Raw genomic sequence first — 57,671 nt, forward strand, 5'->3', positions numbered from 1 at the left:
ACTCCCATCTTAAACCCTTGATTCAAAAAAGGAATAATTATAACTCCACCTCCTAAGCCTGTTAAAGACGCAGCCAAACCTGCAGAAAGTCCTGTTAAGGATAGCAATGAATAATTGCTGGAATTTCTTTCCTTAAATTGATTTTGCTTTTTCGCATTGAATAAGGTTGAGAAAAGCATACCCCCTAAAAGAAATATTACCACAACATTGAATACTTCCCTTGAATAGAAAGGAGTATTTACAATAAAAAACAAGGACAGCAAGCCCGCAATTATTGAAAATATACTAATGGGTAAAATCTGTTTTGGATAAAATTCACCGTGTTTTATATGATTGGAAGTAGAAAACAAGGCCGCAAAGAATGTCCCGAAAAGAGAATTAGCAATTGTAAACTGAGCGATTTCCTGATCAGGAATACCTATATAATTAAAAGCAATTGGTAGAATTAGTATGTATACAATTCCTCCACCTACACCGAGTAAACCTGAAATTAAACCTCCAATTAAACCAGCTAAAAATAATAGGAAATAAAAGTCCATTAATTTTCAACCTCTAGAAGACCCTGATATTTATTTGAATTATTAAGCAATTGAATGGCTGCTTCTACCTCTTCATCATTCTCAAAGGATGATTCAATCATTCCTTGTCGTTTATGATAACGTGAAATAATTTCTTCTTTCAATGCCTTTTTAATTTCAGAACTAAAAACTTTTAAATCCTCCTTTTTATGTTCTTGTATATCCGTTTCTAAAGCCCTGATTTCCTTTTCAAGAAATTCTAAATATTTATCAGAGTCAGCAGTTTCTTTTAACTTATTAATGGCTCTTTCAGTAGCCGTAATATAACTGTAATCTTTAGTTGATACCCAATCTATAAATTGAGTATACAAATTATCTGTAATAGCGAAGGATTTAGGATCTGGAACACTTTCTTCATTATTATAGAAGTATTCAGTGGCGAAATCAAAGATAAAACCCTTTTTGATTAATTGAATGGTTATAGGCGCTAAGCCTTTATTCTCAACTTTAAACTCTGGAGATACTCCTCCTCCATCATAAACAACTCTACCAGCTCTTGTTTTAAATTCCGTTTTTAATGAATCTGGAATTTTTTCAATGCTTCCATCTTCATTTCTGTGGCTATAATCTATGGCTTGTATACATCTTCCGCTTGGAATATAATATTTTGCGGTTGTTATTTTCAATTGGCTATTATAACTCAATGGCCTGGTTGCTTGCACTAAACCTTTCCCGAAACTTCTTTGTCCCACCAATACTCCTCTGTCATAATCTTGAATAGTTCCAGCTACAATTTCTGAAGCGGAAGCACTATTATTGCTTATTAGGACTGCAAGCGGAATATTAATATCAACTGGATTTTTATTGGCAGTATAGGTTTTATTCCATTCTTCAATTTTACCTTTAGTGCTCACTACTTCTAAACCTTTTGGGATAAATACATTAGAGACTTCAATTGACTCATTCAAAAGTCCTCCTGGATTCCCTCTTAAATCTAGGATTACTTTTTTAGCACCTTTTCCTTTTAGTTCTACTAAAGCAGCCCGAACTGAAGCACCTGCACCGCTAGAAAATTCAGTTAAACGTATATAAGCAATATCATTTTCAATTATACCATAATACGGAACACTCTCAATATTAATTCTCTGTCTTTCTACGGTAAAAGAAAGTGGTCTTTTTTCACCGCTTCTTTTTACTTTTACCTCAACTTGAGTTCCAATTTGCCCTTTAAGTAGCTTATTAATTTCATCTGTTGAATAATCTGAGATTGGATTTCCGTCAACTTCCAATAATTCATCCCCAATATTAACTCCTGCTGTTTCCGCTGGAGCCCCTTCGAAAACCATCATCACAACATTTCTTCCTTCAATCTTTCCAAGAGTTGTTCCAATGCCACCATATTGACCAGTTGACATTATTCTGTAATCTTCAATTTTATCTTCAGGAATGAAATTGGTGTAGGGATCAAGAGATTGAAGCATGGCCTCAATTCCAATCTCTATAATATCAGTTGGATTGATTTCATCGACATAATAGGTGTTTAGTTCCTTATATAGAGTAGTAAAAACGTCTAAGTTTTTGATGATTTCAAAATACCTGTCATTTTTCTGTATTTGAAAAGATGCTAAAAATACTAAAGCCGCCACAGCAATAGCAATAAAAGATTTATTGGTTAACTTCATATAAAAGATGCTTTACTTCAATTCTTGTGACAAACGCTCCAAAGTCTTTTTTAGTTTTTTAGCTAAAGTTAGAGTAGGCATTTTTTTGTCTGAAGTGTAAATATAAGCAATCCTTAAATTTTTATTAAGCAAATCAGGAGCAATCAAAGATTTGTTTTGCCGGTAAGCTTCTCTGATTTGTCTTTTAATAAAATTTCGATCAGGGGCTTTTTTAAATTTCCTTTTGGGGACGGAAATTAAAATTTGTTGAGGGCTATGTTTTTCAGTTAACTTCTGCGTTAGGTATAAAACCTTAAATGGGTATAAATAAAAAGAGGAGCCCTTTTCAAAAAGCTCCTTAATATCATTTCTATGATGTAAGCGCTCAGTTTTCTTAAAAGAAAAATCGTTATTGTCCGGAATTACAGACATGCGCCTTCCTGCATAGCAGAATTATTTTCTATGCTTGCTCTTTTCGTCTGAAACAGTCAATTTGTGACGTCCTTTCGCTCTTCTTCTTGCTAAAACGTTTCTACCATTAACAGATTCCATTCTAGCTCTGAATCCATGCTTGTTTTTTCTTTTCCTTTGAGAAGGCTGAAATGTACGTTTCATATCTTTATATTTTAATTATTTTCTTGTTCTGTAATAAGGGCTGCAAAGATAAGCAGTTAATTTGTTTCTGCAAAATAGTTTTTGAAAATACTAAGCGCATTACACTTTTTATATCTCCTTATAAATCATGAACTTTACTGCACAAATGTAATATGGTTTTTTAAATAAATCGATAATGATTGAATATAGATTATCTCAAAATCATCCTCAAGACCCATTTTTAAATATTGAAATTAAATTAAACACTAATTCAGATAAATTAAAACTGAAATTATCAAACTGGCGCCCAGGCAGATATCAATTAGGAAACTTCTCAAAATACTTAAGAGGATTTAAAGCATATGACTCAAATCATAAACCCCTCTCCTTTAAAAAAACTGATAAAAACAGCTGGGAGATAGAGTCTGATACCTATAGTTACATTATTCAATATCAAATCTATACTTCAATAATCGATGGTGGAAGCACATTTGTTGATGAAGAACATTGGTATTTGAATTTTATTAACTGTATGCTTTATGATGCAGATAACATGAATCAGCAGTATAAAGTATTGTTAGATATTCCAAGTGATTGGCAAATAGCTTGCGGGCTGCAAAAAGAAGGAACCACTTTAATTGCGGATAACTTTTATCAATTGGTGGATAGCCCTGCACTAGTTGGTGCAAGATTAAAACATTTAAAATACAGTATAGATAATTATAATTTCCATCTCTGGTTTAGGGGAGATTTTAAAATCGATGACGAAAGTAAAATTATAAAGGACTTCAAGAATTTCAGTCAGCATCAATTAGAAACTATGCAAGAATTTGAAAGCAAGGATTATCATTTCCTGTTTCAAATTTTACCTGAAAAAGCTTATCATGGAGTAGAGCATTTAAATAGTACATGCATTGTTTTAGGGCCCGCTAAAGAATTTAATAGTGATGAATTTTACTCGAATTTATTAGGAATTAGCTCTCATGAGCTATTTCATTATTGGAATATCATAAGAATAAGACCACAGGAGATGCATCCTTATGATTTTGATAAAGAAAATTACTTTACGACTGGATATGTTGCGGAAGGAGTAACCACTTATTATGGAGATTTATTTTTGATTCGAAGTGGAGTTAAAGATTTAGATTGGTATCAAAAAGAATTAAATAAATTATTTAAGAGACATTTTGAAAACTATGGCAGGTTCAATTATTCATTAGCTGAATCATCTTATGATTTATGGCTAGATGGATATGAAGCCGGAATTCCACATCGAAAAGTTTCTATTTATGTAAAGGGAGCACTGATTGCCTTAATTCTTGACTTAAGAATAATTTTAAAAAGTAAAGGTGAAAAATCATTAGATGATGTAATGAGATTACTATGGAATAATTATTACAAAAATGATCAAGGATATTCTGCTGAAGATTACCTTAAAACTGCTGAAGAAGTAATGGGGGAAGATTTATCACAATACTCTTATGATTACATAACGGGAACGAAACCGATTGAAGATGAATTGAATTCGCTATTATCAGAATTTGGTTTTGATTTAACTATAAAGAAAAATGAAAACCTACTGAGTCGATATTTTGGAATCAAAACAAATGAAGATAAAATACTTAATATAGCTCCAAAAAGTATTGCAGAAAAAAAATTAAGAATAGGAGATCAAATTATTTCAATTAACGGGATTAAGTTTGATGAAACTTCTGAGTTGTGGTTTGAGTCCGGAAATCCTGAATATGTAGTACAAGTTCTGAGAAATCAAAAAATCAAGGAAGTCTCTTTAAAAATTGAAGATGTCAATTACTTCAACAGTTATGTCATAGAGAGTCAAAAAGAAGTCTCTGATTATCAATTAGAGAACAGAAAGAAATGGCTTAATCTTGGTTAAATAATTGGGAGGGGCTAGAAAAGCGAAAGGCAGCTCCCCAGCTGCCTTTCTATTTCAACCAAAACCTTACAAAGTCATTGACTTGTATAAGATGTTATAAAAGTAGAGTCTTTTTTTTTACCCGTCAAGCCTATCAATATTTTTTTTATATATTTCTTGAAATTATTCTATAAACGGTCATTTTTTATAGATAAAGTACAAATAAATAATTTATTAGCCCATCTAATTTATTTTTGTCAGTTCTTTAAATTCTTTCCAATCTATATCAAATGGTTTTTCATAGGTTGAATCTCCCAGCTGTTTTGTAACATATTCAATTCTATCCTTTAATCCAGGATGAGAAGAAACCCATTTAAAAGCATCTGGAATATTCGCTTTAGATTGCTTTAATTTTAAGAAGAACTGAGTTAGCCTATTTGGATTTAATTCTGCAGCTTTTAAATATTTAACAGCATATTCATCTGCTTCTCTTTCCATTTTTCTACTAAATCCGCTACTCACTACCAATTTGCTTATTTCCTGTAATACAACAGGGTCACCTCCGGACATAATTAAGATTAAAGAATTTAACCCTAACTCCTTTATGAGATTCTTAATAACATGTCGATTTTCAGCATGCGCCAATTCATGTGCTAATACAGCAGCAAGCTCTTCAGCTGATTCAGTCTGTTCAATTAAAGCAGTAAAAATAAAAATCTGACCGTTAAAGGCTGTAAATGCATTTACTTGTTCTGATTTCAAAATATGAATATCATACTGATAACTTAATGAATCCATTCCAGTAGATAACCTATCCATTATAATATTTAGAGTTGAATCAACTGATTCATCTTCTATAGATTCATACTCTTTGAATATTTGATCATTAAAGAAATCAGCTATCTCATCCTCTTTCTGGAAAGATATTAATTCATTCTTCTCAGTAGTGGTAGAAAAATATGTAAAACCAGCCCAAATGGCTAGAGCAAAGATTAAGATAATTAATAAGTCTCTTAAATTCTTATTCATGCTATTTAGGAGGTTGGTTTACAATTCTATTTTGTTCAAAGGATTTCTTTTTAAAAACAGATTGATAAGAAAGTCTACCGAATAAAATAAAGTAATACATTTCTCCTTTTCTAGCTTTTACCGCACCTATCAGACTAAAAATTATGTATAATAAATTGGCAATTCCTACCAACCATAAATAGCCTTTAAACACATCCGTAAAGGGATAATCAAGAAAAATAATTCTTAAACCCCAAAATACAGCTACCGCATTCAATAATGAGGTAGGCAATTGACTTAATAAGGATTGCAAAGCATGAAAACGAACAAAGAGACTTTTACCTTTATTTATATAATAATATATAATGGCAGCAATTAAATTAAGAATTGGTAATGGAAGGCCTGCGCCTAATGCTGCAAACATCATTAGGTAAGCCCCCATTGCATCTTCTTTTTCCCTAATATCTATTTCATCAGGTTGCGGAATGCTTTGGTAATTATCTACAGTCATCTTATTGCATTGGTTTTCCGGTAAACGGAGGGTAAATATCAGTCATATATGACATATAAAGATTAACTCTGGTGCTCCATCTAAATGTACCTACAATAAACTCATGCCATGATTTCGGGTATTCTCCTGTGAAAAGCACTACCCACCATGCGACAAATGCTAATATTTGACACCAGATTAATCGAAAGAAAAGTATAAAGGCATGTGGAATAATAACATATATGGCGCCAAAAAATAATCTTAGTAATACCAACCCTCGACTGATCCTTTCTGGGTATTGAACCTGTATTTCTACATAAGGATCTTTTGCATCTAGACCAAATGGTGGATAATCATCAGCTAAATTAAATATACGAGCATTAACTCTTGTTTGCCATCTAATTAGTTGAACTTGGTATTCAAAAAAGCTTTCTGGATACCTTCCTGTGAATAAAATCACAAAGAATGAGATGATTTGTAAAACACCTCCCCAAATTCCAAGGAACATTAAAAGGAAAAAATGAGGTATTTGAATATATATCCATCCAAAGAAGGATCTTAATAATAATTCACCACGCGAATAGCGATCTTGGTGTTTAATCTGAAAAGTTAACATGTTCAATTAGGTTTTATGAGGCCTGAAATTGTGAAAATTTTAGATTAAATACAACTATTGGAGTAATTATAACTAATGTATTAATTACAAATAGAGAATATTGAAAGTATAAGAAAAAAGCCCGAATCAAATTCGAGCTTTTCATTTTAATTACTATTAATCTATTTCTTAAAATTCGTAAGCTTGTTTTTCTAAAACGTGATCAGCAACTGATCTTCTTACTTCTTTTAAGTTCATAGGCTCAATTTTACTAAAACGCTTCAGCCCTAACAACATCATTCGTTGCTCATCTCCTTCAGCGAAGGCAAAAATTGCCTCTTTACCTGCTCTATTAGCTACCTCTACAGCTCTATGCAGATATAATTTTGTCATATTGATTTGCTGCTCGCAAGCTTTTTCTCCTTTAATGCCAATTAACTTTTCGGTTCTTAATAAAGCAGATTCTGCTGTATATACTTCTATCAGCATATCGGCTAAGTTCATTAAGATTTCCTGTTCATGAGACAGCTTTTGCATATACTTTTGAACTGCAGCACCAGAAATCATTAAGCCAGCTTTCTTTAAGTTAGCTAATACTTTCTTTTCTTTTGCGAATAAAGTATCCTCTTCTTCAGCACCGAAATCAGGAATAGAAGTTAATTCTTTCTGAACATTCATGGCTGGAGTCATTAAATCAAGCTTACCCTTCATAGCTCTTTTCAATAACATATCAATAGTTAACATTCTATTGATTTCATTAGTACCCTCGAATATTCTATTAATACGAGCATCTCTGTAAGCTCTATCCATTGGAGCATCAGCAGAGAATCCCATACCGCCATAAATCTGTACTCCTTCATCTGCTACATAATCTAACACCTCTGATGCATGTACTTTCATAATTGCACATTCAATGGCAAATTCTTCTACAGATTTTAATTTAGCTTCTGCTTCATCCATACCATTAGCGATCATATCCTCATAAGCATCATCAATATTCTGACCTGCTCTGTAAGCTGCCGATTCAGAAGCATAGGTTCTTGCAGCCATTTCAGCTACTTTGTGTTTGATAGCGCCAAAGCTACCGATAGAAGTTCCAAACTGCTTTCTTTCATTAGCATATTGAGAAGCTTGAGCGATAATACCTTTTGAAGCACCAATTGCAGAAGCTCCTAATTTAATTCTCCCAATATTTAAGATATTAACGGCAATTTTAAAACCGTTTTCTCTTTCAGATAGCATGTTCTCAACTGGAACTTTGCAATCATTAAAGAATACCTGACGAGTAGAAGAACCTTTAATACCCATCTTAGCTTCTTCTTCATTCATAGTAACACCACCAAATTCTTTTTCAACTATGAAAGCTGATAAGTTTTTGTCATCATCAATTTTAGCAAAAACGATAAATACATCTGCAAAACCACCATTCGTGATCCACATTTTTTGACCATTAATGATATAGTGTTTTTTATCATCAGATAAAACTGCTTTCGTTTTCGCAGCATTAGCATCAGAACCAGAATCTGGCTCAGTTAGGCAGTATGATGCTTTCCACTCACCAGTTGCTAATTTTGGTAAGTATTTTTTCTTTTGCTCTTCAGTACCGTAATATAAAATTGGCAAAGTACCTATACCAGTATGTGCCGATAACGCAACAGCAAATGAATGCCCTGCTCCAATTACTTCTGCTACTAGCATTGAAGTATTGAAATCCATACCGAAACCTTCATATTCTTCAGGAACTGATGTACCTAAAAGACCTAATTCACCTGATTTATCCAATAACTTAGGCATTAATTCAGGATTCCCTTTTACGTCATCAATTTCATCTAATCTAGGATAGATTTCTTGTTCTAAGAAATCTTTACAAGTTTGAGCAATCATTTGCTGCTCTTCTGTCCACTCTTCTGGAGTGAATACTGCCTGAGCAGGAGTTTCTTCAATAAGAAAAGCTCCTCCTTTTGCTGTGAATTTTTTCTCTGTAGTACTCATAATATTAATGTTTAGTATTTGGTATCTGTAATGCTTTCTCCTTCATCATAGATGAAAAAGAAACACCAGAATAAATTTAATTTTGGATACTAGAATCTAGATTCTAGACTCTAGTATCATATTTTTTTACATCATTTCGTAAATGCCGGCAATACCTTGTCCACCACCAATACATGCTGTAACCATTCCGTATTTACCGTTAGTTCTCTTCAATTCATTTAAAACTTGAACTGAAAGTTTTGCACCAGAACATCCTAATGGGTGACCTAATGCAATAGCTCCACCATTTACATTTAATTTCGATTGATCTAAATCCAATTCTCTAATCACAGCTAATGATTGAGCTGCAAATGCTTCATTCAATTCAATTAAATCAATGTCGTTTAATTTTAAGCCTGCATTCTTTAGTGCTTTAGGCACAGCTTCAACTGGACCTATACCCATAATTCTTGGCTCAACACCTGCAACACCAAAACCTACCATTCTTGCGATAGGCTTAACATTTAATTCTTTCACCATTCTTTCTGACATCACCATGGTGAATGATGCACCATCATTAGTTGGTGAAGAATTACCAGCGGTAACTGAACCTCCTTGAGCAAATACCGGTCTTAGTTTTCCTAAAACTTCAGTACTTGTTCCAGCTCTAGGACCTTCATCTTTATCAACCGTAAAGTCTCTTGTTTTCTTTTTACCATTCTCAACATATGTTTCCTTTACATTAATAGGCACGATTTCATCATCGAATTTCCCCTCTTTTTGGGCCTGTAAAGCTTTCATGTGAGAATTATATGCAAACTCATCCTGATCTTCTCTTGAGATTTTCCATTGCTGTGCAATTTGCTCAGCTGTTAAACCCATTGAAGTATAATAATCAGGCGTTTCAGTTGCTATTTTATAATTCAAGGCTGTTTTATAACCCATAATTGGTACCATAGACATTGATTCTGTACCTCCAGCAATGATAATATCACCATAACCAGCCTGAATTTTTGAGGCTGCAATATTAATTGCTTCTAATCCAGATCCACAATATCTATTGATCACCATACCGGGCACTTCTTTTCCTAATGCTAATAAGGAAATCATTCTTCCCATTTGCATTCCTTGCTCCGCTTCTTGCACAGCATTACCTACGATAAGGTCATCTACCATTTTATTCTCAACGCCATCAACTTGAGAAACCAAGTGCTTGATGACATCAGAGGCTAGATCATCCGGGCGAGTAAACCGGAAACCTCCTTTTTTGGCTCTTGTTACAGCCGTTCTATATCCTGCTACTATATATGCGTCCATTTTTTTTATTTTTTAGATTTTTAGAATCTAGAACCTAGAGTCTAGACTTCTACATTCATTTTCTTAATAAAAGAATTAAGCATTTTCTGGACTTCATCTAAAATATCTTTAACATGATCAAAATTTCTTTCTGATAGAAAGCCCAGCTCTTTACTTAACAACAATTGAGTTTCTAGTTCAAAACTAGAACCGATAGATATTCTCAAGAACCTAGAAAAATCTTTGCTTGAATCTCTCGAAGATCCTTCAGCTATATTAGACGGTATAGAAACTGCACACCTTCTAATCTGAGATGTCAATCCAAATCTTTCCTCCGAGGGAAAAGTATTTGTGATTTGATAAACCGATAGAGACAGCTCCATTGATTTCTCCCAAATTTTAAGTTTTTTATAATTATGCATTTTCAATCTTTCATCTATTATCTAAACATCTAATATCTGTGTTCTAATTACGAAGTGGTTTACCTCCTTGTAAAACTGATTGAATTCTTTCGAGTGTTTTCTTCTCACCCAATAATGACAAGAATGCTTCTCTTTCTAAATCCAATAGGTATTGTTCAGAAACTTCTTGAGGATAAGATAAGTCTCCACCACACATCACATAAGCTAACTTATCAGCTATCTTTTGATCGTGTTCAGAAATATATCTTCCCATCTTCATTCCATTAACACCTGCCTTAAATAAAGCGATACCTGTTTTTCCTTGAACTTTGATATCTTCTCTTTGAACTGGCATTGTGTAGCCTGCATCTGCTAATCGAATAGCAGCTTGTTTAGCATCCGCTATCTGTCTGCTTCTATTTACACTAATTCCATCAGATGGTCTCAAGATCCCCATATCAATTGCCTCATGAGCAGAAGTTGCCACTTTTGCCATTGCAATATTCATATAAGCGTTTTGTAAAGCATTTAGCTCAACATCACCATCTTGGAATCTGTCTGCAACGCGAAGGGCATTTTCTTTAGTACCTCCACCACCAGGAATAACACCAACTCCAACTTCTACTAAACCAATATAAGTTTCAGCAGATGCCTGAATGTGGTCAGCGTGCATAGATAACTCGCAACCGCCACCTAAAGCCATATTATGAGGAGCCACTACTACTGGAACAGCAGAATAACGCGCACGCATCATAGTTTGCTGGAATTGACGAATCATGAAATCTAATTCATCATACTCTTGTTCAATGGCAAACATAAATACCATACCTAGGTTGGCCCCTAATGAGAAATTCGATCCTTCATTTGAGATTACAACCCCTCTGTATTTTTCTTCTGCCATTGAAATACCTTTATTGATGGCTTCAACAACGCCACCTCCTAAAGTATTTGATTTAGACCTGAATTCTACATTAATAATTCCATCCCCAAGATCAATGATTCCTGCTTCGGCATTACTCCATATTTCTTTTCCACTTTCTTTTAAGTTTTCAAGAATAATGAACTCTTCAGTACCAGGAATATTTACATATTTCTTGCTATCGATGTCATAATATTGTTTCTGACCTGCTTCTACTCTGTAGAAAGAATCAGCACCTGAATCTAGCATATCATAAACCCATTGATTTGGTTTATAACCTGCTTCTTCCATTTTCTCAACTGTTTTCTTAACACCAAGAGTATCCCAAGTTTCAAATGGACCAATTTCCCAACCAAATCCAGTACAAATTGCCTGATCAATTCTGTATAATTCGTCAGAAATTTCAGGAATACGGTTAGATGAATATTGGAATAAGCCATAGAATGAATCTCTGTAGAATTCACCTGCCTTATCTTTGCCACCTAAAAGAACTGGGAATCTATCTTTTAGATTTGAAACCTGCTTACTTGCTTCAAGTGTAGCAAATTTTGGTTTCGTTTTGGGCTTATATTCCATTGAATCTAAGTCTAAGGTTAAGATCTCAGTCTTACCATCTTTCTTAGTTTTTTTATAGAATCCTTGACCTGTCTTATCTCCTAACCACTTATTTTCTTCTAATTTCCCAATTACGTCTGGTAATTTGAATGTATCTCTAGATTCATCATTAGGTAGATTATCATATAAACCATTTGCTACCTTAATTAAAGTATCTAAACCTACAACATCAGAAGTTCTGAACGTAGCTGATTTTGGTCTACCGATTGCTGGTCCTGTTAATTTATCAATTTCATCAATGTTTAACCCAAGTTTTTGCATTGAATCTACCACTTTTAAGATAGCGTATATCCCTACTCGGTTAGCAATGAATGCTGGAGTATCTTTACATAATACAGTAGTCTTACCCAAATACAGATCTCCGTAATGCATTAAGAAATCTGTGATTGATTGATCCGTTTTAGGAGTTGGGATTATCTCTAATAATTTTAAGTAACGTGGTGGGTTAAAGAAGTGGGTTCCAATAAAGTGTTTCTGGAAGTCTTCACTTCTATCTTCCAACATCATATGAATAGGAATACCTGATGTATTAGAAGATATAATTGTACCCTTAGTTCTGTGTTTCTCTACATTTTCAAAAACCTGCTTTTTGATATCTAGACGCTCAACCACAGCTTCTAATACCCAATCGCAATCTTTAATTTTGTGCATATCATCATCGAAATTGCCTAATGTAATTCTTTTGGCAAAGTCTTTATGATATAGGGAAGCAGGTTTTCCTTTTAAAGTTGATTGAAAGGCATCGTTTACAATACGATTTCTCACCTGAGGATCTTCCTTAGTTAGGCCTTGTTTTTTTTCAGCATCCGTAAGTTCGAAAGGTACAATATCTAGTAAAAGCACCTCCACACCTATGTTAGCAAAATGGCAAGCAATCCTTGAACCCATGATGCCAGAACCTAAAACGGCTACTTTTCTAATGTTTCGTTTCATTTAGTCGTTGTGGTTTAAATTTTAAAAATTAATGAACTGATTCTTTATTTTTATATATGTCACTATTTTCAATAATGTCATTTACACTATTGATGACATCAAAAAAAACTTCCAATTTCTCCTGATCAATAGTTTTGATCACTTCCTCATTGAAAGTTTTTACCGTCTCTCTTGATATAGCTTTTTTCTCTATCCCTAAGTCTGTTAAGAATATTCTTACTGATCTTTTATCTTCAGGATCTGGCTTTTTATAAATTAAGCCTTTCTCCTCCATATTTTTAAGCATTCTGGTCAGACTTCTACTCTCTAACCCCATTAAGGGAGCTATTTTAGTAGCTGGAGTTCCTTCTTTGGTATTGATATTAAGTAATACAAACCCTATCGAAGTTGTAATTCCATGCTTTACCGCCTGTTGATTGTACATGCGCGAAATAGCATGCCAGGCCGCTTTTATGTTGTAGTCTATTGATTCTTCTCTTTTCATGGAATTCAAATATACAAAAATATAGTATGCATGCATACTATATTTTGAAAAAATATTTCTTTTGGTGAAAAAATTTATTCACAGAAGAATACTTCAGTAAAAACGAAATAGGAAACATAAAGGATGTGTTTATATCATATTAACTACAATCTGCTATTTCACGATCATCATAATTAAGAGTAGACAAAAAATGAAGAGTATTTAGTGTATTGTCATCTAGTTAGCAGATTGGTCATGATAATAATACTCCGTTAGAAGTATTTAATTTGGTGGTTGTTCAAACTTATCCGTAACTGGTTTATCATTTAAATTAAACCTATGGTTAATCCCTATGGTAATTGGAAAGGTGGTAAAGCTATCTAATGAAGAATTATTTTGAGAGTCAGAAATAACGCTTCTCCCCATTACACTCACAAACCAATCAAAATTATCGGTAATTCCTCTACCAAGCTTCAATCCATAATTAAAAGAAAGATTTGTGCTGGCCAATTCAGATATATCATCGAAAGTGATGGTACTAGCTCCCATACCTCCATGAGCGGATATTCTCCAATCCGTTTGCCCCTGATCTGTAAATAGGTATTCCACACCAGCCGAATAATGCCAAATCTGACTGTCATCAAAACCTAGTATGCCAGGAAGCAATTCAGTTGTTAGATCAGTCCTTAATATTAACCTTTCTCTGACAGAATAACCTAGTCTAGCTCCAACATTAAATCCAGTACTGACGCGATTTGCTAAACTGCCCGTTGGAAAAGAAGGACCTGCTCTCAACTCCACATTCCAAGGAAAAATAGGGTTTTCGCCCTGGGAAATTGCTTTAAATGAGTTGCTAACACTAAATAAAAAAACAATTGCCGAAATAGTAATTATTTTAGCTCTTGTAAAATAAATCATATAAAGTATTCTATTAAAAAAATGCTTAGTACTAATTAAAAACGAAGCTATAGAACATATGTTTCAAATTATTAATTATCAGCACTTTACGACTAATATCACATATCAACTAACGGAAGCCGCTTGCAATAATAATCCACAGATATAAGCTGCATAAGTACCTAAAACATAACCTAGCACGGCTAATAAAACACCAACCGGGGCTAAACTTGGGTGAAAAGCACCTGCTACAATGGGGGCTGAAGCTGCACCACCCACATTGGCTTGACTACCAACGGCTACAAAAAAGAATGGCGCCTTTATTAATTTAGCTATCAATAGAAGGACTATTACATGAATAGACATCCAAATAGCGCCCACAATAAAAAATCCTGGATTATCAAATATTTCAGTAACATCCATAAGCATTCCAATAGAGGCCACTAATATGTAAATCATAACACTTCCTAACCTTGACGCTCCTACTCCTTCTAATTTCCTAGCTTTTGTGAATGAAAGCATTAAACCTATGGTCGTGGCAATTATTACAATCCAGAAAAATGATGACGTTAAACTAAACTTATCTAACTGAGGGGCATTTTCTGCTATCCATGGCGCTATAAGATCTGCCCCAAAATGAGCTATCGCTGTAGCCCCAAAGCCTACCGCTAGAACGGTAACTACCTCATGCAAATGAGGAATTTTCATAATAGAGGCTTGATATTTCTCAATTCCCACTTTCACTTCCTCAATCGCAGAGGCATCTGCTTTTAATTTTTTATCTAGTTTTTTTGAAATTCCGACACCATATAATAAGAAGGCCATCCAAATATTAGCTATAATAACATCCACAGTTACCATAGTGGCAAAGAGATCTTCGCTTGCTCCGAAAGTTTCAAACATAGCTGCCTGATTAGCACCTCCACCGATCCAACTTCCTGCAATAGTGGCCATTCCTCTCCATACTGCATCTGGACCAACTCCTCCTACAACATCAGGAGCAAATGATGAAACTATTAGGATTGCTATTGGTCCTCCAATTACAATACCTAAGGTGCCGGCCAAAAACATAACCACAGCTTTAGTTCCTAAACTTGAGATCGCTTTTAAATCAACCGATAAGGTTAATAATACTAATGATGTGGGTAATAGATATCGAGATGCCACAAAATAGAGATTAGAATCTTCACCGGATACTATACCGAATGTATTTAATAAAGAAGGTAGGAAATAACATAATAAAACAGAAGGTACGAAGCGGTAGAATTTTTTCCATCCTTCCTTTTTACTTGATGCAGTAACAAATACGAATGCTAAAATGATAAATAATAATCCTAAAGTAACGGCATCATTAGTAATTAAAGGCTTCTCCATTATTTATAATGTTCTTTTAAAATTTCAACAAATTCACTGAGGATCATAGCAGTTGCTCCCCACACAACTTTTTCATCAATATCAAAAAAAGGAGCTTTCAATCTAACTTCCTTTGCGACCGTTAATTCCTTCTCTTGTATGGTTTGAGGATGGATTAAATGTTCCAATTCTGCTTGAAAAATATGTTCGACTTCTCGAGGATCTCTTGAAAATTCTGGTTTTTCATTTAAGATGCTAATGACAGGCTTTACAATAAAGTTACTAGCTGTCACATTCAAGTCAGATAAACTACCGATTACTTGCTGATCGGATATTTTTACTCCAATTTCCTCATAAGTTTCTCTAATAGCTGTTTCGATCAATGTTTGATCAGAATCTTCCTTTTTCCCACCTGGCAAACTCACTTGTCCACCATGCACCCCCTGATACGGTGGTCGTTTCATTAAAGGGAAATAAACCTTATTATCAAAAGGATATAAAGCGATCATGACTGCCCCTTTTTTTGGCGGTTCACTATACTTCATTTTAAAACGCTGCCCTATTGGCTTTGCCATCATTTGCTGATGAGCATTATCACCAGGTAGAGCTTTTAATAATCGTTCAGTAAGAAAATCTTTTAAATCTGCTATCATGAATAATCAACAATTATACAAAACATATTAAAGCTTTCATTAAAAACTTTCGAACTATCACGAAAGCTCAATAATTTTTTACTTTTCAACTCAACTAAATTTCTAACTCTTGTTCTTAGAAAAATATCATTATAAAATGATCCTTTTAAATAATTTTTGGGGTAATAGTATTTAAAGTACTATTTAGTTCATGATAAAACGAAGAAAAAAGTTAACATAAGTTCTTATAAATCAATTTTTTATAATGTTTTTATTTACAATAGTATTCTTATTTTTCTATCTTTATAATTGACCTTGAAATTAATTACCCATGAAAAAATGGCTACTCTTTTTTTTATTCATAGGTGTAGGGTTTATTTATTCCTCCACTTCTTTTAGTCAAAATCCATTTGTGACTACTTGGCAAACTACGGATGGTACTATAACTATACCAATAATTTCTATTGATAGTTTAACTTACAATTATGATATAGAATGGACTAACCTAACAAACCCTGGGGAAGGTGATGGCTCTGATGCAGGAGTTTCTACATCATATACCATTTCAGGCTTAAATAATGATGATACTTATGAAATCAGTATTTCTGGTGCATTTCCAGCAATTTACTTTCTGGGCGATACAGATGAAGCTCCAAAAATTCAGACCATAGAACAATGGGGAGATATTCAATGGGAGACAATGTATTTTGCATTTTGGGCTTGTAGCAATTTAACTTCTAATGCAACAGACGCACCTGACTTAAGCTTAGTTAAAAGTATGTACGCCACTTTTGGATTAGCCACTTCTTTTAATAGTGATTTAAATAATTGGGATGTAAGCACTATAGAAAATATGTTAGGAACATTCTTTCAAGCTACCTCATTCAACGGCAATATTAGTAACTGGTCAACTTTCAATGTAACCACTATGCGACAAATGTTTGAGGGCGCTACTTCTTTTAATCAAAATTTAAATGGTTGGAGCGTTAGTTCTGTAACAAATATGAACAGCATGTTTCAAAATGCCTCTGCTTTCAATAGTCCTTTAGATTTTTGGTTTCCTTTTCAGGTTACTGATATGACCGAAATGTTCTCAGGAGCAAGTTCATTTGATCAGTCCTTAGGTGATTGGAGTATTAGAGATGTTACCTCTATGTCTGGTATGCTAGATAACTCTGGCTTATCAAAAGTAAATTATGATGCAAACTTAAGAGGTTGGGAATCCTTTTTCAATACTCCCACTGGAATTACACTCGGAGCAGCAGGGTTAAGCTATTGTAATGGAGCAGATGCCAGAACCACACTAACTGGAACTACCTACAGCTGGACTATAAATGGAGATGCATTAGACTGCCAAGCATTTGTTACACGATGGCAAACAGATAATGGTCAAATAACCATCCCTACAAGCAATTCAGAAACATACTTCTATGATGTTAGCTGGAGAAATATTACGAATCCTGGTGTAGGAGAGGGATCTACATTAGGTTTAACCAGCAGATATACAATCACAGGGCTTAATAATGGAGATATTTATGAAGTTTCTATTACAGGAGATTTCCCAAAAATATATTTTCTTGATTTTAATATATCTGTAGCTGATAGAGGGAAAATAATTAGCATAGAACAATGGGGAGATCAGGAATGGACGGATTTGAGTTACTCATTTTACAACTGCATAAATTTAACTTCAAATATTTCAGACACTCCCTTACTACAAAATGTAAGCCTCGCATATAATATGTTTGATGGTGCAACATCTTTTGATGGTGATTTATCCAACTGGGATGTGAGTACTTTCCAAGATGTAAGTAGTATGTTTCGAAATGCCAGCTCCTTTAACGGGAATATTCAAAATTGGGATGTGAGCAATATAACAGACATGAATGCTATGTTTTCTGGTGCCACTAGTTTTAATCAAAATATAGATGGATGGGAAGTGAGTAATGTAACCAATATGGGATCGATGTTTCAAAACGCTACTTCATTTAATCAGAATTTAAATTCATGGGACGTTAACAATGTCACTTTCATGGATAATATGTTTTCTGGAGCCACCTCATTTAATGGTAACATTAGTAATTGGAGTGTTAGCAGGGTAACATCAATGGATAGAATGTTTAGTGATGCCACTACTTTTTCAGGAAACCTTAGTAGATGGAATGTAGGAAATTGCGAGAGCATGAGGCTGATGTTTAACAATGCAAGTTCCTTTGTTAGTGACTTGAGTAATTGGGATGTTAGAAATGTCACCAATATGGTGGAAATGTTTAAGGGAGCTACAAACTTTAATAGCGACCTAAGTGATTGGGATATCTCTCAAGTAACCAACCTAGGAGGGATGTTTTGGGATGCTTCTACTTTTAATCAGAATTTAGCGAGTTGGGACATCAGTTCAGTTGCTGCATTTGAAGAAGAAAGATCAGGAGTTATTGGAATTGATTCAATATTTACGAATAGCGCATTGAGTACTATAAACTACGACTCAACTGTTATCGGATGGGCTACTTTGTCAGAAAACGAAACTTTAATACCAAATGATTTAAATTTGGGTGCCCATAATATTAGCTACTGTTTTTCTGAGCAAGAACGCTCTCAATTAATAAACACTCACAACTGGTTAATTGATGATGCAGGAGCAGGGTGTCCTACTCCTACTATTCAAGCATCTAACATTACTTTTTCAAATGTTTCAACTAATCAATTGAATGTATCATGGGAAAATGGAGATGGATCTGGCAGAATTGTAATAGTAAAACAAAATCAAGCTGTAGATTTTACCCCTACAAATCTTACGAGTTATTCGGGTAATAATGATTTTTCTAACTCCACCGATATAGGCAATAATAATTATGTTGTTTATGTGGGTCAAGGAAATAGTTTTACACTTACTGGATTATCCGAAGGTACAAGCTATCATTTCCAAATATTCGAATATAATGGTGATAATGGATTAGAGGTTTATAATACTGATACTTCAACTGGAAATCCAGAATCTGTTGTCACATTATCTACTCCTAGCATAACTGAGTTTCAGCCTTCATCAGGTGCAATTGGTGATACCATAACCATTTCAGGAAGTGGGTTTAGTAATGCAAGTCAAGTTAGCTTTGGTGGTACTAATGCTAATTCTTTTACAGTAGAATCAGATAATTCAATTTTGGCAATTTTAGCCAATGGTGCTTCGGGTGAAATATCAATTACGTCACCAGCGGGTACTGCTTCAATGCCAGGATTCGAATTCATTCCAGCTCCTTTGATCGAATCATTCAATCCTGATACTGGTACTAATGGCGATACGATTACCATATTGGGCTTTAATTTTGATAATGCAAGCATCGTTAGCTTTGGTGGAATTAATACTAATTCTTTTACGGTAATTTCAAGTACTGAAATCCAAGCCCTTTTAGGAAATGTCGCTCCTGGTAATGTAAGCATTACTACCCCTGGTGGAACTGCAACAAAATCAGGATTTAAAATTATTCCTGCTCCTATTATTACCTCATTTAGTCCAACATTCGCTTCACCAGGGGATACTATCACAATCAATGGATTGAACTTTTCAAATACCAGTTCAGTAAGTTTTGGAGGGATAAATGCAGCATCCTTTGAAGTGATTTCAGATGCTGAAATAATTGCTATTGTGGGTAACGTATCACCTGGAAATGTAATCGTAACCACTCCTGGAGGATCAGCAACAAAAGAAGGTTTTACTACAGCATATTCACAAATCACCTTGTTTGAGGAAAAAAACATTGCTATTACCAGCAATCAAACAGCAACTGTTGATATTGGTTCTGCTGTGGAAGGGGAGCAAATTCAAAAACCATTTATCATCAATAATAATGGAAACGATGATTTAATAATTACAGGTATCACTTCTTCAAATTCTGTTTTCGAAATATTAAATGCACCTGATACCATTTTAGCAGGGACAGCCACCCAGTTTTCTATTCAATTCTCAGCCTCTGAAATTGATGATTATAATGGTGAAATTCTTATTGAAAATAACAGTTTTAACGAACCTCAATTTTCATTCAATGTAAGTGCAGAGTTAACGGAATTAAATATTATAGATAATGAGACTGATTCCATCATTATTTCAAATCAAGACATCAATTTAGGTACCACATTAATTAATGTAGACATTGACAAAAATTTTGAAATAGAAAATTTAAGCGCAAAAGCTACCATAAGTATACTTAGTATTACGGTTGATAATCCGGTGTTTCAAATTATCAATATACCTACATCAATTGCTCCCTTAAATTCAGAGCAGTTTACTGTAAGGTTAAACGCAAATGAGGTAGGCGAGTATTCTGGACTAGTAAATGTGAATACAAATTTGAAAAGTTTCACATTCCGTGTAAATGGTATAGTAGTTAATGAAATAAGTCGAGAAATAAAAGTCTACAATGTAGTAACTCCAAACGGAGATGGCCGACATGATTTTCTTCAAATCGATAATATCGCTGAATATCCGAATAATAAAGTTAGCATCTTCAACCGCTTAGGAAACAAGGTGTTCGAGATTGATCAGTACAATAATAGTTCGAATATTTTTGAAGGCACCTCTAGTAATGGGGAAGAATTGATAAGTGGGAATTACTATTATGTGATTGATAAAGGGAATGGAGAAAAAAGAATTAGTGGTTTCATTTTAATTAAAAGATGATCAACATGAAAAAGGCAATAAAACTTATACTTCTAGTCCTCATCCCGTTTTGTTTACAAGCACAAAATGATCCATTATACAATCAATATTTCTTTAACCAGGCAATTATCAACCCGGCATATACAGGTGTTAATAATGTTTTAAATGCAACAGCACTAAGCCGAACCCAATGGGCTGGTGTAGAAGGAGCCCCCATTACCAATACTTTAAATGTTACAAATTCCTTTCTTAAGAATAAAATTGGAGTAGGCGCAAACCTTATTTTCGATCGCTTCGGAATCAATAATAATACTGAATTTAGCCTAATGTACTCTTATAAAATCATTACGCCACTAGGCAACGTGTTTTCTATGGGACTTCAAGCGGGTCTCGTGAATTATAATTATGACTACAATAGATTAAATTTACAATATTTAGACGATACCATTTTAAATGATGCTCAACCTAGTGTTACAAAAGAGAATTTTGGTTTCGGCTTCTGGTATATGAGTAAAAACTATTATATAGGCTTATCAGTACCTCGACTGTTAGATGTTAGAGTAAATGATGGGGGATCTCAAAGCACTCGATATCGTAGGCATTATTATCTAAGTGGTGGATATGTATTTGACCAACTCTTCTCGTTTAAATTTAAACCCTCTATTTTAGTGATGTATGTTGATAATGAAAATTATGCAGTTGACATCAATACCTCATTTCTTTTGAATGAGGCGATATGGTTAGGAGCTTCAATTCGAAACTTCTCAGCTTTAGGTTTAAACACTCAGTTAAAAATCGATGAATCCATTAAATTCGGCTATGCTTTTGAACTTCCTATTAACAATACAGCTTTAACAGGATTAGGTACGCATTCATTGATGATTTCGCTTGATTTAGCATTATTCGAAAGACATGCTTTAGGCAGAAGATATTTCTAAAATAAAAAAGGCCACACTTAAAAGTGTAGCCTTACATTATTTAACTCAGGTAATTATTACTTACCTGCTTCGTATCTCTTAGAAACCTCTTCCCAGTTGATTACATTAAAGAAAGCTGAAATGTAATCAGGACGTCTGTTTTGGTAGTTTAAGTAATAAGCGTGTTCCCAAACATCTAATCCTAAGATTGGAGTTCCACCGCAACCTACATTAGGCATGATTGGATTATCTTGATTGGCTGAAGAACAAACCTCAACTTTTCCACCTTTGTGAACGCATAACCAAGCCCATCCAGAACCGAAACGTGTTGCAGCAGCGTTTGAAAATTCTTCCTTAAATTTATCATATGAACCATAAGCATCATTAATAGCATCAGCTAAAGCACCTGAAGGTTCACCTCCACCATTTGGAGACATTACTGTCCAAAATAATGAATGATTATAATGACCACCGCCATTATTTCTAACTGCAGTATTATCACTATTTTCTTTTAATAAATCTTCTAATGATTTTCCTGCCATATCAGTACCTTCAACGGCAGCATTTAATTTCGTAACGTATCCATTATGGTGCTTACCATGGTGTATCTCCATAGTTTTAGCATCAATATTTGGTTCTAAAGCATCTTTAGCATATGGTAATGCTGGTAATTCAAAAGCCATGATATTTATTTATTATTGGTTAAACATTTATTAAAAAATTCTACTTACTACGTAATTTAGCAAAAAACTCATCCAAGAGCTTTTTGCTATCGTTTGCCAATAGGCCGCTTTTAACAGTTGTCTTCGGATGAATCATATTAGGATTAATTTTATTGTAACCTCTTTTCTCATCAGACAAAGCATAAACCAAGTGATCAATTTGTGACCAATTTAAAGCACCAGCACACATACCACAAGGTTCCAAGCTCACATAAAGACTGCAATCCTTAAGATATTTTCCACCAAGATGATTTGCAGCAGAGGTAATGGCAATCATTTCTGCATGAGCCGTTACATCATTCAACCTTTCAGTTTGGTTATACGCTTTCGCAATAATTTTCTTTTGACAAACAACTACAGCACCCACAGGTATTTCACCTTCCTCAAAAGCAATTTCTGCTTGTCGGATGGCTTCCCTCATAAAGTGCTCGTCAGAATTAACGGTCAGTTCCATTTTATGTTTAACGAAATTTAACGGATCCAAACATTTTTTGAGCAATTGGTTCCCATTTTGACTTTAAATATGGAGGGCAAGAAAAGCTAATAGTTACTAAACCGTTTTTATGAATGGTATATAATAAATAAGTATACCGCTGTTCTGAACCACTACCTCTTTCATTTGCTGGTTTACCGTCAAATTGATATGCTGCAAATTGCTTATCATTTATTGTCACCAATTCCTTTTGAGAAAAGTCAATCTGCTTGAATAAAGGTGGAATACTAGAATCATAAAAATCCTTTAATAAGGCTACATCTCCTTCTTGCCAAAAAGTGGATGAAGCGGTAATGGTAAATTCTACCCCTGACTGCGCATCCGTCATAGCCACATCTGGAATTCTAGCGCCCAAGAATTTAGATGATAATTCTTGTTGCGTCATTTCTCTTAACTCAGTGGAAACCTCCATTGAAAGATAATCGGTAAGCTTTTGCTTTTTAAATGTCGTTTCTTGAAAAAAAAGTAAGAACGATAGTATTAAACCTATTGATTTAATCATTTAATATAATTTTGAGTGAAATAATTATGCCCTAATTGCAATCACAGGATCAAGTTTCGATGCCATTCCAGCTGGTACAATACCTGAAACTGTCCCTATAATAACGGATACTGATACTCCTAATATAACATTTGAAAAGGATAAAGAAAGGTCAAGGCTTCCTAATGATACAAAACTCAATAGGTAAACCAATAGCAATCCAAACATCCCACCTAAAACTGAAAGGAAAACAGCTTCGAATAAAAACTGAAAAAGAATAAAGAAATTTTTCGCACCCAATGATTTTTGAATGCCGATAATATTCGTTCTTTCTTTAACGGATACAAACATAATATTCGCGATTCCAAATCCTCCGACAAGTATAGAGAAACTACCTATCACCCATCCTGCTAAGGAGATAACACTGAAAATTGAGCCAATTACATCTGCAAAAGCTTCTGGTCTATTTACTGCAAAGTTTGTGTCTTCTCTTGGCCTTAATCCTCTGATTTGCCTAAGTAAACCAGTAATTTCGCCTTCTAAATTTTTCAAGCCTTCATCCTCAGGATATCCTTTCAATGCAATGATTGATTCAACCCCAAAATTCCCTTGCCCTGAATACATTTTGAAAAAGGTATTGTAGGGAACATAGCAGAAGTCATCAGCACTAGGGGCATCAATTACACTTGCCCCTTGTTTTTCCATCACTCCAATTACTCTAAACTTTAATCCTCTTAGTTTTATCTCTTTACCAACGGGATCCGTTAATGGAAATAGTGTATTGGCAACTTCTGCGCCTATAATGGATACATTTGCTCCTTTCTCTACTTCTTGAAGTCCGAAATAACGTCCTTTCTCAACTGGTATCTCAAAGACATCTTTATGCTGATAAGCAATACCTGACACTATTGCACCACTTAAGCTATTGCTTTCATGTTTTACCGTTACGCCAAATCTTTCAGCAAAAATGGTAACCGCACTAGCTTCTTTTGAATTATTTTTTAGGAACTGATATTCGCTATATTCAGCTTTTGGTCTGTTTACATATTTCCACCATGGGTAGTTATCTTCAAATATCCAAGGGAATTTTTCAATTCGAATCACATCATCTCCTAAAAAGTTTAAACTATCTCTAATATTTTTCTCTAAAGAATCTACCAAAGTAAATACTGTTATAATAGAAAAAATACCCACTGTTACACCCAAAAGTGATAAAATGGTTCTTAGCAGATTGGCTCTTAATGCACTTATCGCAAAACGAAAGCTCTCCAGAAGTAGATGAAAGTAAATCATATGTAAATATAAAAATATAAAGCTACAAGATTCCGAAAACTATTATTAACTTTGCCCTCTTAAATTTAAACCTAATAACTTAATACCGTAATATTAAGTATGAAATTATCAGAATTCAAATTCGACTTACCACTTAAATTAGTGGCACAACATCCGGCTGAAGACAGAGATCAAGCAAAACTAATGGTTTTGCACAAAGATACCGGAGAAATTGAACACAAAACTTTTAAAGACATAGTTGACTACTTTGATGAAGGTGACATTATGGTTACCAATAACACCAAAGTATTCCCAGCTCGCCTTTATGGAAACAAGGAAAAAACAGGTGCTCAGATTGAGGTTTTCTTATTAAGAGAACTTAATAAAGAAATGCACTTGTGGGATGTGTTAGTAGATCCGGCAAGAAAAATTCGTGTTGGAAACAAGCTGTATTTTGGAGATGGTGAGTTAGTAGCGGAAGTTATTGACAATACTACTTCAAGAGGAAGAACTATCAAATTCTTATATGATGGTGAAGACGAAGATTTCTACAAATTAGTAGACTCTTTAGGAGAAACTCCTCTTCCTAAATACATCAAGAGACCAGTGGAAGAAGCGGATAGAGAAAGATTCCAGACTATTTATGCTGAGGAAGTAGGGGCAGTAGCTGCACCCACTGCAGGTATGCACTTCACTCGTCAGGTATTGAAAAGAATGGAGTTAAAAGGCATCAAGACTAGCCCTATCACTTTACACATTGGTTTGGGAACTTTCCGTCCTGTTGACGTTGAGGATCTTACCAAGCACAAAATGGATTCAGAAAACTTCAAAGTTCCAGCTAAAACTGCTGAGCTAGTGAATGAATCTCTCGACAATAAAAAAAGGGTTTGTGCGATAGGAACTACAGCTATGCGTTCAATGGAATCTTCAGTTACAGCAAATAACAGACTGAAAGAAAATGAAGGCTGGACTGACCGTTTCATTTTCCCTCCTTACGAATTTAAAATTTGTAATGCATTATTAACAAATTTCCATATGCCTGAATCAACATTATTAATGATGGCATGTGCTTTCGGAGGTTATGAAAACGTAATGAATGCTTACCAAGAAGCCATTAAAAATAAATATAGATTCCTTTCTTATGGGGATGCTATGTTAATTATATAAAAATACTTACATCAAACTGCTATGCAACTATACTGCATAGCAGTTTTTATTTTAGTAGATCAGAAACATTTCTTCAAAACACGCTGTTAGCCGTTCAGATTAAGCAAACATTTTATTAGATGACAGTTTTACCCTATAAAGACAAGGAAACCAGCAAAAAGCAACAAGTGGCTGATATGTTTGATAACATTAGCCACAAGTATGATTTCCTTAATCATTTCTTAAGCCTTGGTATTGATATCCGTTGGAGAAAAAAAGCAATAAAATTATTAAAAGAAATTCAGCCTAAGCAGATATTAGATATTGCTACAGGTACGGGTGATTTTGCTATTGAATCTCTAAAATTAAATCCTGATCACGTTACTGGTGTGGATATTTCTGAAGGTATGTTAAACGTAGGTCGTGAAAAACTGAAGAAGAGAAAGCTTGATGACAGAATCACATTAACTTCAGGAGACTCTGAAAACCTTCCATTTGAAGATAATAAGTTTGATGCGATCATCGTTGCATTTGGGGTAAGAAACTTCGAGAACTTAGAAAAGGGCTTAGCTGAAATGAATAGGGTTTTAAGACCTGGAGGAAAAGTAGTGGTTTTGGAATTCTCAAAACCTAAGAGCTTCCCATTTAAACAGTTATATAATTTCTATTTTAAAAATATCTTACCTACTTTAGGCAAAACAATTTCAAAAGATAATGCGGCTTATACTTATCTACCTGAATCTGTGAAATCATTTCCTGATGGTAAAGATTTTACTGCTATTTTAGATAAGATTGGCTTTAAAAATACAGAATGCAAACCATTAACTTTAGGCATCAGCTCAATTTACACAGGAATAAAGTAATTCTTTTTATACTCTTAGGGTTTATTGGTTTTCACGCGAAGGCTCAGTATTATGAAAAAGAAAACCTCCCTAACTATGATGATGCGCTGATTCATTACGGCTTTTACCTTGGTGGGCATACTGCTAATATGAAAGTAAGGTATAATGAAGATTATCTAAGCAATCAATTTGATTCGCTTCATTCTGTAATTCCTGAAAGCTCGCCTGGTTTTACTGTAGGTTTTATTGTTAACTTACGCCTTGCACAATATTTAGATTTAAGAACACTTCCTGGTGTTGGTTTGTATCAATATACTCTGAATTATAATACATACGATCAAGCTGAAGAAGTTACTTTTCAAGGAAAGAAAGAGGCCTTCTATGCTGAATTACCTCTTTTATTGAAATATAAATCTCAAAGAAGAAAGAATTTTAGGGCTTATATGATTGGAGGCGCAAAGCCTTCTTTTGAGGTTAGTGGTAAAAGACCCTCTGAAATCAAGGAAGATGTTCTGCTAATCAACACCTTTAATTTAGCATTAGAAGTAGGGTTTGGAGTAGATATCTATTACGAACTTTTTAAATTTTCGCCAGAAATTAGGTTTTCAAGAGGATTGACAAATGCTTTGTACTCAAGACAAAATAGCTATAGCAGTCCACTAAATGAGCTCGTAACGAATAGTGTTTCTATTTACTTCCAGTTCCAGTAAGCTTCTTTTTTTTACTATTGATCTAGCCAGCTTTTAAGCGCATTCACTTTTTCACGGCTGACAATAATATCATTATCCTCACAATTTTTAAGTTTAATCTTTAATCGGCTATTGGAGTAAGTTATGATTTCATCAATAGCTTCTAAGCTTGTGATGTACTTTCTATTTAAGCGGAAAAATTGATCTGGATTCAAATCTGAGTCTAGTTGATCTAATGTGTAATCTACTATATATTTTTTACCACCTTGCGTTTGAAGAAAAGTTGCTTTTTGTTCGCTGTAGATAAAAGAAATGTCTTGAGAATTAATGCTGTATATCTTCTCACCTACTTTTACCATAAAGCGATCCTTATATTGCTTACTCTCTTTCTGCAATAAACTTTGCAGCATATTCAAATCAACAGTAGCGGGTTTATTAGTATTGTTTTTATATTTCTCAATAGCTTGCCCTAATTCCTCTGGATCGATTGGTTTTAACAGATAATCAATAGAATTAAGTTTAAATGCCTTTATTGCGAATTGATCATAAGCAGTTGTGAAAATGATTGGGCTACTGGTTTTTACCTGATTATAAATTTCAAAACTTTGCCCATCCGCCAATTCGATATCACTAATTATTAAATCTGGTGCAGGATTGGAACTTAACCATTCAACAGAATCAACAATAGTATCAAAGTGTCCATGAATACTAGCTTCAGGAATTAAATCATTAAGTAGTTTAATAATTCTGGTCGCTGCCGGTCTTTCATCCTCTATAACTAAAATATTCATTTTGAAATATTTAATAATGGTAATTTAACTGTGAAGAAATTTTCATCTTGAGAAATGATTGGAGCTTTCTTACTTAAAAGCTGGTAGCGCTTTTTAATATTTTCTAAGCCTATTCCAACTCCATCCGATTTTTCATTTTTAGGTTTCCAGTTATTTTTCACAACCAAAAATTGTCCTTCTTCTGTAATTTCAATCTTTAGCGGATTTTTAGTGGTAGCTACGGTATGTTTTACTGCATTTTCTAGTAATAATTGCAATGATAATGGAGGTAAATTTTTTCCTGCTGTTGAGGAAATTGAGATTTCGAATATCATCTTATCCTCAAATCGTATTTTCTGTAGTTCAAGGTAATTTTTAGCAAAACCTAATTCCTTTTCTAAGCTCACTAACTCCTCTTGCTGAACTTCCAATACATAGCGATAAATTTTAGACAAGCTTTGAATAAATTTATCTGACCTTTCAGCACTTTCATATACTAGGCTACTTAAGGTATTTAAAGAATTAAAAAGAAAATGAGGATTTAACTGATCTTTTAAGGACTGGTTTTGACCTGCCAGAACAGCTCTCTTTAATTGCTCTGCTTCTAGCACAGAATTACGCCATTCAAATAACCATGAACGGGTAGTAAAAATTGCATTCACTGTTACGGCAATAATCATTGGTGAAACAGCTTCGGATGCAAAATATGGCAAATTTAGTTCTTTAAAAGAAAGTTGTGGGTTTCTTACCCAAACATAAGCTGTAATGACAATAAAACTCGCAACGAATGAATATAGAGTATAAGTGGCTAAAGTTGCAAGTAGTCTGACAAGCGGCTTTTCCACCCAAGAAAATCTTTTATCAAATATTCTATCTACTAAAAAACCACCATAAGAAAGAGAGGAAGATAAAAGAAAAGAATTGATAAAACTTGGAAGTAAGTTTTTCATTTGATCCAACTTGAAAAAACATGTTGGACAAAAAATAAAAACAAGCACTACCGATATTCCTAAATTAAGCTTTATGAAATTGACCAAACTCCCGAAGGGGTATGTATAATGTTTGCTTGCCATGGTTATTCTTTAATCCAAATATACAGTATTGAAGGAAAGCATCTACTAGAAAAACTAATTTCTAGTAGATGCCATAAATTATTTACACGATTTCAGAACGGCTTGAGCTGATTCTTTACCCCATCTTGGAAGCAAAGGATTATCCGTTTCTTGCGCTTCTTCTTTTCCAAAATACTCCAAACTTTGTTTTGCAATTCCACAAGCTTTTTCCGGTCCTTCTCCAAAGAATTGTGACATCCCTAATTGCATTTGAGCCATTAATGACATTGCTCTAGGGTTCTCAGGCTCTAATTTTAAAGCTCTTCCAAAAGTTTGCATTACTAAACCTGAAAGTTGTTGTCCTCTAGTCTGTGGATCAACTGATAATTGGCCCATCATAGCGTATCCTTTTAAGGCTATTAATTCAGCATTTTCACCATTTCTATTGATACAATCTTGAATAGTTTTAACTGCAATATCAAAGTTTTTATCCTGCTCTTCAGGATATCCTCTAAGAATAAAACCCGCATTGGTATAGGCTAAAGCTGCATAATAGTCAGGTAACCACTCATCCTGATTCATTTGCGAAATTCGGCTGAAGCCATTTGCTACAGACTGAAATTCAGCTGCATTTTCAGCATTTCCCATTGCTTGCAATTGTTTTTGCATTGCATTTACATAGGCTGGGTCATTAGCCACTGTGATATTTGACAATAAAAATAAAAGTGCGATTAGTGTGAATTTAATTTTCATGATTTCTAATTTTTAAGATTGACGATTATAAATTATTTAATTGATTAGCATTTTTGTCTGTTGAAAGGGTTAAGAATACTCCTAAGAATAAAAACCTTGGTGCAGCTTGACCAACTGGAGATGAAGCAAAAATACCTTGTTCATTGGCTTGATTGGCATAATCAAATCCAAACTGATTTTCTCTTCCTAGTACATTATTGCAGGCAAAATGTATTATAAGATTTGGCTTAGGTAGATAACTCCATGATAAACTTAAGGACTGAAAACTTTTAGTTCTCTGATTTTGCTCGCCTTCAAAATTTGGATTTGTATAAGCAAAGCCATCATTTACAGAAAATGAGCCTCCAAATTGAGAGTTTAGAGAAGATACGAAATGCTTTACAACTAAAGAGGCATTATGCTTTGGAGCAAAGGATGGCTGTACTTCAGATTCATAATGAGCAAATTTCCTTTTTGAATCTACAAAACTGTAGGAAATCCAAAAGTCCGTATTTTTTATACTCTTTCTGTCTCTATAGAATACATCAAAGCCTGATGCTTTTCCAAAACCATTTAGGCTGATGTTTGATAGGTTCATGTCTGCTCCATCAAACGTCAAAAGATTATCATAATCCTTGTGGAAAGCCTCAGCTCTAAAAGTTCTGCTATTTTTATGGATAAAATAGTTTAATATATAATGAGTAGCCTCAGTATTTCCTATGCTATTATTTACAACTCTGTATTTAGATTCAGCTAACTGACTGAATTTCCCATAAGCCAATGATATTTGACCTTCATGTTGAAATTTATAACTCAATGAAGCTCTTGGATCTATCCATTGCTCATTTATGAGATTGCTGTAGCCTGCTCTTAAACCTCCTCTTAATATTAAATCATTACTGATATAATAATCAGATTCTACAAATGCATTTGCTTGCGGGTCTTCAAAACCTCTACTTTGATTCTCATCTAATAAGGCCTCATCATATTTATTCCAAAAAGTCTCAACACCTATTTTAGTTGAAAATGCATCAGAGAAATCACGAATAGCTACGCCTTTAGCATGAAATAATTGTGTTTTTTGTTCTACTTTCAATCCGCCTAAATCAAATTGATCAGTATTCAGTGTGTAGCTTAAGCCCCCTGTAAAACTCCACTCCTCATTCTTAATTTGCTTGAATGATAGCTGCCCTACATTATAGTTATTATTAATTTTTATTAAATCACCTCTACCAAGCTCACCTGGCTCAGCTTGCCAAATCTCCATCCCACTTGATTCTGTTTGAAAAAATGCTTTAAGCATTCCGCTATTCCCCCATTGTTGCCTCCCTAATATTGAAGCATCCCAACTATGAGGAGCTCTTTCCCAATCAAAGTTCTGATTGATAAGGTTCTGATATGGCCCTAAATCAAAAAAGTTTGCATTAGCACTAATACTGTTTCTTTTGCCTACCAATGTTTGGGAAAGACCACCGCCTAAAGACATCAGACTGATATCTGCCTGACTTCTCACTGGCATATCAATACTGTTTAAAACTAAAGCAGAGGATAACGCTTGCCCGTATTCAGCTGAATATCCTCCAGTTGAGAAGAATGAACCCTTAAACATATTAGGACTAAAGCGAGTCCGACTAGGTACATTGTTAGCAGTGGTACCAAAAGCATTATTTACTTTCAAGCCGTCTATAAAAATGGCGGTTTCAGACGCATCACCACCTCTAACAAACAACCTTCCATCATTACCCACATTGCTGGTTCCTGGTAAAGTTTGGAAAGCTCCTACGATATCGCCAATTGCTGATGGCGTAGTAACAATATCAATTGGTTTTAAAACGACTGCCTTTTTTACATCAGAAGCTTCCATTCCTCCTGCAGTAATGGTTACAGCTTTCATTTGGTCGATAGCTTCTTTTAATGATGTATTAATTACTATTTCATTTCCTTCAAGTGTGATAGTATGTAATTCTTTTTTAAAGCCTACTGACTGAAATGCTAATTGGTGGGAGCCGGTCAATTCGGTTTCAAATTGAAATTCTCCATTTTTAGAAGATGATGTTCCTTCATAAGTTCCCTCAATAAAAATATTAACCCCAGGTAGGGCTTCATTATTTTTATCGGTTACTTTTCCTTTTAAGATGGTTTGTCCTAACAGACAAAAAGGAAATAATATTATGATAGTTAGTGTGGTTAAAGTTTTCATACCGTTGATGTTTTATTCAAAATTGCGGTATGAAATGCGGTAATTAAATTAATAATTACCGAAGCTACAGATTATAAGGATGAACTGTAGAATCTTAGAACTGAATTTTTTATCAATCTAGGGAAATGGGAACCATACTGAAAGTATCCTCCTTATCAGATGGGTTTATTTTTAAAATATTAGACACAACAAGATTCACCAAAACCCTTGAAGCTTTATATCGATTGAGTTTAGAGATTTCCTGGAATTTAGAAACCGTGATAAAGTCATTCTGTCCTAAATACTCTAACAATAGCCTTTCTTTTTCTTGTATTTGGAGCACTCTTCCATTCTTTCTCTGAGAAAACTTGATGACATTTCTCACTTCCTTACTGGCTTGAATACTTTTATCAGCTAGCCTTACATAGGCCTTGCCCCAATCTGCCTTTTCATCCGGCAAAGCATAATGCGGCTTCTTTTTACTTTCTGGAACAGAATAATGCACTACTGACCTTTCCTCATTTTCATCTAATGGAATTATATAGTATTCATATTTCAAACGAGGTTTACACAATGTTGCCAATGCTTTATTGAGAACATAAATTTCTTCATCAGCATATTTTACACCCGGAATATTTCCATTATCATCTACACCGATTAATATATCACCACCATTAGTATTGGCAAAGGCCACAAACTCACGCACAATTTTCTCAGGATGCGAAGCTTTCCTTTTAAATTCAAGGGTATCCCCCTCTCCTTTTCTAACTAAACGGTATAAATCTTTGAGTTCCATGTTTAAAGTATGGTACCTGTAAACTGTAAAAGTAGACTTAAAAGAATGCTTGATTAATTAGGATGCAAATATGCTTTCATCCTTTTTGAAAGATTTAAACTCCAAGGCATTTCCACTTGGATCTAAAAAGAACATGGTCGCTTGTTCTCCTGCTTCGCCTTTAAATCTTATATAGGGTTTAATTATAAACTCGGTATTCTGAGCTTTCAATCTATCTGCTAGCTCGTGCCACTGCTCCCATTCCAAAATAACACCAAAATGTTTGATGGGTACTGACTTTCCATCAACTGGGTTTGCAGCTGGTTCTTGAATGGCTTCATCCGTAAGATGAGCGGTAATCTGGTGGCCATACAAATCAAAATCAATCCATCTTTCAGAAGTGCGACCAATTTTACAATTCAACTTTTCTTCAAAAAACTGGCGAGTGGCCTGTAAATCAGTTACAGGAAATGCAACATGGAAAGGTCTAATATTTTTCATTGGTCTAGAATATTAAGGAAGTGAATAATCAAAAATGGTAATTAAAAAAGCAGTCATAGATTAAATGATAATCAAATGACTGCTTAAATGTTATAAGAAATATCTTAAACGCCTTCTGCTTCTACTTCTTTCACATCATTTGGAAGCATTCTTTTCAATAGATTTTCTATCCCAGCTTTCAATGTAATAGTTGAAGATGGACATCCGCTACAAGATCCTTGCAATAAGACTTTCACCTTTTGATTATCCTTATCATAAGAATGGAAAGATATAGCACCACCATCTTGTTCTACTGCTGGCTTGATATATTCTTCAAGAATATTTTTGATTTGCTCTTCAAGCTCAGCATTTTCGCTATTATTAGGTTGCTCGAATAAGTCTTTAGGCTGTAATTCAATTACGCGCTTTCCCGATTCTAAGAATTCTTTGATTACCTCTTTTACCTCATTTTGAATTTCCACCCATTCGTATTCCGGTTTTTTTGTAACCGTTACGAAATTACTCATGTAAAAAACTCTGTCTACATACTCTTTCTCAAACAAAATCTTTGCTAAGGGAGCTTGAGCCGTATCTTCTATAGAAGGATAATCAAATGAATCACCTTCAGGAACTAACATTTGGTTGGTAGCAAATTTTAATGAATTAGGATTCGGATTTGCTTCCATATAAATGGTAACAGGTTGTTGTGTCTGCGTACTCATCTTATTTTTTTAAGTCTTTTTTAATTTATTTATTTGCTGGAACGTCTTTTGGCACTTTTAGTTCACCTTCAGACTTCGCAATTAATGTAGAAACAGTAGCATCGCCAGTAACGTTCACTACGGTTCTAAACATATCTAAAATTCTATCTACTGGGAAGATGATCGCTACCCATGCTGGATTCAATCCAACAGAGTTTAATACGATAATCATCATTACTAAACCAGCACTAGGAACAGCAGCTGAACCAATGGATGCTAAAGTTGCCGTTAACACAATGGTTAATTGCTGTCCTAACGTTAGATCAACCATATGCAGCTGAGCTAAGAATACAACTGCGATGGCTTGATACATACTAGTACCATCCATATTCACTGTAGCTCCTATAGGAAGCACAAAACTACTTATCTTCTTTGAGGCTCCCATATTCTCTTCTACACACTCCATAGTAACTGGCAGTGTTGCAGCACTACTGGAAGTAGAAAATGCCAAGAATTGAGCTGGACTTATTCTTTTTAAGAATTCTCTATAGCTAAGTTTTTTGATAAACGCATGTACAATCAATGGATACAGCACAAATATCATAAACAGTAAACCCACTAATAAGGTAATTGAATAACTTCCTAGGCCTTTAAAGATCTGTAAAACCTGAGCTGGTGTATCCGCCATTTTGGCGATCACTCCGGCTAACAAAGCGAATACGAAAAACGGAGCCGCTTTCATGATGATATCCACCATCTTAAGGATAACCTCATTCGCACCGTTTACAAAATCGATTACCCCACTTACTTTTCTATTAGGAAGCATTGCTAAGCATATTCCAAAAAATATTGCAAAGAAAATAACCTGCAACATGTTAGCATTACTGCTGAAAGCCCCAAATACATTTTCTGGAACCATATCCACAAAGAATTTCAATGGTCCTTGATTTTTAGTTTGATCTGCAGATTTAGAAAGCTGATTTACCCTTTCATTAGAACTTTCTGTATTTTTCAATGAATCTAAAGTCCCTTCTTTCATAGCAGAATTAACCAAATCTTGATATTGTTGCTCTTTTAAGAAAGATCTTCCGTCCTTTGGCTGTGGTACATCAGGATTTTCACTAACCCATAGTTCATATTTAATTCTGTTTTTAACCCTTTGTTCTTCATTTACAAATTTGCCGGGCTTCACTACATTCACAAGTGTTAATCCAATGCCAACAGCAATTACTGTTGACATTAAATAGAAAACGATTGTTTTCAGACCTAACTTTCCTAATCTATTAATATCAGTTAAGCTTGATACGCCACTTATAATAGAAAGCAATACCAATGGAACTGCAATTGCCTTTAATATTCTAATAAAAATTGTACCGAATGGATCTATCCAATCAATTGTAAATTGGTTCCATCCTAAATAACTAGAAATAAATGCCCAAATAATCCCTAAAATCAGACCAATTATGATTCTGATATGTAATGGTAATTTCTTCATTAAATTTTATTCGTTTTAGCCCTTAACATGAAATCAGCAATCGTTAAAGCAGCCATGGCTTCCACTATAGGCACTGCCCTGGGCACTACACATGGATCATGTCTTCCTTTTCCTTTTACTGTCACTTTGTTTCCATCTTTATCTATACTCTCCTGATCATTCATTATAGTAGCAATGGGTTTAAATGCTACATTAAAATAAATGTCCTGACCATTCGAAATTCCTCCTTGAATACCTCCGGAATGATTAGTTGAAGTGGTTACTTTCCCATCCTCAGATTGAAATGCATCATTATGTTGAGATCCATACATTTTCACTCCTTCAAAACCACTACCGTATTCAAATCCTTTTACAGCATTAATACTTAACATTGCCTGCCCTAGCACTGCATGTAGCTTATCGAAAACTGGTTCTCCTAATCCAATTGGCACTTCGTTTATCACACAACTCACAATCCCACCTATGGTATCACGATTTTTGCGTGTTTCATCAATATGCTGTATCATTTTTTCAGCCATCTCAGGATCAGGACAACGAACTATATTCTCTTCTGCTAGTTTTAAATCCATTTCTAAATAGTGCTTCTCAAGTTTTAAACTTCCTACCTGAGACACATAAGCTGAAATATCAATGCCATATTTCTTTAAATACATTTTTGCAATAGCTCCTGCTGCAACCCTAGCGGCTGTTTCTCTGGCAGAACTTCTTCCACCCCCTCTATAATCTCGAACACCATATTTTTCCTGGTAAGTAAAATCAGCATGAGATGGTCTGTAACTATCCTTTATATGAGAGTAATCCTTACTTTTTTGATTAGTATTTCTTATGCTCAGTGCAATAGGTGTACCTGTAGTCAGTCCTTCAAAAACACCTGACAAAATCTCAACTTCATCTTCCTCTTTCCTTTGTGTTGTGATTTTTGATTGGCCAGGTTTTCTTCTCTGCATTTCGGTTTTTAATAAATTCTCATCAATCTCAACTCCTGCTGGACAGCCGTCTATAATAACGCCTATTCCAACGCCATGAGACTCACCATAGGTAGTGATATTGAAGATTTTCCCGAAACTATTGCTCATTTATTTAAAAATTGAAGCGCAATTTAGGATTTTTTCAGCAAGAAGAACAATGAAACTGAAAAAGCGACTATAAGAAATATATTAAATACCCATTTCCACACATCAGTGGCTTTTAACGACTGTAAATCGTTTGAAACCTCACCTATCCTATCATAAAACAATCCATCAGATGAAGCTTGTTCTATATTTACATTGGCCATGCTTTCTCCTTTAATGTTCAAATTATATCTAGACTTTAAAGTATCATATTTATCTGTAGCCGTATTAAAGAATATAAATTGAAAATAATCAGACAGATCGTATTCACCTGGCTCTTTAGGAATGACATAATAGTTAAATGCTTTAGAACCTGTTACTGACACTCCTCCACGGGTTATATTTTCCGTTATATTAGGTGAATAAACTTCCAGCTCTTCTTCTTTACTAATTTGAGGCTCAGCAATACCTGAAATATTACCAATTCCTCTAACTCTAAATTCATATTGAAAGCTTTCTCCCGTATTTAATTCAGTAGAACTGATTTTTTCAGATAGTTTATAATTTCCAACCGAAACTTGATCCTTCAAAGGATGATCTGGAAGAGGCTTCACTTTTACTTTTTTAGGCTTAGAATAAAAGGTCTTGAAACTTTCTTTTCTATTTTGTCCAAAAAAACTTCTATTCTTAGCTACTTTATATTTTATCATTTCCAGTCCTACACTCGGAAATTCGATATCCTGTGCACCTAATGGAAAAAAGGTAGCTTGAAATATTTTATAGACACTATATCTTTTTCCTCCTATGTTTACAGGCTCAGCCGAGATATTCTCAATATTAAAATTCTCTTCCCACACATTATTAGGTCTGATTTTATTTAAAATATCTGTTAACTGATTGGTAAGATCATGAAATTGAAGAGGTGCTCTATTTTCAGTAGAGACATAAAATGCTAAAGTTGTATTTACTCCTTCCCCTACATAAACTTCATTTTTATCAGTAGTCAACGCAAAAAAAGCATCCTCTTTTAAATCCACGAATTCTTCAGGTTCATCCCTTCTCCCAAAAAAGTCTTCAAAGGGATCGCTTCCAAAGGGATCGTATCTACGATTTCTATTTTGTTGTTTTGCTGGCCCTACTTTCACACTTTTTCCTGGGGAGCTTATAAGCTTCCCATTCACATTAATATTAAATGGTCTGATATTGATGATTCCTTGTTTTTCAGGAATATAAGTTTGCGTAATACTTTGGCTTCTAGTAACCTGACCATTAAAAATATTGGTCGATGAACTGCTGGAGGTTCCTCTTTTCACCAACCCCTCTATATCGGGAAACTTATCATACGATTTCAAAGTCTCTCCCTCCACTTTAATAGTAATAGTAAAAGCCTCATTTAGCGCTATTTCATCAGGACCTAATTCAATAGAAATATCCTGAGATTGAGCTATTGCAGCTGATAAAAATGTGATAAAAAATAATAGTAAAATTTTAAATAACCTTGTCATCATCTTCCTCGTATTTCTTGTCAAATACTTTACACAATCGAACGTTAAAATTAGTGTTTAATTTTCGATTTTTATAAAATTTTAGTATTTTCAGATACTTTAAAAAAGTAAGTTCTTTTAATTAAGTTTTTCTACAACTCAAACCATAATAGCTATGTTAGATTACGTTAAATCAATTCTTTCAAAAGTAAGTTTCGATAGAAGATTATTTGAAAAAGAATTAACCAAAGCTATTGCTCTGTTAGTTGAACATGAGCTAAACATTTTAAAAGATTGGTGTTATCGTAATTTTAGTTCGATGTACCATGATATTTTAAACAAACATTTTCAAACTGCTTAATATATAGATGGCCTCCACTTAAGGAGGCTTTTTTATTTCCCTTCATAAAATTACTCAATCTATTCGCAATTGAGTTGCATTTAATTTAATTTTGCTTCAAATCATTCAAAGATGACAAACAGAACAAAAAACTCAATCTATTCACTGATACTAATTGCACTTGTTGCTGCTGTATGGTTTTTCAGAAATAATGACAAGGATGAGGAAAGCCAAGAGGCATATATTTTTATAGCAGGTGATGCTCAAGGAACTACCTATAACATCAACTATTTAGATCCTAAAAAAAGAAATTTAAAAAATGATATTGATTCAATTCTTCATCAGTTTGACTTGAGCTTATCCACTTATGTGAGCAATTCCGAAATTGCTGAATTCAATGAAAATGACAGCTTAACTTATAAAAGTGAATTCTTTTATCCCGTTTTAAAGAAATCTGAAGAAATATATAAAGCCTCAGAAGGTGCTTTCGATCCTACTGTATATCCCTTAATCGAAGCCTGGGGATTCGGACCTAAAACAGTTGATTTTCCAGATAGCAGTAAAATTGAAGATATAAAACAATATGTTGGCTTCGACCTTATTGAATTTGACGAAAAACAAGTGATTAAAACAAAGGATAAAGTTTCTCTTGATTTCAACGCTATTGCACAAGGCTACTCTATAGATGTTGTATATGATTATCTCAAATCAAAAGGTATTGAAAATATGATGATTGAGCTAGGAGGAGAATTAAGAGTTGCTGGAAAAAATGAAAAAGGAGATTTATGGGCAATTGGTATTGATGATCCAAAACAAGAGCAAAATCAAAGCTCAAAAAGAGTAGCGATTATTAAACTTGAAAATGAAGCCATATCTACTTCGGGAAATTACAGAAAGTTTTTTGTTCATGAAGGTAAAAAATATGGCCATAGCATTAATCCTAAAACAGGATACCCGATTCAAAGGGATATAATAAGTGCTACTGTAGTTGCGCCAAGCTGTATGGAAGCTGATGCTTGGTCAACCGCATTTATGGTTACCGGTTTAGAAAAGGCCAAAACAATTTTAAAAAAGCAAAAACACTTAAAAGCATTCTTTATCTATGAAGATGAAAATGGCGACTTAAAGCAATTCAGTACAGAAAATTTAAGCCAAAACCTGATCACTGAATAATGTTTCCCCAAAAAAAAGAGTGGTTTTACAATTGGTTCAATTCGCCATTTTACCATAAACTTTATGTGGAAAGAGATGAAAATGAGGCCAAGGAATTCGTTCAAAATCTCTTTTATCATTTAAATATAAAAGAAGGAAGTAAAATATTAGATGTTGCTTGTGGAAGGGGCAGACATGCTATTTTCATGAACAAGTTAGGGTGTGAAGTTGAGGGTATTGATTATTCTGATAACAATATAAATGAAGCAAAAAAGCTTGAAAATGATAAATTGCATTTCCATCTCCACGATATGAGAAAAGTCTTTAAAGAGGAATCTTTTGATTATGCCTTTAACTTTTTCACCAGCTTCGGATATTTTGAAAATGATTCAGAAAATCAGGATACCATTAATGCTATTACAAAAGCACTGAAACAAGAAGGTATTTTAGTGTTAGACTTTCTAAATCCATATAAAGTAATTAAAGAACTTGAATCTGAAGAGGTTAAAATAATTGATGGCACTGCATTCAAAATTCAAAAGCATTTAGAGGGTGAAAATTTAATTAAGAAAATCGAATTCGATTTTGAAGAAAAAAAATACTGTTTTGAAGAAAAGCTAACTTTTTTAAGAAGGATTAAATTTTTAGAATATTTCAGGAATGCGAATTTAATGCCCTTGGAAACTTTAGGTGATTATGCGCTATCACCATATGATCAAGATTCCTCAGACAGGATGATATTTATTTGTAAAAAACTATGATTGTAAATTCTATAATACTTTTTGTGCTCACTTTTGCAGCTGGCTACTTGGTGTTTTTTATACCTAAAATTAAAACTCAGTTTTTCAAACTATCCTTAGTTTTTGCAGGTGCATATTTATTCTCAGTAACTGTTATTCATATTTTACCTGAAATATTTACTGAAGGTAAAGACATTCCTTTTATTAGCTTATTTGTATTGGCTGGCTTTTTTATCCAAGTGATTTTAGAATATTTCTCTGAAGGAGTAGAGCATGGCCATTTACATAATATGGAAGAGCATCATAATCATGGTAGAAATAAATGGCTTGGCTTATTAATCGCACTTTTTATACATGCATTTCTGGAGGGAACTCTATTAGCTCATCCTGACACTATACACTCAAATGAAAGTTCGTATTCTATATTTTTAGGAATTTTAATGCATAAAATGCCAGCAGCTTTTGCCTTAATGTCAGTTCTTATATGCCATCTAAAAGTAAAATGGAAAACGGTTATTATTTTGATTATATTCAGTCTAGCTAGCCCTGCTGGATTAGGCTTAAGCCACCTACTTCACGATAGTCAGATTTTTTCTGATAAGGTGTTTATAATTTTATTCGCTTTAGTATCTGGTAATTTCCTACACATCTCAACTACTATCTTTTTTGAAAGCAGTCCAGACCATAGTTTTAACTTTAAAAAGCTATTTATTTCTCTTCTAGGGGCAATGGTTGCCGTATTAGCTGAGATTTCATTTTAGAAACAGAAACTTGCTTAACAGCCGTATAAAGAAGATAATAACAAGGTAAAAGCAAAATATGGCTGATTACATTCTGATCAATCCATTTATTGTAATTGATGCCAAAACTATGGATTAAGGCAGGGCCAGCAAATAGAATAATAGCAAGTGGTACATTTAAATACGCTCTATTCCTCTCTTGAAAATATTTATAAATATGGATGATTGAAACCACCCCTAATAACCCAATACTGGTATTCATTTTGACTACATCAAAATGTTGAATAAAAAATATTTGAGAAATGAATATTCCAAAAAAAGCAAAAATCACAGCTCTTAAGAAAATTTTAAACTTGGAGTCTGCTAGCAATTTAAGACTAGCTAATTCAAATAATAAAATGGAAACTCCTTGAACTGTCCATGCAATTAAGTGAGGAGTTTTCCCCAAATAAAGATCAAAAAGGTGAGAACTACCTCCTAAAAAGGAAGAACAAGCCAGAAATAGGAAAAAGAAAGAAGCAAGTTTAGCATACTTCGCTTTATGCTCATGAAAAAGTTTATGACCATAGAAAGCACAAAAGCTAGCCATCAAAATATCACTGACAAATGTTAAAGGATCTGCTAATTCTAATCCTAAAAACTCAATATAGGTGTGTTCAATCAATTTAAAGAGGTATTCGGTAATAATAAATCAATAATTAGCCAGCCAACGGACTGGCTAATTATTGCAGTTAAATTTAAACTGATGAACAATATATTAATTATTATTTTATACTCAAATGCAATTCCTTTAATTGTTCCGCTGATATAGTAGCAGGGGAATCAATCATAACATCTCTTCCCGCATTATTCTTAGGGAAAGCAATATAATCGCGAATTGAATCAGAACCACCAAACATAGCGCATAGTCTATCAAATCCGAATGCAATACCTCCATGTGGTGGAGCTCCATATTCAAATGCTTCCATCAAGAACCCAAATTGTTTTTGGGCTTCTTCTTCTGTAAAACCTAATGCTTTAAACATCTTCTGTTGAAGTGCTTTATCATGAATTCTAATACTGCCTCCACCAATTTCAACTCCATTGATGACCATATCATATGCATTCGCTCTTACCTTTCCTGGATCAGTCTCAATCAATTCCATATCTTCTGGTTTTGGACTGGTAAATGGATGGTGCATAGCATGGAACCTCTCTGTTTCTTCATCCCATTCCAAAAGCGGAAAATCAAGAACCCAAAGTGGCTTAAATACATTTTTATCTCTTAAGCCTAGATCGCTTCCCATTTTCAGTCTAAGCTCATTCATAGCTTTTCTTGTATGGGCAGTTTCTCCACTTAATACTAAAAGTAAATCACCTGCTTTGGCATTTGCTGCCTCAGCCCATTCTTTAAGGTCTTCCTGGCTGTAAAACTTATCAACTGAAGATTTAAAAGATCCATCTTCATTACATTTAACATATACTAAGCCTTTCGCTCCAATTTGAGGACGCTTCACATAGTCTGTTAAAGCATCTAGTTGTTTACGTGTATAATCTGCTGCACCTTCAACATTAATCGTAACTACTAATTCTGCTTGATCAAAAACATTAAAGCCTTTTCCTTGAGCGAATTCATTTAATTCTACAAATGGCATCCCAAAACGAATATCAGGCTTATCAGAACCATAAAGTTTCATTGCCTTTGCGTAGTCCATTCTTTCAAAGTCTCCTATTTCAACACCTTTCACTTCTTTGAATAGATATTTTACCATCTCTTCAAAAGTGTTTAAGATATCTTCTTGCTCCACGAAAGACATTTCACAGTCTATTTGGGTAAACTCAGGTTGACGATCAGCTCTTAAATCTTCATCACGGAAACATTTCACGATCTGGAAATATTTATCAAAACCAGAAACCATTAACAACTGCTTAAAAGTTTGAGGTGATTGTGGCAATGCGTAAAACTCTCCTTCATGCACTCTAGAAGGCACTACAAAATCTCTTGCGCCTTCTGGAGTTGATTTGATTAATACAGGTGTTTCTACTTCCAAGAAGCCAGCACCATCCATAAATCTTCTGGTGGCCTGCATTAACTGGTGTCGCAACTTCAGTTTTTCTCTGACAGTTGGTCTTCTTAAATCTAAATAACGATACTGCATTCTTAATTCCTCACCACCGTCAGTATCATCTTCAATGGTGAATGGAGGTGTTTTTGCAGCATTTAAAATCTTTAATTCCTCTACAAAAATTTCAATATCACCAGTTGGCATTTTATCATTTTTGGAGAATCTTTCTAGTACTTTTCCCTTTGCTTGTAAAACGAATTCACGTCCTACTTTACGAGCTACTTTAAGGATTTCCTCATCCGTTTTCCCTTCCTCACAAAGAAGTTGAGTAATTCCATAACGGTCACGTAAGTCAATCCATAATAATCCACCTTTATTTCTGACACGTTGAACCCAACCGCTTAATACAACTTGTTGATCTTTATTTTCAATTCTTAACTCTCCGCAATGATGTGTTCTATGCATGATAAAATGTCTGCTTAATTAAAATTCAGGGCAAAGGTAAGCAATTAGGCTAATTGTTGAAGAGGATTTTAGAAGTGAATTTACATTTAGTTTCTCCTAAAAATAAAAAAGCGGTTATTATTAATGCATAAAACCGCTTCTGTAAAATTCATATTCCATTAATAGTTATGAAGTATGCTCTTCTTTTTTCAGAATTTCTTCAATTACATTTTTCAATTCATTCTCAGGTCTAAATCCTCTGGCAATTAAATACGCTTGATTTTCTACCATTAAAACTACTGAAGGAAAACCATTAATCCCTGATTGCTGCCCTAATTGGAATTCTTGATATGTCTTTTCTTTATAAGTGGAATCTTCAAGTTTCGCTTTAAAGACTTCCCATGGTAAATCAAACTTTTCAGCCATAGATTGGTAATTTTCTACTTCATTTAAGCTGATACCCTTATCATATAAAGTAGATTGTAAAGTTGAAGCAAACTGGATATTTGACTTATTGGTCATGGATTTAAAAACTGTCATCGCAATACATGGCAATTCTGAATCAAGTATTAAACTTCCTTCTTCTAAAACCTTCAAATACGGCTCCCCAAATTTCACACCAGTCATTTCTTCTAGTCGTGGCATAGCTTCTTTAAGATAATCTTTCATTTCACTTAAAGGCTTAACTCTATCACCTAATACCATTCCACCACTAATTGCTTCAAACTGTATTGTTTCCTTGTATTCTTCCTCCAAGTTCTTAATTACTGGACTAAAGCCATAGCACCATCCGCAGAGAGGATCATAAAAATATAATAATTTCGCTTTTTTCATGTAGCTACATACGCTTTAGAAACAGAAGAGTTTTTAAAGCTTCAGAATTGTTTATCGAAATTCACCTGAAATCTGATAACCAAAAGAAGATGATGCATCATCAGGCTTAAGAGCCAATAGATACATTTTTGTTTTAGCGGGTACAGTGAATTTATATGGTAGGTCTTTAGTACTTATTAGATTATTCAAGTTTATTTTGAGCACCCCACTCATTTCATTATTCATTCCGTTATCTACATAAACCAAATAGAATTCACCATACTCTTCAGATGTAAATTCTATTTTATTCCGAAGCTGAGACATCTCCATTTTTGTCTCAAATTCTTTTTCATTAAAACTTTCTTCATCCTCTACCTCAAATTTACCTTTTGAAGGATGAAATGCGTAATAACTTTTTGATTCTCTTGGAATAAATAACTCCTGTTTATAATTCAGAAACTTTATGGGTAATGTAATGCTTTGAAAGTTCTTATTATGTGTCACCATAAAATGTAAATGGGGGCCAGAGCTCCAGCCCGTATTTCCACTAATTCCAATCAGTTGACCTTCTTCGATTCTATCTCCTTTTTTAACAAGGCTTCCATTTTTTACTAAATGTACATAGTCACCCAAAGTTCCATCCTCATGATACACCTTTATAAAATTACCAAAAGGCTCAAATTGAGGACCATTACCGCCTTTATTTGAATCTTCTTTAACATCGACCACTATTCCACTTCTTGCAGCATAAATTGAATCTCCGATTTCAAGATTGAAATCAATAGCATTGATTCCCTTATGTGTTCCAGAGCCATTATTTCCTTGCCCTACCCTAACTTTCTTACCATGCTTATAAGGTAATAAATAAGGAAAATCCTTATCCACTTTCAATGAAGGATCACCAATGGTGTAGAGGTAGCTAAAGTCAAATGAAGTACCTTGATTCTCTGTAACCTTCATTAATTCTAGTATTTTAATTTCATTTGAATTGGGAGGCACAGTAAATTGTAATTCTTTGTTGGCGTTATCTAATTTTAAGTTATCAAGCTTTTGGAAATTGATTTTAACACTATAAGGTACCTGCTCATGGTTAGTAGCATAAAATTCAAAACCATCAGTTGATTTATCATAACTTATGCTTATCGGTTTTTCCTGCCCAGAAGCTGATTGAAAAACCATTAAAGTAATAATGACAAAACTTAGCGTAGATAATAAAGTCCTCATAAATTAAACTTTATTAAATATACTTTTAAAATAGAATATAGTTGTGATTTAGCTTTTCCTATTACTTAGAAATTGGAAACAATAAGCTAATTTGAGCTGAAGGAACCTGATTAGTTGAAATATTCGGGTTTTCTTTTGTGAAATGGTTTACTGGTAAGATGTTGGCAAATCCTGACTTAAAGCTACCATCTAATTGCAGTATAAATATAGAAAAGTCATAAGAGACACCAAGACCTGCTGCTATGCCAAAATCCCCTCTATTATCATCCTCTAAACTGTAATCAATCTGATTTTGGATTAGGTCAATATCATTGGCTATAGTTTGATTTGCACTTAATGCCCAACCTACATAAACCCCTGCATTAACAAATACTTTGAAATTTTTAGAGCCAATAAATTGCCAATGCAAATAAATAGGTAGCTCTAAATACTGAATTCTAGTTATAAAAGTGTTTGTAAAATCTAATGTATTTTGACCCCAGCCTTTAGTAGTGTAATTAAGATCCGCTTGGACACCAATCTTATCAGATTGCATGTGGCGATAAGTTACACCATAGGTTGGAGCAAGAAAATAAGCTGCCCGGAAGTTGGTGATGACTGGACCTCTGGATCCCGTAAAAGAGCTGAAGTTCACATCAGGTATATTAACGCCACCCCTTATCCCAATGAAAGACTGACTCTGAAGGTTAAAATTCAGACATAAAAAAAGTATGAAAAATGAGAGTGCTATTTTCATACTACTTAAACTTTTCAAATTCAGAAATATTATGATTCTGAATTTTCTTTGTCTGTATTTCTTTTGTCAATGAAAGCTACAGCATTAACTAAACCTACTAAGGTCACTAAAATCCAAAAAAAAGTATTGGCTCCTTCTGTTACTGGTATATCGTAAAACATTTCTTTTTCTTTTTAATTATTGGCAAAAATATATGATAAGGATTTATCCTACAAGCAATATTGAATTACTTTTTGGCAGTATCTTTTTCAAGATTAAATAAATCATTCAATACTCCGATCAAAGTCTCTTCCTCTCCTCTTTTGCATGCAGCTTTTAATTGAAGTACAGGTAATTTTAAGATTTTCTGCATCATGCTTTTGGTTACCTTATCCACTATTTTGCAGTCTTCTTTTTCTATATCCTTAAGATAACGAGCCATCTCCTCCTGTCTGATCTGCTCTAATGCATTCTTAAGATTATTGATAGTAGGAGAAACGGCCATTTCTTTTGACCAATCATTGAATTCCTCCATTGACTCTTCAATGATTTCTTCTACCTGAGAAATAGCATTAATTCTTTTTTCTAGAGCCTCGTCCGCTTTACTTCTAACACTATCGACATTGTAAACTAATGCAGCAGGATTTTCCTCTACTTCATTGCTAACAGAACGAGGGACAGATAAATCGATAAAATATTTAAAACTTAAGATGTCTAATGCATCTACTTTTTCCTTTGTAAATATTGGTTCAGGTGCACCAACAGATGAAATGATTACATCTGCTTCATCAACACCATCCCACAATTCAGTAAATGGATGAACATCAAAATTACACTCAGCAGCAAGTTGCTGTGCTTTTTCTTCTGTTCTATTGGTTATTTTAACTGAAAATCTATTCTCACCTACTAAATTTCTACAAACATCTTCACCTATCTCCCCAACACCAACTACTAAAACTCTTGGGTTTTTAATGTCTAAAGTAAGCGTTTTAACTAATTCAGTGGCTGCATAAGATACTGATGCGGCTCCATCTCTAAAAGGTGTTTCTTGTACTACTCTCTTATTCGTGAAGAAGATAGTATGCATTAATCGATGCAGGAATGGACCGGCCAATTGTAAATCAGCAGATTGCTGGTATGCTCTTTTAACCTGATTTGAAATTTGAATATCCCCAACAACCTGAGCTTCTAAGCCCATGGAAACCCTGAAAATTCTTTGAACAGCTTTAATATGATCATTAATGATTTCGAAATAAGGTTTGAATGATTCGAAATCACTAATACCTTTTTCAATACCAATCAGTTTAATGATATCCTCTGACAATTCTTCTTCACTAAAATAATACACCTCTGTTCTGTTGCAGGTAGATAATACCATTACATCAGAAACTGCTGTATATTCCTTAAAATAATTCAATAATCTACCTATAGCTTCATCGCTTAATGAAACCTGCTCTCTTATTTCAATAGGAGCATTTTTGAAAGATAGACTTATTGCTTTAAAATTTTCTTTCATAGTGTTGAATGAATACGCAAAAATAGCCTTTAAGTAACAGTAATTAAAATAGATGTAAGTTGTTCTGCTTATTTATTTTTTTTCTAAATAAGACAAGCTAATTTTTACGACCATTTAACACAAAATTTCGCCAATTGATTCCAATTATTTTTTTAGCAAAATAAAATAACGAAATTCGTGCAAAATTTTACAAATGGAAACGAATACGATATTAGTAATAGGAGCAAACGGACAGTTAGGAACTGAGCTAACTTCAGAATTAAGAGCTATTTATGGGAGTACAAATGTTATTGCATCAGACATAAGAGCACCTAAAAAAGCTCCCCTTCCTAATGAACCATTTGAGCAGCTTGATGTAATGGATGCTGATAGCTTAGCTAAAATTGTCGATCAATATCATGTAACTGAAATTTATATGCTTGCAGCTATCCTATCGGCTAAAGGTGAGCAAAACCCAATCTTTGCCTGGGACCTAAATATGCAAAGTTTGCTTAATGTATTGGAGGTTGCCAGAGAAAAGAAATTATCTAAAATTTATTGGCCAAGTTCCATAGCTGTTTTTGGACCTAATTCTCCTGTAGATAATACACCTCAAGATTGTGTAATGGATCCTAATACGGTATATGGAATTAGCAAATTAGCCGGAGAAAGATGGTGCGCGTATTATCATGAAAAATACGGACTTGATGTAAGAAGCTTAAGATACCCTGGATTAATTGGATATAAATCTTTACCAGGTGGTGGCACTACCGATTATGCTGTTGACATCTTCCATAAAGCGTTAAATGGCGAGGATTTTGAATGTTATTTAAGAGAAGATTCTTATCTACCTATGATGTACATGCCAGATGCCATTAAAGCTACCATTGATTTAATGCAAGCACCTGCTGATAGCATCACTGTAAGATCAAGCTACAACTTAGGAGCTTTAAGTTTTACCCCAAAAGATATTTATGAAGTGATAAAAAAACATCATCCTGATTTTAAAATATCTTATAAAGTAGATTACAGACAAAAAATTGCGGATACCTGGCCTAATAGTATTGATGATTCTCAGGCTCAAAAAGATTGGAATTGGAAACCAAAATTCACTTTGGAAGATATGGTTGAAGATATTTTGAAAAAACTTCCAGCATATGAATTTTAATTCTATTTCAAGACTAGACACATATTAGAAGTTAAAAGCCCCGCGAACTTTAGATTAGCGGGGCTTTTTATTTAGTCATTCCCTACCATAAAAAGGGCGTTCGACATTAACATCTTGCCTTTATACCAGAAAGCTCTGAAAAGAGGATCATCCATCATATAAACAATTTCGCCTCTTCCAGTTGACTCAACTCCAAATACCATACTTTCTGATTGTAATTCATTCGCCTTGAAACCAGCAAATCCTGCAATATGGCTGTTACTATTTTTAATCACGCCAACATTCCAGCCATTCTTTAAATATTCGTATGCACTTCCTGAAGTTTTTAAACTGAAATATTGAGAATCTAAGCCGAAAGCTAATGGATGAGAAACATCCAGCGTCACATCATAAATTGCTCCGAAGATACTACTTGACAATTGTTCTCTTTCTGCATTTTCGTAAACAGCCAAGATCTCTTCTTTTTCCTCCTCTTCCTTAGACTGTAAATCTCCTTTTTCTTCATCGGCAAATAAAGAAACTGCGGAACCCATTACAATTAATTTCCCTCCAGCTTTTGCAAAATCCTTCAATCTATTCACATCATCTTCAGAAAAATCTCTGTATCTGCCAGAAGGCAAAATAATTTGATCATAATCAGAAAGGTTTACTCTATTAAAACTGCCAGTTCTTATGCTATTGATTGGATAATCTAATGACTGCTCGAAAAAATGCCAAATTTCACCATAAGCTAATGAGGAAACACCCTCATCCATTAAAACTGCAATTTTTGGTGCTTTTACAAATTGAATTTCAGTGGATCCTATATCGTAAATCTTATCAGCAAAACCAGTTGAAATAGGATATACTTCTACATCAAACTCCTCAGACATTTCACTTAGGTGTTCGCTCAAGTCATAAATGGTTTCATTATTAGTTCTCGTAATAATCAAACTCCCCTTATTAAATTCAACCTGATCAAACTTCAAGTTTTTATAAGCTACTCTTACTTTTATATTTCTTTTCATTGCCTCAGCTAAAAACTGAGCTGAATTGAAAGAATTCCACTTTACTCCGTAAGCATAAGCATTAAGCAATTGTTTTGAATCAAACTCTTCTACCTCAAGTGATTTTGGTATCAGCTTAGTTTTCACACCTATAGTCTCAAGTCCATACGCATAAGGAATTGACCATGCAGTAATATCATAGGTTAAGGAATCACTGTAATCCGGTTTTGGGTCAAAAAGTGCTTGAATCAAAGTAGATTTAGGCTGATATGAACTAATCAATAAATCCATTTCATTGCTTTCATAACTCACATTCGATCTATTGAAATAGCTATACCCACTGATTCTTTGATTTTTACCTAATTGTCCAACTTCAATTTTTTGACTTTCTAAGAAGGAAAGTAATGCTTTCAAATCATCCTTTTTTCGATCGTCCCATTTAATCACATAGGATTTAAACTCATCCTGAGGATTATTTATATTACGGTTAAAATATTTTCTAAATTCATTATTCAGCTTTGAGGCATTTTTAGATGCAATTTCTATGGTACTCATCCCCGTGGTATAATGGTGCTCAAGTCTATCTTTTAAGGTTAGAGTATCTCCTAAATTAGTTAAGGCTCCCAATCCAGCTCTCCCATTACCTGCTTGCTCATAGGTCATTCCTATTGCACCATTAAAGGTTGGGTAAGTATCACCATAGCTAGGGTAGAAGAGATCAAAACGTTCTCTTGTGAAATACAACCAATTGTTCTGATCAAAATACTTTGCATGGTTTTGACCAATTTGAGTCTGAAAATCCTTTTGCCAATCGGTAATTACTTCATGCAATGGTTCTGCTGCTGGTGCAAAATAATATGGGCTGTTGATAGATTGCTCGTGAAAATCAACATGAATATGCGGCATCCATTCATGATAAGCCTTCATTCTAGCTTTTGATTCGGCTTGTGTTTGCCAAGCCCAATCCCTATTTAAATCAAACAAATAATGGTTTGGTCTCCCACCTGGCCATGGCTCATCATGTTCTACAGCATCTAAATTCGGATTAAAATCCTTTGCTCCATATCTTCTGTAGAAATTCGCATATCGATCTCTACCATCGGGATTTACGCAAGGATCCATAATAACAACCGTGTTTTCTAGCCAACTCTCACTGTCCATCCCTCCTGTAAGTAATTCATAAGCAGTCTTCATTGAAGCCTCAGTTGAAGAAGCCTCATTTCCATGAATATTATAGCTTAACCAAACCATAGCGGTATTGGCAGCGCTTGATTGAGAACCAGTCAATCCTGTTTGAGCTACATTTGCTTCTCTTATTTCATCCAACTTTTGCAAGTTTTCAACCGATGAAATAACGGCATAGTATAAAGGCCTGCCTTCATAGGTTTCTCCATATTGAACTAATTTCATCTGATCTGAAGACTCAGATAAATACTTGAAGTAATCCACCACTTGGTGGTGAAAAGTAAACTTATCACCTAATTTGTAGCCTAACATCTCAGCTGGACTTTTAATATCCTGGCCAATCAGTATTTGTGAAGAAATAAAAAGTAGAAGAATAAAAATCTTTCTCATATTTAGAAAAGTTAGTTACAGATTAATTTTCAATCCAATTTACATTGATTTTTACTAAATCAATTAACAAATGATTCAGAAATCACATTTGTTTAGTTTAAGTGGTAGATATTCCCACTCATTGGAAAACTCATCTAATAAATTTAAACACAAGCACACTCTGTTTCATTGATTTCCATTATTTTAGCCAAAATTTGAAAATTGATTAATCATGAGTAGTAAAATAATAAGTGGGATTCAACAAATCGGTATAGGTGTATCTGATGTACATGCTGCTTTTAAATGGTATAGACAAAATTTTGGAATGAGTGTTCCAGTATTTGAAGAGGCCGCTGAAGCAGCATTAATGCTTCCCTATACTGGTGGTGAACCAAGAAGCAGACATGCTATTTTAGCTATCAATATGCAAGGTGGGGGCGGTTTTGAAATATGGCAATATACCTCCCGAACTCCTGAAGCGCCACAGTTCGAACCTCAATTAGGTGACCTAGGAATCAATATTGCTAAAATGAAAAGTAAAAATGTTGAGGCTACTTATGAACTATTTAATAAAAGAGGATTAAATGTTTTAGGTGATTTACAAAATGACCCTTACGGCAAACCTACATTTTTCGTAAAAGACCCATGGGATAACATTTTCCAAATTGTAACCTCTGACTCATGGTTTCAAAAAAGAAAAACTGATTTACCTGGAGGACCAAATGGTGCCATAATAGGAGTAACAGATATAGACAAGGCTAAAAAGCTTTATTCTGATATATTAGGTTACGATACAGTATTTTATGATGAAGAAGGAGTTTTTGAGGATTTAAAAGGTGTTCCAGGTGGTGATAAAAAAGTTAGAAGAGTTCTTCTTCGCCACAGCAAACCAAGAGAAGGAGCATTCAGTCCATTATTAGGTGCTTCGGAAATTGAATTGGTTGTTGCATTAAATAGAAAACCAAAGAAAATATTTGAAGATAGATTTTGGGGTGACTTAGGATATATTCATTTATGCTATGATGTAAATGGTATGCAGGCACTAAAAGAAGAATGTGAGTCTAATGGATTCCCTTTCACTGTAGATTCAGCAAATAGTTTTGACATGGGTGAGGCAGCTGGTCATTTTACTTATATTGAAGATCCTGATGGTGCCTTAATAGAGTTTGTTGAAACGCACAAAGTTCCAATTATGAAAAAAATTGGTTGGTATTTGAATCTTCAAAAAAGAGATCCGAAAAAACCATTACCAAAGTTCATGCTGAAAGCAATGGGCCTTAGTGAAGTTAAAGATTAAGTAAAAGCTCCTTTTGGGAGCTTTTTTTATGCTCTTAAAACTGACTTTATAGAACCAACTATTTCATCCGCTGGCCTAAACAAAATACTTTCATTAAATGAAAGTCTGATCTGACCGTCTTCATTCGGTGGACGTAACCATATATTATGTTTATTATCTAATTCATTAACAAAATGACCGATATCTATATTAGAATTAAAAGCTAATTCATAAATATTAGTCCCATTATCAATAGAAGAAATATTAATTTCATCTAGCTGATTTAGTGCTTTCACTATTTCTTTTGATGTGTCAGCCAACTTCTTAAATCTATCAGTAATTCCATCTAAATAATGAAGAGCCATCGCTGTATTAGTCCAGCTCTGATACATAGTGCCACCTAATATCTTAATTTGATGATGCATTCTGTCAATCAATTCAGCATCACCACATAAAATAGCTCCTCCATTCGCATTCAAGTATTTATACAATGAAATATATACAGTATCGAAAGGAGCAGCATATTCTTTCAAGCTTACACCCTGATAAGCCTCAGCATAATGAATTCTAGCTGCATCTAAATGCATTTTGTAAGCATTGCTTTTACAATAAGCGGCAATTTCCTGAATGGTGGCCAAAGGAACTGCTGTACCGTTTGCTCTCCTCACTGGGTTTTCAATCACTACTGTACCTATCCCACTTTTAAAAACCTCATTTTGATGAATATTTTGAATGGTTTCATCTAATTCCTCAGCAGTATAATAGGCTTTATTATTTTGAACTGGCACTAATCTTTTTCCATGGACACTTTGCGCAGAATCAGTTTCATCCCTGTATATATGAGAATTTTCAGGAACAATTACTTTAGTATTTTCAGCATTCAACATCTTAATGGCTAGCTGATTCGCCATAGTTCCAGTAGGTAAATAAATTGCTTTTTCTTTACCCGTTAATTCAGCAAGCTTTTCCTCCAACTTTTGAGTTGCTCCGCCAGTACCATAAACATCTGCAGAAATACTACTGGATTTGTTTATTTCTTGAAGTTTTTGAATGTAGTCATTAGGCTCATATGCCAAGCCATCATACACTAAATTTATTAACTTATTATTATCCCTTTTAAATAGATTATCTGAATAATCTTCCGCACTACCAATTCCTGGAAGTAAGATTGGTAAACTTGATAAGCCTAACTTTTTCAAAAAGTCTCTGCGGCTATTAAATGATGGTTTAGCTTTCATATTATCCATTTCTAATTTTCAATTAATTTAGTGACTGAATAATACAAAGCTTAATGAATCATTATAAAAATGATAATAAATTTCTACTATTTCCTAAAAATGACTTCATAAATAAAATAAGGGCCCTCTAGTGTTGAGAGCCCCTATTTTCTATATTGCTACTTTTACGATAGACTTAATCGGTATATGGTAGTTTTTCTTGAGCAATACATTTTTTTCTGTTACAGCCCAAACAGTTCCCACAGTATTTAGAAGTTCTCCTTCAGCGTTCATAAATTCAATTTTTACTGAAGTTTTATGCAAATTACCGAGAATTAAAGCTTTATTAAGTTTCTGTAATCTGATAAGGGCATCATTATCATCCAGTAATACATCGTTTTTAATAAATGAGATTTTTGAAAGGTCGTTTTTATCTATTGTTCTACTAACTAAAGTTTCCATAATTAAAAATTTAAAGTTCACGATATGTTTTCATCTAAAAACCTCAAAAAATCAATTATAGAAAATTAGCTGTTTATAGAGTATAATAAGATTTTCAGAAGAATGAATTCTTAAGTACTCATAGTTTTGGATAGAAATATCAACTGCCCATAATACTCTATGGATAGTATTTTTAATAGTTTTGGAATAAGCTTGTTGCTTCGATTGATATTCTAGAACAACATGAATAGTTTCAACTTCTTCGTTAATGTTACTACTTGCCGACAAGGGTAGGCTCAACATAAATGAAAAAGCTAATAGGAAAAATATGTTTCTTTTTATTTTATTCATATTAAATATCACAATGGATTATACATAATAATCATCCTTTTAGTTTCATTTTGTACTGAATAATTAAACTAACGCAAAATAAAAGCCCAACTTAGTTTAAGTTGGGCTTTTGACAAAGACTGTAGTTTACATAAATACGATACAATCAGCGTTTTATGCTTGGCTCTATCTAGTAAGCTTTTTATATTTTATTCTTTTAGGAATTGCATCATCGCCAAGCCTTTTCTTTCTATTCTCTTCATAATCAGAAAAGTTTCCTTCAAACCAATATACTTGAGAATCCCCTTCAAAGGCTAAAATATGGGTACAAATTCTATCTAAGAACCATCTATCGTGACTTATTATTACTGCACAACCTGCGAAGTTTTCTAAACCCTCCTCTAATGCACGTAGTGTATTTACATCCAAATCGTTAGTAGGCTCATCAAGCAATAATAAATTCGCTTCTTGCTTAATTGACATGGCAAGGTGAACTCTATTTCGCTCTCCACCTGACAATACTCCTACTTTCTTTTCTTGATCAGCACCTGCAAAATTAAACTTACTTACGTATGCTCTTGAGTTGATCTTATTATTCCCTAACTGAATCCATTCATTCCCTTCAGATATATTTTCCCAAACAGATTTATTAGGATCAAGATTATCATGTTCCTGATCTACATAAGAGATTTTCACAGTTTCTCCTACCTCAAAAGTACCAGCATCTGGCTCTTCTTTGCCCGTAATTAATTTAAATAATGTGGTTTTACCTGCACCATTAGGACCGATAATTCCAACAATACCCCCTTGTGGTAGAGAGAAATTTAAATCTTCATATAATAACTTATCACCATAAGCCTTGGCAACGCCTTTAGCCTCAATCACCTTGCTACCTAATCTAGGGCCTGGCGGTATAAAAAGCTCTAGTTTTTGTTCTTTTTCCTTACCCTCTTCATCGAGCATCTTCTCATAAGAACTTAAACGCGCTTTTGATTTAGCTTGACGTGCTTTTGGAGCCATTCTTACCCACTCTAACTCACGCTGCAAAGTTTTTTGCCTTTTTGATTCAGTCTTTTCTTCCTGAGCCAATCTTTTTTGCTTCTGGTCTAACCAGCTTGAGTAATTTCCTTTCCATGGAATGCCTTCACCTCTATCTAATTCTAAAATCCAGCCAGCAACATTATCTAGGAAATAACGATCGTGAGTAACGGCAATTACCGTTCCTTTATATTGTTGCAAATGATGTTCTAACCAATGCACAGACTCAGCATCTAAATGGTTAGTGGGCTCATCTAATAATAAAACGTCTGGTTCTTGAAGTAAAAGTCTACAAAGCGCTACTCTACGTTTTTCACCCCCTGATAAATTTTTAACTGGTGAGTCAGCTGGTGGAGTTCTCAATGCATCCATAGCCTGTTCTAATTTACTATCAAGCTCCCAAGCATTAACATGATCTAATTTCTCTTGAACTTTTGCTTGTTGTTCAATTAAATCATTCATTTTATCAGGATTATCCAGCACTTCCGGATCAGCGAATTTCTCATTTATCTCTTCGAATTCTTTTAAAAGATTAACCGTTTCCGCTACACCTTCTTCCACTACTTCTTTTACCGTTTTATTAGGATCGAGCTCTGGCTCCTGCTCTAACAAACCAACTGAATATTCTTTTGAAGCTACCACTTCGCCTTGGTAATCTTTATCAATACCAGCAATAATTTTCAGCAATGAAGATTTACCTGAACCATTAAGCCCTAAAACACCGATTTTAGCGCCATAATAAAATGATAAGTATATATCCTTTAAAACTGTTTTTTTGGGAGGGTAGATTTTGGAAACCCCCGCCATAGAAAAGATTATTTTTTCGTCACTCATATCGCTTTTTTGCTTTATTTTTCTTTTTATTCGAAATACTACATCAAATTACGTGATTACATAATTAATTACACAACTGCCGTTGGGCTATATTGCAAATTAAATTTATTTTTGCAGCAAATTATACAAAAACCAAATTATAATATTTTGACTGAATTACAGCAAGAATTGGCTTTCGTTGAAAACGGAAAGGTAATCTTAAAAGAACAAGAAGGTTTTCCTCAAAGAGAAATCGGTGAAGTAAAAGATGATGAAGCATCTGCTTTTCAGTTTTTTCAAGATCGATATGAAACCTTAAAAGAAAAGGTTGATAAAGTTCAGCACCAAATAGAGACTGAAGACAACAAAGGTTCTTTTTTGATGAAAGTACTTAATTTAAGAGAGTCTCTTTCTTCTTATGATGGTATTGGAGATTTTGTAGCCTTAAAAGAGCGTCTAGATATGTTGGAGAAAATGCTTGAGGATTACATAAGCCAAAACAGAAAACGTAATCTTGATGTCAAAACTACTTTGGTTGAAGAAGCGAAAAGCTATGCTGCGAATCCTGATTGGAAAGAAGCTACTGAAAAATTAAAAGAGCTTCGACAGCGCTGGATTAGAGTTGGTGCCGTAGATGAAGATAAGAAAGAAGAGATTGAAAATGCTTTCCAGGCTATTTATGATGAGTTTTATGAAAAGAAAAAATCATTTTATGAAGCTAAGAAAGAAATGATGGTTACAAGAGAAAAGCAATATGAAGCTTTAATTGAAAAAGCTAAAAAATTGCAATCTCAAGAAAAAGATAGTGATCAGTTAGCTAAAAAAGTTGAATCTTTAGTACAGGAATGGAAAGAATTAGAAAATATCCCTAAGGATAAATATGCTAACTTATTAAAAGAGTTTAAAAAGTATACCCATAGAAAATCATCTGGCAAAGCTTCTAAAGCCACTAAGAAAGAGAATAACGATAAGGAAAAGACTA

Annotated in this window: 54 protein-coding genes (2 of these 54 running past the window's edge); 13 read left to right on the forward strand and 41 right to left on the reverse strand. The window is 34.0% G+C overall.

Annotated features, from left to right (window positions below; all coding sequences use genetic code 11):
* The 4 genes in view from QYS47_RS16195 to rpmH are tightly spaced (at most 21 nt apart) and all read right to left on the reverse strand, a layout consistent with a single transcriptional unit that may run on beyond the window.
* Nucleotides 1–539, reverse strand: the 5' portion of a protein-coding gene (locus QYS47_RS16195) for a sulfite exporter TauE/SafE family protein (RefSeq protein ID WP_302122807.1). 274 nt of this gene lie to the left of the window's left edge; the window shows 539 of its 813 coding nt (coding positions 1–539); the start codon lies at nucleotides 537–539; the stop codon falls past the left edge of the window.
* Nucleotides 539–2,200 (reverse strand): S41 family peptidase, encoded by a 1,662-nt coding sequence (locus QYS47_RS16200; RefSeq protein ID WP_322347132.1) that lies wholly within the window; start codon nucleotides 2,198–2,200, stop codon nucleotides 539–541. Before QYS47_RS16200 ends, QYS47_RS16195 begins: the two co-directional genes overlap by 1 nt.
* Nucleotides 2,201–2,212: 12 nt before the next feature.
* Complete coding sequence (rnpA, locus tag QYS47_RS16205; protein ID WP_302122805.1) at nucleotides 2,213–2,611, reverse strand: ribonuclease P protein component; 399 nt, start codon at nucleotides 2,609–2,611, stop codon at nucleotides 2,213–2,215.
* A gap of 21 nt (nucleotides 2,612–2,632) precedes the next feature.
* Nucleotides 2,633–2,794: a 50S ribosomal protein L34 gene (rpmH, locus tag QYS47_RS16210; RefSeq protein WP_308355707.1), complete on the reverse strand. Its 162-nt coding sequence runs from the start codon at nucleotides 2,792–2,794 to the stop codon at nucleotides 2,633–2,635.
* Between the two features lie 175 nt (nucleotides 2,795–2,969).
* Between rpmH and QYS47_RS16215 the strand changes: the two genes are divergently transcribed.
* A complete protein-coding gene (locus QYS47_RS16215) occupies nucleotides 2,970–4,670 on the forward strand; it encodes a M61 family metallopeptidase (protein ID WP_322347133.1) in 1,701 nt (566 codons plus the stop codon).
* Between the two features lie 222 nt (nucleotides 4,671–4,892).
* Here QYS47_RS16215 and QYS47_RS16220 read toward each other — a convergent pair whose 3' ends face one another.
* The 11 genes from QYS47_RS16220 to QYS47_RS16270 form a co-directional block, all read right to left on the reverse strand.
* Nucleotides 4,893–5,678, reverse strand: coding sequence for a M48 family metallopeptidase (locus tag QYS47_RS16220; protein WP_322347134.1), 786 nt, complete (start codon nucleotides 5,676–5,678; stop codon nucleotides 4,893–4,895).
* Nucleotide 5,679: 1 nt separating this feature from the next.
* Nucleotides 5,680–6,168, reverse strand: a complete 489-nt coding sequence (locus QYS47_RS16225) for a DUF4870 domain-containing protein (protein ID WP_322347135.1) — start codon at nucleotides 6,166–6,168, stop codon at nucleotides 5,680–5,682.
* 1 nt (nucleotide 6,169) lies between these two features.
* On the reverse strand, nucleotides 6,170–6,763 hold the full coding sequence (locus tag QYS47_RS16230) for a DUF4389 domain-containing protein (RefSeq protein ID WP_322347136.1): 594 nt from the start codon (nucleotides 6,761–6,763) through the stop codon (nucleotides 6,170–6,172).
* 168 nt (nucleotides 6,764–6,931) lie between these two features.
* Nucleotides 6,932–8,734 (reverse strand): acyl-CoA dehydrogenase family protein, encoded by a 1,803-nt coding sequence (locus QYS47_RS16235; protein WP_322347137.1) that lies wholly within the window; start codon nucleotides 8,732–8,734, stop codon nucleotides 6,932–6,934.
* Nucleotides 8,735–8,860: 126 nt separating this feature from the next.
* Nucleotides 8,861–10,030 carry a thiolase family protein gene (locus QYS47_RS16240; protein ID WP_322347138.1) on the reverse strand — a complete coding sequence of 390 codons (1,170 nt, stop codon included), beginning with the start codon at nucleotides 10,028–10,030 and terminating at the stop codon, nucleotides 8,861–8,863.
* A 41-nt stretch (nucleotides 10,031–10,071) separates the two neighbouring features.
* Nucleotides 10,072–10,431 (reverse strand): four helix bundle protein, encoded by a 360-nt coding sequence (locus tag QYS47_RS16245; protein WP_322347139.1) that lies wholly within the window; start codon nucleotides 10,429–10,431, stop codon nucleotides 10,072–10,074.
* A gap of 43 nt (nucleotides 10,432–10,474) precedes the next feature.
* A complete protein-coding gene (locus QYS47_RS16250; protein WP_322347140.1) occupies nucleotides 10,475–12,877 on the reverse strand; it encodes a 3-hydroxyacyl-CoA dehydrogenase/enoyl-CoA hydratase family protein in 2,403 nt (800 codons plus the stop codon).
* 28 nt (nucleotides 12,878–12,905) lie between these two features.
* Nucleotides 12,906–13,361 (reverse strand): MarR family winged helix-turn-helix transcriptional regulator, encoded by a 456-nt coding sequence (locus QYS47_RS16255; protein WP_322347141.1) that lies wholly within the window; start codon nucleotides 13,359–13,361, stop codon nucleotides 12,906–12,908.
* 261 nt (nucleotides 13,362–13,622) lie between these two features.
* Entirely contained in the window at nucleotides 13,623–14,258 is a 636-nt protein-coding gene (locus tag QYS47_RS16260) for a hypothetical protein (RefSeq protein WP_322347142.1), read from the reverse strand.
* A 105-nt stretch (nucleotides 14,259–14,363) separates the two neighbouring features.
* A complete protein-coding gene (locus QYS47_RS16265) occupies nucleotides 14,364–15,611 on the reverse strand; it encodes a DUF819 family protein (protein ID WP_322347143.1) in 1,248 nt (415 codons plus the stop codon).
* The gene (locus tag QYS47_RS16270) at nucleotides 15,611–16,243 is read right to left on the reverse strand and encodes an NUDIX hydrolase (protein ID WP_322347144.1); all 633 of its coding nucleotides are present in this window, start codon (nucleotides 16,241–16,243) and stop codon (nucleotides 15,611–15,613) included. Before QYS47_RS16270 ends, QYS47_RS16265 begins: the two co-directional genes overlap by 1 nt.
* A gap of 310 nt (nucleotides 16,244–16,553) precedes the next feature.
* Here QYS47_RS16270 and QYS47_RS16275 point away from each other — a divergent pair, with 310 nt between their 5' ends.
* Both QYS47_RS16275 and QYS47_RS16280 read left to right on the forward strand, forming a co-directional pair.
* A complete protein-coding gene (locus tag QYS47_RS16275; RefSeq protein WP_322347145.1) occupies nucleotides 16,554–20,897 on the forward strand; it encodes a BspA family leucine-rich repeat surface protein in 4,344 nt (1,447 codons plus the stop codon).
* Between the two features lie 5 nt (nucleotides 20,898–20,902).
* Nucleotides 20,903–21,814: a PorP/SprF family type IX secretion system membrane protein gene (locus QYS47_RS16280; protein ID WP_322347146.1), complete on the forward strand. Its 912-nt coding sequence runs from the start codon at nucleotides 20,903–20,905 to the stop codon at nucleotides 21,812–21,814.
* A 56-nt stretch (nucleotides 21,815–21,870) separates the two neighbouring features.
* Here QYS47_RS16280 and QYS47_RS16285 read toward each other — a convergent pair whose 3' ends face one another.
* Genes QYS47_RS16285 through QYS47_RS16300 form a run of 4 tightly spaced genes read right to left on the reverse strand, consistent with a single transcriptional unit; the run spans nucleotide 21,871 to nucleotide 24,782 of the window.
* Nucleotides 21,871–22,476, reverse strand: a complete 606-nt coding sequence (locus tag QYS47_RS16285; RefSeq protein WP_302122782.1) for a superoxide dismutase — start codon at nucleotides 22,474–22,476, stop codon at nucleotides 21,871–21,873.
* 40 nt (nucleotides 22,477–22,516) lie between these two features.
* Nucleotides 22,517–22,969 (reverse strand): nucleoside deaminase, encoded by a 453-nt coding sequence (locus QYS47_RS16290; RefSeq protein WP_302102221.1) that lies wholly within the window; start codon nucleotides 22,967–22,969, stop codon nucleotides 22,517–22,519.
* Nucleotides 22,970–22,976: 7 nt separating this feature from the next.
* Nucleotides 22,977–23,510: a hypothetical protein gene (locus tag QYS47_RS16295; protein ID WP_302102222.1), complete on the reverse strand. Its 534-nt coding sequence runs from the start codon at nucleotides 23,508–23,510 to the stop codon at nucleotides 22,977–22,979.
* A gap of 24 nt (nucleotides 23,511–23,534) precedes the next feature.
* Complete coding sequence (locus QYS47_RS16300) at nucleotides 23,535–24,782, reverse strand: ABC transporter permease (RefSeq protein WP_308355691.1); 1,248 nt, start codon at nucleotides 24,780–24,782, stop codon at nucleotides 23,535–23,537.
* Between the two features lie 99 nt (nucleotides 24,783–24,881).
* On the opposite strand from QYS47_RS16300, the gene queA reads away from it, so the two are divergent.
* The 3 genes from queA to porT all read left to right on the forward strand — a co-directional run bounded on the left by queA (nucleotide 24,882) and on the right by porT (nucleotide 27,459).
* On the forward strand, nucleotides 24,882–25,928 hold the full coding sequence (gene queA / locus QYS47_RS16305; RefSeq protein ID WP_308355690.1) for a tRNA preQ1(34) S-adenosylmethionine ribosyltransferase-isomerase QueA: 1,047 nt from the start codon (nucleotides 24,882–24,884) through the stop codon (nucleotides 25,926–25,928).
* 119 nt (nucleotides 25,929–26,047) lie between these two features.
* On the forward strand, nucleotides 26,048–26,770 hold the full coding sequence (ubiE, locus tag QYS47_RS16310; protein ID WP_322347147.1) for a bifunctional demethylmenaquinone methyltransferase/2-methoxy-6-polyprenyl-1,4-benzoquinol methylase UbiE: 723 nt from the start codon (nucleotides 26,048–26,050) through the stop codon (nucleotides 26,768–26,770).
* Nucleotides 26,719–27,459, forward strand: coding sequence for a type IX secretion/gliding motility protein PorT/SprT (gene porT / locus QYS47_RS16315; protein ID WP_322347148.1), 741 nt, complete (start codon nucleotides 26,719–26,721; stop codon nucleotides 27,457–27,459). The genes ubiE and porT overlap by 52 nt, the downstream gene beginning before the upstream one ends.
* Nucleotides 27,460–27,473: 14 nt before the next feature.
* Here the strand turns inward: porT and QYS47_RS16320 are convergent, their stop codons facing one another.
* From QYS47_RS16320 to QYS47_RS16365, 10 genes are all read right to left on the reverse strand, one after another.
* Nucleotides 27,474–28,229 carry a LytR/AlgR family response regulator transcription factor gene (locus tag QYS47_RS16320; protein WP_322347149.1) on the reverse strand — a complete coding sequence of 252 codons (756 nt, stop codon included), beginning with the start codon at nucleotides 28,227–28,229 and terminating at the stop codon, nucleotides 27,474–27,476.
* The gene (locus QYS47_RS16325) at nucleotides 28,226–29,158 is read right to left on the reverse strand and encodes a sensor histidine kinase (RefSeq protein ID WP_322347150.1); all 933 of its coding nucleotides are present in this window, start codon (nucleotides 29,156–29,158) and stop codon (nucleotides 28,226–28,228) included. Before QYS47_RS16325 ends, QYS47_RS16320 begins: the two co-directional genes overlap by 4 nt.
* A 201-nt stretch (nucleotides 29,159–29,359) precedes the next feature.
* Nucleotides 29,360–30,013 (reverse strand): hypothetical protein, encoded by a 654-nt coding sequence (locus QYS47_RS16330; protein WP_322347151.1) that lies wholly within the window; start codon nucleotides 30,011–30,013, stop codon nucleotides 29,360–29,362.
* Nucleotides 30,014–30,038: 25 nt separating this feature from the next.
* The gene (locus QYS47_RS16335) at nucleotides 30,039–32,192 is read right to left on the reverse strand and encodes a TonB-dependent receptor (RefSeq protein WP_322347152.1); all 2,154 of its coding nucleotides are present in this window, start codon (nucleotides 32,190–32,192) and stop codon (nucleotides 30,039–30,041) included.
* Nucleotides 32,193–32,304: 112 nt separating this feature from the next.
* Nucleotides 32,305–32,967, reverse strand: coding sequence for an AlbA family DNA-binding domain-containing protein (locus QYS47_RS16340; protein WP_322347153.1), 663 nt, complete (start codon nucleotides 32,965–32,967; stop codon nucleotides 32,305–32,307).
* 57 nt (nucleotides 32,968–33,024) lie between these two features.
* Nucleotides 33,025–33,447, reverse strand: a complete 423-nt coding sequence (locus QYS47_RS16345; RefSeq protein WP_302122758.1) for a VOC family protein — start codon at nucleotides 33,445–33,447, stop codon at nucleotides 33,025–33,027.
* Nucleotides 33,448–33,551: 104 nt separating this feature from the next.
* Nucleotides 33,552–34,148: a NifU family protein gene (locus tag QYS47_RS16350; RefSeq protein WP_302122756.1), complete on the reverse strand. Its 597-nt coding sequence runs from the start codon at nucleotides 34,146–34,148 to the stop codon at nucleotides 33,552–33,554.
* Nucleotides 34,149–34,173: 25 nt separating this feature from the next.
* Entirely contained in the window at nucleotides 34,174–35,622 is a 1,449-nt protein-coding gene (locus QYS47_RS16355) for a dicarboxylate/amino acid:cation symporter (protein ID WP_322347154.1), read from the reverse strand.
* Nucleotides 35,622–36,698, reverse strand: coding sequence for a chorismate synthase (aroC, locus tag QYS47_RS16360; RefSeq protein WP_308355678.1), 1,077 nt, complete (start codon nucleotides 36,696–36,698; stop codon nucleotides 35,622–35,624). Before aroC ends, QYS47_RS16355 begins: the two co-directional genes overlap by 1 nt.
* Nucleotides 36,699–36,721: 23 nt before the next feature.
* A complete protein-coding gene (locus QYS47_RS16365; protein WP_322347155.1) occupies nucleotides 36,722–38,182 on the reverse strand; it encodes a BatD family protein in 1,461 nt (486 codons plus the stop codon).
* 151 nt (nucleotides 38,183–38,333) lie between these two features.
* On the opposite strand from QYS47_RS16365, the gene QYS47_RS16370 reads away from it, so the two are divergent.
* The 4 genes from QYS47_RS16370 to QYS47_RS16385 all read left to right on the forward strand — a co-directional run bounded on the left by QYS47_RS16370 (nucleotide 38,334) and on the right by QYS47_RS16385 (nucleotide 41,151).
* The gene (locus QYS47_RS16370) at nucleotides 38,334–38,519 is read left to right on the forward strand and encodes a hypothetical protein (protein ID WP_302122749.1); all 186 of its coding nucleotides are present in this window, start codon (nucleotides 38,334–38,336) and stop codon (nucleotides 38,517–38,519) included.
* Between the two features lie 111 nt (nucleotides 38,520–38,630).
* Nucleotides 38,631–39,671 (forward strand): FAD:protein FMN transferase, encoded by a 1,041-nt coding sequence (locus QYS47_RS16375; protein WP_302122747.1) that lies wholly within the window; start codon nucleotides 38,631–38,633, stop codon nucleotides 39,669–39,671.
* Nucleotides 39,671–40,411, forward strand: a complete 741-nt coding sequence (locus tag QYS47_RS16380; RefSeq protein ID WP_322347156.1) for a class I SAM-dependent methyltransferase — start codon at nucleotides 39,671–39,673, stop codon at nucleotides 40,409–40,411. Before QYS47_RS16375 ends, QYS47_RS16380 begins: the two co-directional genes overlap by 1 nt.
* The gene (locus QYS47_RS16385; protein ID WP_322347157.1) at nucleotides 40,408–41,151 is read left to right on the forward strand and encodes a ZIP family metal transporter; all 744 of its coding nucleotides are present in this window, start codon (nucleotides 40,408–40,410) and stop codon (nucleotides 41,149–41,151) included. The genes QYS47_RS16380 and QYS47_RS16385 overlap by 4 nt, the downstream gene beginning before the upstream one ends.
* On the opposite strand, the gene QYS47_RS16390 is transcribed toward QYS47_RS16385, so the two are convergent.
* The 7 genes from QYS47_RS16390 to hemA form a co-directional block, all read right to left on the reverse strand.
* A complete protein-coding gene (locus QYS47_RS16390; RefSeq protein ID WP_302122743.1) occupies nucleotides 41,099–41,794 on the reverse strand; it encodes a DUF6962 family protein in 696 nt (231 codons plus the stop codon). The two genes, QYS47_RS16385 and QYS47_RS16390, sit on opposite strands and share 53 nt — an antisense overlap.
* A 100-nt stretch (nucleotides 41,795–41,894) precedes the next feature.
* On the reverse strand, nucleotides 41,895–43,640 hold the full coding sequence (aspS, locus tag QYS47_RS16395; protein ID WP_322347158.1) for an aspartate--tRNA ligase: 1,746 nt from the start codon (nucleotides 43,638–43,640) through the stop codon (nucleotides 41,895–41,897).
* A 165-nt stretch (nucleotides 43,641–43,805) separates the two neighbouring features.
* A complete protein-coding gene (locus QYS47_RS16400; RefSeq protein WP_308355671.1) occupies nucleotides 43,806–44,453 on the reverse strand; it encodes a DsbA family protein in 648 nt (215 codons plus the stop codon).
* 51 nt (nucleotides 44,454–44,504) lie between these two features.
* A complete protein-coding gene (locus QYS47_RS16405) occupies nucleotides 44,505–45,656 on the reverse strand; it encodes a M23 family metallopeptidase (RefSeq protein WP_302122734.1) in 1,152 nt (383 codons plus the stop codon).
* A gap of 61 nt (nucleotides 45,657–45,717) precedes the next feature.
* Nucleotides 45,718–46,392, reverse strand: coding sequence for a porin family protein (locus tag QYS47_RS16410; protein WP_322347159.1), 675 nt, complete (start codon nucleotides 46,390–46,392; stop codon nucleotides 45,718–45,720).
* Between the two features lie 29 nt (nucleotides 46,393–46,421).
* Nucleotides 46,422–46,553 (reverse strand): hypothetical protein, encoded by a 132-nt coding sequence (locus tag QYS47_RS16415; protein ID WP_302122729.1) that lies wholly within the window; start codon nucleotides 46,551–46,553, stop codon nucleotides 46,422–46,424.
* A 65-nt stretch (nucleotides 46,554–46,618) separates the two neighbouring features.
* Entirely contained in the window at nucleotides 46,619–47,887 is a 1,269-nt protein-coding gene (gene hemA / locus QYS47_RS16420) for a glutamyl-tRNA reductase (protein ID WP_308355667.1), read from the reverse strand.
* A 193-nt stretch (nucleotides 47,888–48,080) separates the two neighbouring features.
* Here hemA and QYS47_RS16425 point away from each other — a divergent pair, with 193 nt between their 5' ends.
* Complete coding sequence (locus tag QYS47_RS16425; protein WP_322347160.1) at nucleotides 48,081–49,034, forward strand: NAD-dependent epimerase/dehydratase family protein; 954 nt, start codon at nucleotides 48,081–48,083, stop codon at nucleotides 49,032–49,034.
* 71 nt (nucleotides 49,035–49,105) lie between these two features.
* Here the strand turns inward: QYS47_RS16425 and QYS47_RS16430 are convergent, their stop codons facing one another.
* On the reverse strand, nucleotides 49,106–51,595 hold the full coding sequence (locus tag QYS47_RS16430; protein WP_322347161.1) for a M14 family metallopeptidase: 2,490 nt from the start codon (nucleotides 51,593–51,595) through the stop codon (nucleotides 49,106–49,108).
* A gap of 211 nt (nucleotides 51,596–51,806) precedes the next feature.
* Between QYS47_RS16430 and QYS47_RS16435 the strand changes: the two genes are divergently transcribed.
* A complete protein-coding gene (locus QYS47_RS16435) occupies nucleotides 51,807–52,871 on the forward strand; it encodes a VOC family protein (RefSeq protein WP_322347162.1) in 1,065 nt (354 codons plus the stop codon).
* A 26-nt stretch (nucleotides 52,872–52,897) separates the two neighbouring features.
* On the opposite strand, the gene QYS47_RS16440 is transcribed toward QYS47_RS16435, so the two are convergent.
* The 4 genes from QYS47_RS16440 to ettA form a co-directional block, all read right to left on the reverse strand.
* Nucleotides 52,898–54,097, reverse strand: a complete 1,200-nt coding sequence (locus QYS47_RS16440) for a threonine aldolase family protein (protein WP_322347163.1) — start codon at nucleotides 54,095–54,097, stop codon at nucleotides 52,898–52,900.
* A gap of 141 nt (nucleotides 54,098–54,238) precedes the next feature.
* Complete coding sequence (locus QYS47_RS16445) at nucleotides 54,239–54,529, reverse strand: hypothetical protein (protein WP_302122713.1); 291 nt, start codon at nucleotides 54,527–54,529, stop codon at nucleotides 54,239–54,241.
* A 51-nt stretch (nucleotides 54,530–54,580) separates the two neighbouring features.
* Nucleotides 54,581–54,859 (reverse strand): hypothetical protein, encoded by a 279-nt coding sequence (locus QYS47_RS16450; RefSeq protein WP_308355660.1) that lies wholly within the window; start codon nucleotides 54,857–54,859, stop codon nucleotides 54,581–54,583.
* Between the two features lie 165 nt (nucleotides 54,860–55,024).
* Nucleotides 55,025–56,710, reverse strand: coding sequence for an energy-dependent translational throttle protein EttA (ettA, locus tag QYS47_RS16455; RefSeq protein ID WP_308355659.1), 1,686 nt, complete (start codon nucleotides 56,708–56,710; stop codon nucleotides 55,025–55,027).
* Between the two features lie 147 nt (nucleotides 56,711–56,857).
* Here ettA and QYS47_RS16460 point away from each other — a divergent pair, with 147 nt between their 5' ends.
* On the forward strand, nucleotides 56,858–57,671 hold the 5' portion of the coding sequence (locus QYS47_RS16460) for a DUF349 domain-containing protein (RefSeq protein ID WP_322347164.1). 428 nt of this gene lie beyond the right edge of the window; 814 of the gene's 1,242 nt are visible here — the first part of the coding sequence; it begins with the start codon at nucleotides 56,858–56,860; its stop codon lies beyond the right edge, outside the window.

The sequence above is a fragment of the Marivirga arenosa genome (assembly GCF_030503875.2).
Taxonomy (GTDB): domain Bacteria; phylum Bacteroidota; class Bacteroidia; order Cytophagales; family Cyclobacteriaceae; genus Marivirga; species Marivirga arenosa.

Coding starts and splice junctions, on each gene's coding strand:
- QYS47_RS16325 (WP_322347150.1), bottom strand. CDS start 29,158: ATGAAAAACTTACTTCCAAGTTTTATCAATTCTTTTCTTTTATCTTCC.
- QYS47_RS16280 (WP_322347146.1), top strand. CDS start 20,903: ATGAAAAAGGCAATAAAACTTATACTTCTAGTCCTCATCCCGTTTTGT.
- QYS47_RS16365 (WP_322347155.1), bottom strand. CDS start 38,182: ATGATGACAAGGTTATTTAAAATTTTACTATTATTTTTTATCACATTT.
- QYS47_RS16415 (WP_302122729.1), bottom strand. CDS start 46,553: ATGTTTTACGATATACCAGTAACAGAAGGAGCCAATACTTTTTTTTGG.
- QYS47_RS16370 (WP_302122749.1), top strand. CDS start 38,334: ATGTTAGATTACGTTAAATCAATTCTTTCAAAAGTAAGTTTCGATAGA.
- QYS47_RS16240 (WP_322347138.1), bottom strand. CDS start 10,030: ATGGACGCATATATAGTAGCAGGATATAGAACGGCTGTAACAAGAGCC.
- QYS47_RS16385 (WP_322347157.1), top strand. CDS start 40,408: ATGATTGTAAATTCTATAATACTTTTTGTGCTCACTTTTGCAGCTGGC.
- QYS47_RS16265 (WP_322347143.1), bottom strand. CDS start 15,611: ATGGAGAAGCCTTTAATTACTAATGATGCCGTTACTTTAGGATTATTA.
- QYS47_RS16290 (WP_302102221.1), bottom strand. CDS start 22,969: ATGGAACTGACCGTTAATTCTGACGAGCACTTTATGAGGGAAGCCATC.
- QYS47_RS16405 (WP_302122734.1), bottom strand. CDS start 45,656: ATGAGGACTTTATTATCTACGCTAAGTTTTGTCATTATTACTTTAATG.
- QYS47_RS16355 (WP_322347154.1), bottom strand. CDS start 35,622: ATGAAGAAATTACCATTACATATCAGAATCATAATTGGTCTGATTTTA.
- QYS47_RS16410 (WP_322347159.1), bottom strand. CDS start 46,392: ATGAAAATAGCACTCTCATTTTTCATACTTTTTTTATGTCTGAATTTT.
- QYS47_RS16435 (WP_322347162.1), top strand. CDS start 51,807: ATGAGTAGTAAAATAATAAGTGGGATTCAACAAATCGGTATAGGTGTA.
- QYS47_RS16225 (WP_322347135.1), bottom strand. CDS start 6,168: ATGACTGTAGATAATTACCAAAGCATTCCGCAACCTGATGAAATAGAT.
- aspS (WP_322347158.1), bottom strand. CDS start 43,640: ATGCATAGAACACATCATTGCGGAGAGTTAAGAATTGAAAATAAAGAT.
- QYS47_RS16235 (WP_322347137.1), bottom strand. CDS start 8,734: ATGAGTACTACAGAGAAAAAATTCACAGCAAAAGGAGGAGCTTTTCTT.
- QYS47_RS16345 (WP_302122758.1), bottom strand. CDS start 33,447: ATGAAAAATATTAGACCTTTCCATGTTGCATTTCCTGTAACTGATTTA.
- rnpA (WP_302122805.1), bottom strand. CDS start 2,611: ATGTCTGTAATTCCGGACAATAACGATTTTTCTTTTAAGAAAACTGAG.
- QYS47_RS16380 (WP_322347156.1), top strand. CDS start 39,671: ATGTTTCCCCAAAAAAAAGAGTGGTTTTACAATTGGTTCAATTCGCCA.
- QYS47_RS16445 (WP_302122713.1), bottom strand. CDS start 54,529: ATGGAAACTTTAGTTAGTAGAACAATAGATAAAAACGACCTTTCAAAA.
- QYS47_RS16350 (WP_302122756.1), bottom strand. CDS start 34,148: ATGAGTACGCAGACACAACAACCTGTTACCATTTATATGGAAGCAAAT.
- QYS47_RS16450 (WP_308355660.1), bottom strand. CDS start 54,859: ATGAATAAAATAAAAAGAAACATATTTTTCCTATTAGCTTTTTCATTT.
- QYS47_RS16230 (WP_322347136.1), bottom strand. CDS start 6,763: ATGTTAACTTTTCAGATTAAACACCAAGATCGCTATTCGCGTGGTGAA.
- QYS47_RS16340 (WP_322347153.1), bottom strand. CDS start 32,967: ATGGAACTCAAAGATTTATACCGTTTAGTTAGAAAAGGAGAGGGGGAT.
- aroC (WP_308355678.1), bottom strand. CDS start 36,698: ATGAGCAATAGTTTCGGGAAAATCTTCAATATCACTACCTATGGTGAG.
- QYS47_RS16440 (WP_322347163.1), bottom strand. CDS start 54,097: ATGGATAATATGAAAGCTAAACCATCATTTAATAGCCGCAGAGACTTT.
- hemA (WP_308355667.1), bottom strand. CDS start 47,887: ATGAAAGAAAATTTTAAAGCAATAAGTCTATCTTTCAAAAATGCTCCT.
- QYS47_RS16245 (WP_322347139.1), bottom strand. CDS start 10,431: ATGCATAATTATAAAAAACTTAAAATTTGGGAGAAATCAATGGAGCTG.
- ettA (WP_308355659.1), bottom strand. CDS start 56,710: ATGAGTGACGAAAAAATAATCTTTTCTATGGCGGGGGTTTCCAAAATC.
- QYS47_RS16275 (WP_322347145.1), top strand. CDS start 16,554: ATGAAAAAATGGCTACTCTTTTTTTTATTCATAGGTGTAGGGTTTATT.
- QYS47_RS16285 (WP_302122782.1), bottom strand. CDS start 22,476: ATGGCTTTTGAATTACCAGCATTACCATATGCTAAAGATGCTTTAGAA.
- QYS47_RS16320 (WP_322347149.1), bottom strand. CDS start 28,229: ATGAATATTTTAGTTATAGAGGATGAAAGACCGGCAGCGACCAGAATT.
- QYS47_RS16425 (WP_322347160.1), top strand. CDS start 48,081: ATGGAAACGAATACGATATTAGTAATAGGAGCAAACGGACAGTTAGGA.
- ubiE (WP_322347147.1), top strand. CDS start 26,048: ATGACAGTTTTACCCTATAAAGACAAGGAAACCAGCAAAAAGCAACAA.
- QYS47_RS16250 (WP_322347140.1), bottom strand. CDS start 12,877: ATGAAACGAAACATTAGAAAAGTAGCCGTTTTAGGTTCTGGCATCATG.
- QYS47_RS16255 (WP_322347141.1), bottom strand. CDS start 13,361: ATGAAAAGAGAAGAATCAATAGACTACAACATAAAAGCGGCCTGGCAT.
- QYS47_RS16260 (WP_322347142.1), bottom strand. CDS start 14,258: ATGATTTATTTTACAAGAGCTAAAATAATTACTATTTCGGCAATTGTT.
- QYS47_RS16215 (WP_322347133.1), top strand. CDS start 2,970: ATGATTGAATATAGATTATCTCAAAATCATCCTCAAGACCCATTTTTA.
- QYS47_RS16300 (WP_308355691.1), bottom strand. CDS start 24,782: ATGATTTACTTTCATCTACTTCTGGAGAGCTTTCGTTTTGCGATAAGT.
- QYS47_RS16430 (WP_322347161.1), bottom strand. CDS start 51,595: ATGAGAAAGATTTTTATTCTTCTACTTTTTATTTCTTCACAAATACTG.
- queA (WP_308355690.1), top strand. CDS start 24,882: ATGAAATTATCAGAATTCAAATTCGACTTACCACTTAAATTAGTGGCA.
- porT (WP_322347148.1), top strand. CDS start 26,719: ATGCAAACCATTAACTTTAGGCATCAGCTCAATTTACACAGGAATAAA.
- QYS47_RS16330 (WP_322347151.1), bottom strand. CDS start 30,013: ATGAAAATTAAATTCACACTAATCGCACTTTTATTTTTATTGTCAAAT.
- QYS47_RS16200 (WP_322347132.1), bottom strand. CDS start 2,200: ATGAAGTTAACCAATAAATCTTTTATTGCTATTGCTGTGGCGGCTTTA.
- QYS47_RS16220 (WP_322347134.1), bottom strand. CDS start 5,678: ATGAATAAGAATTTAAGAGACTTATTAATTATCTTAATCTTTGCTCTA.
- rpmH (WP_308355707.1), bottom strand. CDS start 2,794: ATGAAACGTACATTTCAGCCTTCTCAAAGGAAAAGAAAAAACAAGCAT.
- QYS47_RS16400 (WP_308355671.1), bottom strand. CDS start 44,453: ATGAAAAAAGCGAAATTATTATATTTTTATGATCCTCTCTGCGGATGG.
- QYS47_RS16270 (WP_322347144.1), bottom strand. CDS start 16,243: ATGATAGCAGATTTAAAAGATTTTCTTACTGAACGATTATTAAAAGCT.
- QYS47_RS16335 (WP_322347152.1), bottom strand. CDS start 32,192: ATGAAAACTTTAACCACACTAACTATCATAATATTATTTCCTTTTTGT.
- QYS47_RS16375 (WP_302122747.1), top strand. CDS start 38,631: ATGACAAACAGAACAAAAAACTCAATCTATTCACTGATACTAATTGCA.
- QYS47_RS16295 (WP_302102222.1), bottom strand. CDS start 23,510: ATGATTAAATCAATAGGTTTAATACTATCGTTCTTACTTTTTTTTCAA.